Consider the following 43,359-nt stretch of genomic DNA (forward strand, 5'->3'; position numbering starts at 1 on the left):
CGTGCACGATGTTCTTCAGACCGCCCTTGCCGGGAGCGGTGAGGAGCACGCGGGAGACGCCGGGGCACTGCAGGTGCTGGGACAGCCCGGCCTCGTCGCGCCACTTGCCCGTGTTGTCCACCACGATGGCGTCCTTGATGCCGTACTGGGTGTAGTCGACGGACGCCGGGTCGTTGGAGTAGATGAACTGGATCAGGGTGCCGTTGGCCTGGATGGTGTTGTTTTCTTCATCCACGGAGATCGTGCCCTCGAAGGGGCCGTGCACCGAGTCGCGGCGGAGCAGGCTGGCGCGCTTGACCAGGTCGTCGTCGCTGCCCTTGCGGACGACGACGGCGCGCAGGCGCAGGCCGTGGCCCCCGCCGGCGTGGCCCACCAGGATCCGGGCCAGCAGCCGGCCGATGCGGCCGAAGCCGTAGAGCACCACGTCCGTGCTGGTGCGCTCATCGGCGCCGCGCTTGCCGACGATGTCCGCGAGCTCAGTGCGCACGAAGTCCTTCAGCTCGGCGCCGTCACCCTCGTTCTTGAACTTCACCAGCAGGCGGGCCAAATCCACGGAACCCGCGCCGAGGTCCAGCTCGCTCATCGCCTGCAGCACCGGGAAGGTCTCTTCCAAGGGCAGTTCGGCGTCGTCAATCTGGCGGGCGAAGCGGTGCGCCTTCAGGATGCCCACCACGGACTGGTTGATCAGGCTGCGCCCGTGGATGGAGGTGACTACGTTGTTTTCGCGGTACAAGCGCCCGATCATGGGGATCATCGCTTCGGCAAGTGCCTCGCGGTTGGTCCACGTATCCAGGGCCGACTCTGACATCTGGTTCACAGAATTACCTTCCTACATCAGCCGGGTTCTCCTTCGAGCCCGGTTGTCACCGCCGTGGATTTTCACGACGACGCCGGGTGGCCCGACAGTCTGTCCGGCCACACGGCACGCCACCGCCAAGTGCCGGCGGGAAGCTTGCGGATCGGCCCGTTCCCGTCGCCGACCCTCGATCGGCGGCGGCTAAGGCCTATCCATTGTCCATTCTAGAGACTACGCGGAGCAGGGATGCACCGTTACAGGTGAACTGCCTCACGTTAGGATGCGTTGACCTTTTGGCGGCTGGTACGTTCAACCGTCCCCGAATAACCCCTAACGACATGAGTGGATAGGCGTCGAATGACATTCTCGAAGACGGGCAACGCCAGCATCACAACGGTAGCTGCGGTCAGGGCAAGGCTGAGGGCCAGGACGCCAGCACTCCCCAACAACCCCTGAAGCGGGGGAAGGAACGCTCCAGCGGTCAGGACGAGGAATCCGTGCAGCAAATAGATAGCCAGGCTGTGCCGGCCCCACCGTGCGAGCGTGCCGTCCCGATCTGGCGACACGCTGACGAGGACACATATTGCCACCGCCGCCAAGAGAAGGAGGCCTGCTCTCGTCGCGATCCCTGCGGGATCCGCAACGTCAAGCCTTTCGAAGCTGAACGAGCCATAGAACCACTGGTGCGGAATCTTCAGGCTGTACACAAGCCACCAGCCGGCCAAGGCTGACATAAGCGCAAACCCTTTCCAGACCACCGGAGCCGCTGCCAGCGCTCCCACCAGACGCTTGCCGTATGCAGCTCCCAAGACAAAAAATGGGAGGAAGACCAGCGTCCGGGATGCTGACAGGGAATAGCCGAGCCCGTCCAAGCTTCCAACACACACCGCGATGGCGATCGACGAAATGACCGCAGCCCGGGGGAACCGCAAGACCACGGGGAGGAGCAGAAGCCACCACGCCATCCCCAGCAAAAACCACAGGATCCAGAACGGTGTATCAAGGGAGAAGTTCCGGTCGAGACCCAGCAGCCGGACGAAAACGAAATACGCGGCTTGGAAGGCCACCAGAATCACCGCGAACGTTCCAATCCGCTGACCCAGCCGCGTGGTCTTGGCCGTCACTCCAGCCAGGAACACGAAGGCCGGCATATGGAACATGTAAATCCCGGTCAACGCCAAGCGCGTACCGTCCGCACGCCAAGTAGCAGTGGCTTCCAGGAAGTGGCCAAGCACAACGGCGAAGATCAGCAGTCCCTTGGCCGTGTCCAGTCGGTGGTCTCGCAAAGTCGGCGTGGCGGGCATCCGGACATCCTACAGGCGGTGGTCCCTCCGCTCAGGGACGCACCGCCGTCGGCGGTTCAACGGATCAGGCTTTGAAGATGTCCTGCCGGACGCCCATGATGATTCTGTCGCCAGGATCCGCGGTCTTGAGGTAACGGACCACGTTCTGGAGGTCCAGTGCGATGCAACCCGCCGTCGGTACGGGATTGGCGTGCAGGAAGATGGCGAACCCCGCGCCCTGCTTGATGGTTTGCCCCGGCCCGCGATTGTAGTCGATCACCGCGCCCTGGCGGTAGTCACCGGTGGGCAGGCGCATGTAAAACCACATGTTCTCGTCCGGCCACCGTTCGTAGCCCACGGAACCGGCTTCGTAGTACTTGTTGTAGGAGGAGCCGAGCGTACCGGACCATCTGGACCGCTTGTTCAGCTTCTTGTACTTGAGGTCCGTGCCGGGGTTACCCTCACCGAATGCCTCATGGACTGTGAAACTGCCCTGCGGGGACCACCGGTACTGGGTGTGCCCGGATGCCACTCCAGGGCGCTTGAACCCCTGGAGTCCCACGGTCGCCTTGCCCGTTTTCCATTCCTGCTTGTAGACGGAGCCAACCCGCACGCAGTTGATAAAGCTGGCCTTGGAGGTTCCGTACGTCTCCGCGATGGTGAAGGAGATCCGGTTGGCCCAGTTGTGAGCGTAGCGGGTCTTGTGCGCGCCGATGGCCCAGCACTCATTCTTCGGGTACATCACGGCGCCCACCCGGGCCGCCACCAGGGAGCCACCCTGGAAAACCTGCGTGGTCTTGCCGCTGCGCTTCACGGCGTCCTGCAAGGGGTAGCCCAACGTGCCGTTCTGGCTGCCGCGGGCCGTCCAGCTGTAATTCATCTGTGCAGTCAGGATCCTGGCGCCAGTAGAGGGCGAGTACGCGACCGTCCCCTTCTGGAAGAACTGGACACATCCCCGGGACTTGAGGCCGCACTTCAGGTCCGCCGTCGGGTAGCCCATGGTCCCGTGTTCATATCCTGCGGCCGCGAACTTCTTGTAGGTCGGGTGCTGGAGGTCGGTGCTACGTGCACCGGTTTTCGCCGTCCAGTAGATGCCGATGCGCTTGGTGCTCTTGGAGGACGGCTTGTAGGTACGGACGCACCCGTTGTCCACCAGGCGGCAGTTGAAGTCGTTGACGGCCACCAGGTTGTGCAGCTTAGCCTTCGCCTCGATGGCCTTCTTGCCGGCGACGATGTGCGGGGGCGTGTAGCTGATGGTGCCGCCCTGGAATTGCTGCGAGGCGCTCTTGTCGGGGGCAGTCTTCATGTCTGCGATGGGATAGCCGTACTTGCCGTTTTCGTACTTGGCCGCTTGGAATGCCTTGTAGATGGGGTGCTTAAGGTCCACGGCGTAAGCGCCCGTCGCCGTAGACCAGTAGATACCGATCCGCGCCGTCCCGCCGCTATCCGTGTAGGTACGGACGCAGCCGTTGTCCCTGAGCGTGCAACGGAAGTCGTTGACCGGGCTGAGCTTCAAGGCCGTGGCCTTCGCGGCGATAGCCTTCTGCCCTGCTGCAATATGTGTCGGCTCTTCTGTTGCGGGAGTTTCCTGCGGGGTGCTCTGTTGCCCGAGCGCCTTAGAAGGCTCCCCCGGTGTTTTCCCCGGTTCTGCGGGCGGCACCGACGGCGTCGGGGTCGCGGGAACGGCTTGCTCCTCCGACGCGCCGCTGGATGGATCCGCCGGAGTCGAAGGCGAAGAAACAACGTTGGTTGGTGTCGGCTGCGGTTCCGAACTCGTTTCCCCGACTGGGCCCTCGGTCGGAACGGGGCTTTCGCCGTCGTTCGGCAAGGTGTCCGCTGTTGGATCAACGGGAGCGGGCGCTTGGGAAGACTGGACGGCCGGTGCCGCCTCCCCGGAAGCGAAGGCTGGCAGCGTCGAGGCAAGCAGCGTCGTGAGGACTGCTGTTGTCAGGCCAACGCGCAGCATGGAGCGCAGCGAAGCAGGCGACAGCGAAGGGCGGTTCATAGTTCCCCCGGCGATAGATGCAGGCTGGCGATGGAACCAGCTGAGACTGTACCGACCACTGTCGTCCTCGACCCGTGAGATGTAAGTAGAACGCCGGTGAAGTGATTCCGGGCCGCGACAGCCACTAGCCTCTGGAAGGCGGCCAACAGCTGGAGCAGTTGGCAACCGTGCCTAAAGCATTTGCCCCAGCGCCTACCCGGAATGGGACGGGTTGGTCTGTAAGCCGGGTTCTGTCACCTGCGGCAGTTGCCCGCCGCCGGGTGGCGATCATCCATCTAGGAGCACCGTTGCCGGTACCCTCAAGCGGCCTACCCGGACACTCGGGCGAGCAGCCCTCGAACGTGCCCTGTCTGGCCTTGCTCCGGGTGGGGTTTACCTAGCCGTCCCGGTCGCCCGGGTCGCTGGTGGTCTCTTACACCGCCGTTTCACCCTTACCAGGCCCTGCCAAGCAGTCCTGGCGGTCTGTTTTCTGTGGCACTTGCCTGCGGGTTTCCCCGAGTGGGCGTTACCCACCACCCTGCCCTGTGGAGCCCGGACTTTCCTCGGCGGACTCGTCCTCGCGGACAGCCCGACGCGATCGCCCAGCCAACCCGTCCCGCCTTCAGGATACGGCCTGCCCGCCCGTGACCCGTAATCCTCCCGCTTCTGCCGCTTTCCATCGGGAACGACGGCGGCGGACCGCCTTTCGTTCGGCAGCGCCATCCGACGGTAGGCTCTTACGGTGCTGATTCTTCTTCCGCCTTCCGAAGGGAAAACCGCCGCCGCGAAGGGACACCCGTTCGAGCTGCAGGACCTGCGGTTTCCGCAGCTGAACCCGGCCCGCGAGGAAGTGCTGGCGGCCCTGGCCCACGTCAGCCGGAGCCCTGAGGCGCTCACCCACCTGGGCGTCGGCGCCTCGCTGGCTGCGGAGGTGGAACGCAACACGCGGCTGCACGACGAGCCCTCCGCCCCGGCGCACACCGTCTACTCCGGTGTGCTCTACGACGCCCTCGGTTACCGATCCATGACCGCAGCACAAAAACGCAAGGCGGACGCCGCCGTCGTCGTCATCTCGGCGCTGTGGGGCGCGATAGGTTTTGCCGACAGCATTCCGGCCTACCGGCTGTCCATGTCCGTGGGCCTGCCGGAAACAGGGAAGCTCGCCTCCTATTGGAAGAAGCGGCTCCCCCAGGCGCTGGACGCCCATGCGGAGGGCCACCTGCTGGTGGACTGCCGATCGAGCACCTACGCCGCCGCGTGGACTCCCGACCCCGCCCGGACGGTCGTGGTCAACGTTTTCCAGGAGCGGAACGGCAAGCGCACCGTGGTCTCGCACTTCGCCAAGCACACCCGTGGCGAACTCGCCCGGCACTTGGTCACGAGGCGCGGCAAGGCGCCCGAGACGCCGGCCGCACTGTTGAAGGCGGCGCAGGAAGTTTGGCAGGCGGAACTTGTCGAAGGCACGGCCCGGAAGGCGCACGCGCTGAACGTCATCCTAGAGCCGTAGGCTCAACTCACCGGGCCCGTGCCGTGACCTAGGGGCGGCTACCGTACCCGAATACCCCGCTGACGCAGGAAAGTCTTAGCGCTTGCGGGCCAAGACCCTTGCGATCTCCGGGTCTTCGCGTTCAAACTTGGCCAACCCTGTCCCGGACTGTTGCTCGAAGACCTCGAAGCCGGACTCCTGAAGCTTCCGCAGGGTTTCAGCTGCCGGGATGAACCTGCGGAAGGACCGGAACCGGGCCTTCTTACGACTGGCGTCCAGTTCGGTCCGATGTTCCAGAGCGACGACGTCCCCGGGGACCGCCGCCGATGCCAGTTGTTCGAAGAACCGCTGCCCCTCGATCTCCGTTAGGCCGTTCAGCAAGAATCGCGCGTAAAACAGCACGGCGCCGCTGTGGCGTACTCCGTTCCTGAGCGCTGCCAACCGGCCGTCCTCCAGCACGTCCCCCTCGATGACCTCTACTCCCTGCCGGCCGCCAACATGGGCATGCGCTGCAGCAACGGCGTAAGTGCTGGCGTCGATCGCAGTCACTGGCAATTTCTTGTCAGCAAAGAAGACCGAGTCGCGGCCGTTACCGCTGCCCACGTCGATGACGGACCCGATGCCGGTGGCGCCCGAATTTACCCACTGCGCAAAGCCGGATGGCGAGGTGACAGCGTCGTGCGCGTAGAAATCATCCATGGCGAGGCGCGTCCGGTCCGTGTAGCTCAACAGAGCTTCGGAATCACGTCGCCTTCGCGCATCTTTCCAACGGAAATCCGGGTTTGGAATGCGCCAGTCGTCGCCGTACACGTGTGCCACGATGCGTTCCGGGCGGTGCGGCACGTTCACCGGGTGACCACTCAGGGTCGACTCCTGCACCGGCAGAAAGTCCGTTGTGGGGACTTCCTCGACTCCGACCGTGCCGAAGGGGAAGCCGACAAACCCGTTGGGTTTGAGAAACAGGTGGGCGATGTCCACCATGTCGCGAGAACCGTGCCTGTCCCGAACGGCGATGCATGAAGCCTTTGGCGTCACCTGGTATCCGGCGGCTATGAGTGCCCTGCCCACCCGTATGAATTCCGCGCGGGCTTCATCAGCCGTGGCTGTCTGGCTCAGGTAGGCGCAGTCCATGTCCTTGTCATGAGGAATGAAACCGTTTTCGCGCACGTAGCCAAGCAGTGTGCCGCTGTAGAGGAACGCCTGGCTGCCGGTGACCTCCTTGATCACTTTGGCAACCTCCCCGTACAGACTGAGCACTCCGTCCTGCCAAACAATGTCCTCGTTCTTGGGGAGCGGCCTGATCTTGCCCGCCCTGTCGAAGGCTTGTCCCTGGGCGAACCTGCGCTTCAGTGCCTCAACGTCTTCTTTGCCGTTTCGCAGGGACGGATGGGATGTTCCCCCCGAGGGCATTCGCAATGCCTTATCGCCGTACCGGACCGAGAGCGCGTCCGACTTTTTTGCGAACCGCCAGAGGTCGTACACACCGAACTCAAACGTCTTACGACCGTCAGAATCCACTTGGACGGGGGCAGTCATCACAGCCAAATCGTTAATGTAAAGCGTGACGTTCCCATCCACCAGTTCCGGCCCGGTGGCATGAACCTCGCCACCGATGCCGTCGATGGCAAGCAGAGTCACTTCTCCGACGTCCGATCGGAGAAATTGGCGATACAACTTCTTGACGCTCTGAATCATCGGACGAGTATACGTTATGAGTTCGTGTCCTGCTCGTATTCGAAGTTCAATCCAATCGCTCGAAGGACGGTGTAAGGGCGGCACTTGTTCGACGCCCTTCTAGCTGCCCCACTCCTCCGAGCGGATGAGGATGCAGCCTGAGTCGGGGCAGAAGACGATGTCGTCCGGTGCGGCCTTGCGGATGTCGGCCAGGTCGCCGGGGCTGAGCTGCATGCCGGAGCCCTCCGACTTGCCGTGGAACAACCGGGCGGCGCCGATGCCCCGGTGGGCCAGGGTCTTTTCGTAGACGGCCAGCAGGGAGGCCTCGAAGTTGCCGGCCACTTCCTGGCGCTCAGCGGCTGCGGCGGCACGTTCGCTTTCGATACCGGCGAGCTCTTCGTCGCGGGCGCGTTCCAAACCGGCCAGTTCTTCGCGCAGCTGGTCGTTGGCCTGCTGGTGCTCGGCCTGGCGGGTGCGGAGCCCCTCGAGGCGCTCCATCACTTCCAGCTCCACGTCTTCCAGGTCGCTGCGGCGCTTGTTCAGCGACACCAGTTCGTGCTGCAGCGCGGTCAGGTCCTTGGGCGAACCCGCTCCGCTGTCCAAGCGCTTCTGGTCGCGTTCGATCCGCGACTGGACGGTTTCGACGTCGCCTTCGGCGCGCTTCAGCTCGCGTTCGGTGTCCGCAATCTCCGTGTTCAGGGCGACCAGCGACGAGTCGGCGGCCGCAAGCTTCTCCACCAGCGCGTCGATGTCGGCATTCTTGGCGGTGGCTGCAGCGCGGCGGCTCAGTTGGGTGAGCTTGCCGTCCAATGCCTGCAGGTCGAGCAACCTCAGTTGCTCGGAAGCCGGTGCCTTCGCCATGTACGTCCTTTCAAAACGCTGCGGAACCACTGCGGTTCAGCCTCGTCCAAGCCTACAGTCCGGACGAAGCGCTGCTACCCCGGAGTCAGGACGAAATCCCACGGATCGGTGTTGGTGACGCTGACCTTGACTTCCACCGAGTAGCCCTGGTCGGCCAGGACATTGTCCAGCGCCACGGACGCCGGCGTCAGCCACAACCATTCACTGCCGAAATGCGAGACGTCAATGAGATACGGCCGGCCGTCCACGGCCCCCTCCCGCGCTTCGGACGCCGGGTGGTGGCGCAAGTCGGCCGTGACATAAACGTCCGCGCGCGACGCGCGGACCTGATCGAGCAGCGAGTCGCCGGCACCGCCGCACACGGCCACACTGCGGATAATCCCGTTGCGGTCGCCGGCCACCCTCACTCCCCCGGCGACGGCCGGCAGGATGCTGAATACCTGCTCGGCGAACTCGCCCAGCGTCTTGGCCTCGGCCAGCTCCCCCACCCGCCCGATGCCTTCTTCCGGCAAGCCGTTGTCGGCCGGCGAGAGCGGCCGCACGTCCCGCAGCCCGAGCGCGTCGGCGAGCACGTCGGATACGCCTCCGACGGCGCTGTCAGCGTTGGTGTGAACCGTGACCAAGGCGCAGCCGCTTTCGATCAGCCGGTGCACGGCGTCTCCCTTGAAGCTGGTGGTTGCGACCGAGTTGACCGGCTTCAGCAGCAGCGGGTGGTGCGTGAGCAGCAGGTCGGCGCCCCACTCGATGGCCTCGGTGATCACTTCGGTTGTCGGATCCACGGCGAACATGATCTTCTGCACGGCGGAGGAGGGCCGGCCGACGACGGGGCCCACTGCATCCCATTGCTCGGCGAGCGATTCGGGCCAGAGCTCTTCGATGGCCAGGAGCACATCGCCCAGCACCGGCGTCGTCGGCCGCGCTTCGTCCCGCGCCGAGGCTTCGGTTCCCTCGGCGGCTTCGGTTCCTGCGGGGACTTCGTTTCCTTCGGGGGTTGCGCTTCCCTCGGGGGCGTTGGCGCCCTCGGGCTTTGCGTTTGCCTCGGCAGCCTGGGTTCCCACGGGGCCTTCGGTGCCTGCGGGGCCTTCGGTGCCTGCGGGGGCTTCGGCATCCCCGGTGCGGAGCTGTTCATCGACCATGAATCCTTTTCTACCCCATCCGCGGTGGCCAGCCCACCAGCCGCCGCCCGCGTTCGCGGCCCGGGAACATTCGAGGGGTCCGTGACATTGTTAAGCCATGAAGACTTTTGTGCTTGGCGGTGGCTGCTTTTGGTGCCTCGACGCGGTCTACAACAGGACGCGCGGTGTCACGGAGGTGGTTTCCGGCTACACCGGCGGCCACGTGAAGAGTCCCTCCTACGAGGCGGTCTGCTCCGGAACGACGGGGCACGCAGAGGTGGTGGCCGTGACGTTCGACGAAACGGTGGTGCCCGAGGACGTCATCTTGGGGATGTTCTTCGCCTCGCACAACCCCACCACCCTGAACCGCCAGGGCTACGACGTCGGGACGCAGTATCGCTCGTCGATGTTCTACGTCGACGACGAACAGAAGCGGACCTTCGAGGCTGCCATCGAGCGCGCACAGTCCGACTGGCAGGACCCCATCGTGACCGAGGTCGTGCGGCTGCCCGATTTCTATCCGGCGGAGGAATACCACCAGAACTTCTACGCCAAGCATCCCGATGCCGGCTACTGCCAGGTGATCATCAATCCGAAGCTGGCCAAGGCCCGAAAATATTACGCCGAATGGCTCACCGCTTAGCTCACGGCTCGCCGCGCTGACTAGTGTGGAAGAAGTTTTGTTACCCCCATCTGTAACGGCCCGAACGGCCAGAAGGCAGGAAAACATGGCCCCGATTTACGACGACGTCACCCAGGTTGTGGGGCGCACCCCGCTGGTGCGCCTGAACCGGCTCACCGAGGGCCTGCCGGCCCAGATCGCCGTGAAGCTGGAGTTCTACAACCCCGCCAACTCGGTCAAGGACCGGATTGGCGTGGCCATCGTCGACGCCGCCGAGAAGGCAGGTGCGCTGAAGCCCGGCGGCACCATCGTGGAGGGCACCTCCGGCAACACCGGCATCGCGCTGGCCATGGTAGGGGCAGCCCGCGGCTACAAGGTGATCCTGACCATGCCGGAGACCATGTCCACCGAGCGCCGGGTCATGCTGCGCGCCTTCGGTGCCGAAATCGTGCTGACCCCCGGTTCCGAGGGCATGCGCGGCGCTGTGGAGAAGGCCAAGGAGATCGTGGCCAACACGGAAAACTCCATCTGGGCGCAGCAGTTCGCCAATGAGGCCAACCCGCTGATCCACCGCACCACCACCGGCGAGGAAATCTGGGCCGACACCGATGGCCAGGTGGACATCCTGGTGGCCGGCATCGGCACCGGCGGCACCATCACCGGCGCCGGTGGCCTGCTGAAGGAGCGCAAGCCCGGCGTCCAGATCATCGCCGTCGAGCCGGAAGACTCCCCCATCCTCACCGGCGGCAGCCCCGGCCCGCACAAGATCCAAGGCCTCGGCGCCAACTTCGTGCCGGAGGTGCTGAACACCAGCGTCTACGACGAGGTGCTGGACGCACCGACGTCGGCGTCGGTCGCCGTCGCCCGCGATCTGGGCATCAAGGAAGGCATCCTCGGCGGCATCTCCTCGGGTGCGGCCGTGTGGGCGGCGCTGGAAGTCGCGAAGCGCCCGGAGAACGCCGGTAAGCTGATCGTGGCCGTGGTGCCCGACTTCGGTGAGCGCTACATTTCCACGATCCTGTACGACGACATCCGCGGCTAACCAGCTTCCCCTGCCGCCGAGCGGCGCTGTTCAAGCAGAAAGAGCACATGGGTTTCCTAGCGCGACTGCGTGAAGACCTCGAGGCCGCCCGGTCGCACGACCCGGCGGCCCGGGGCCACGTGGAGAATTTCCTGGCCTACTCCGGGCTGCACGCCATCTGGATCCACCGGCTGACCCACAGGCTGTGGGCCAAACCGTCGCTGCGGCTGCCGGCCCGGCTGATTTCGCAGGCGGGACGCTTCCTGACCGGCATCGAAATCCATCCCGGCGCGACCATCGGCCGCCGGTTCTTCATTGACCACGGCATGGGCGTGGTGATCGGCGAGACGGCCGAAATCGGCGACGACGTGATGCTCTACCACGGCGTCACGCTCGGCGGCCGTTCGCTGGACAAGGTCAAGCGCCACCCCACCATCGGCGACCGGGTGGTCATCGGTGCCGGGGCCAAAGTGCTGGGTCCCGTGGTCATCGGGGCCGACAGCGCCGTCGGTGCGAACGCCGTGGTGGTCAAGGACGCTCCGCCGGAATCGATCATCACCGGCATTCCGGCCACCTTCCGGCACCGCGATCCGCAGCGCGAAACCAAGCCGGCCGTCGACCCGGCCGAATACATCGACCCGGCGATGTGGATCTAACGTCCACTGCTGCCCGATAAACGTTGAACCTGACGAGAGGACAAGCCGTGGGCGAATCGATCCGCATCGGCATAGCCGGCTACGGAAACCTGGGCCGCGGCGTGGAGGCCGCGGTAGCCAAGAACCCGGACATGGAACTGGCCGGGGTCTTCACCCGCCGATCCCCCGGGGACCTTGCCACGCTGCGCGAGGAGACTGCCGTATACGCCATGGACGACCTGGCCGCCCACGAAGACAGCATCGACGTGCTGATCCTGTGCGGCGGTTCCAAGGAGGACCTCCCGCAGCAGGGTCCGGTCATGGCGGCCCGCTTTAACACGGTGGACAGCTTCGACACGCACGCCCGCATCCCCGAATACTTCGACGCCGTCGACGCGCCGGCGCGGGCCGCCGGGAAGACAGCGCTGATTTCCGCCGGCTGGGACCCCGGGATGTTTTCCATCAACCGCGTGTACGGGGAGGCCCTCCTGCCCGACGGCGATACCTACACCTTCTGGGGCCGCGGGCTGAGCCAGGGACATTCCGACGCCGTCCGGCGCGTTCCCGGTGTCGCTGCCGGCGTGCAGTACACACTGCCGTCGGAAGCCGCGATTGAACAGGTGCGCGACGGCAGCCGCCCGCAGCTGGAAACGCGGCAGAAGCACACGCGTGAATGCTTCGTGGTGCTCGCCGACGGCGCCGACCCCGCAGCGGTCAAGGAAGCCATCGTGACCATGCCGCACTACTTCGACCAGTACGACACCGAGGTCCACTTCATCACCGCCGAAGAACTGGCCCGCGACCACAGCGCCATGCCGCACGGCGGGATGACCATCCGCAGCGGCAACACCAGCGACGAACACGCCCAGGTCATCGAGTACGGACTCACGCTGGAGAGCAACCCGGAATTCACCGCCAGCGTCCTGGTGGCCTACGCCCGGGCCGTGCACCGCCTGCACCAGCAGGGCCGGTTCGGCGCGGTCACCGTCTTCGACGTACCGCCCGGCCTGCTCTCCCCCAAATCTGCGGCGGAACTGCGCGCTGAGTTGCTGTAGCAACTCGTCGCGGTCTACCGGTAGGCTCGACCATCGATCCTAAGAGGCCCCTCTGCGCGGAGCAGAGGGGCCTCTCGCTGTCTGTCAGGGTTTCTCGGGCTCCGATGACGCCGTTGACTGCTTATGCCGAATGATTGAGTATTATTCGGATAACTCCTCAACCTGACGAGGAGCTTTCTCTTCCGTCTGCTCTGTTGTCATTCCTGTTGGGGGAAATTCTTGAAAAGACTGCTTCAGCGCGCCGTTACAGTTTCAATGGCCACTCTTTTATTTACTGCACCAATAACACTCGCTCAGGCTCAGGCGAACCCAGTCGGCGTTACCGTCGCTTCAACGACAGCGGTCTCCACGGCAGTCGTGAAGGCAACGATCACGGGTGCCCCGAAGTCCTCAACTGTGGCCAGCGGCAAGACCCATAGCTTCAACGTCAAGGCAGTCGGCAGCAAACTCAGGTATCAATGGCAGGTCAAAAAACCTAAGTCCTACAACTGGGTCAAAGCCACCGGAGCTTCTGCCAAAACCCACACTCTCAAGGTCAAGGCCTCGGCCAGCCTTAATGGAGCCCAGTACCGCGTGATCGTCTCCAACTCCCGCTCAAAGATCACGTCGAGGAGCGCCACGCTCACCGTTGTCACCTCACCCAGGATCACAACCGAGCCCAAGAACGTGACCACTCCGGCACGATCGAAGGTAACGCTTTCAGTCAAAGCGAGTGGCGGAGCCATGTCATACCAGTGGCAGCGTAAGGCAGGATCCAAATGGGCGAACATTTCCTCGGCCACCAGGTCAACCCACACCTTCACAACTCCCTCCGGACAGTCAGTAACCGAGTACCGCGCCGTCGCGGGCAACAAGGCAGGAAAGGCAACTTCCAACAGCGTGAAGGTCACGACCGTCGTCAAACCGACGGTTAAGATCCCGCGTTCGATTGAGACCACCACTGGCCAATCCATCACTATCAAGAGCCAAGCCACGGGCGGATCCCTGTCCTACGCGTGGGAACGTGGGGTCGAAGGAACCGACGGAAAGGTCTCGTGGAAGAGGATTTCGGGAGCAACAAGCGCGAACTACACGTTTACCGCACGGTCGAAGAACGAACTGGATACCTACCGGGTCATAGTAACGAACAAAGCCGGAAAAGCGACCTCAGCAGAAATGGTGCTGTTTGTACGATCGTCGAGGTAAGACCCCTTCGCTATCGACAAAATATTCACTTTGCCTGACTGGAACGTGCTGTTCTTCGAACCACGTCAATACCCAAGCAACACAGAGTCAGGAAAAGCGGATCTTTACGTGGAATTGCTCTTGGGTAACAGCAGCGATTCCACCATGGATCCGGCCGACTGGATCGTCGTGGAATACATCGGTGCAGACGGGAACACCTACGACGACTCCGGGTATACGGTAATAGATTCCTATCTCGACATGGGGCCGCTGCTTCCGCCGACGGTGGACGTTGATTCCTCCATTGGTTACGGAGTGGTTTTTGCCGATGTCCCGGCCGCTGCAGTCAAGGGCGGAGTCTGGCGCATCACCGATTGGTACGACGACTCCGTTGAGTACGTCCAAGGATTCTAGGTGCCTGAGCATTATTGCTCGTACGATTAACCAGTAAATCATTTTGGTTCCGGGCTGCGCCCGGGAAAGTTGGGGAAATTGAAACTCGCACCTTACGTGCGTGGCGCCGCTGCGTTCGCAGCCGCTGCCTCGCTCCTTCTAGGCTCCGTCACTGCCGCAACCGCGGCTCCCGTCGAGGCCGTCACAGCGGTGACTGGTCCCGCCGTCGGGGCGACGGTCCCGACGCCTGCGCCCGAAACGAGCGTGGCGATCAAAAATATCGGCAGCCCGGTTGCCCCCGTCAACGGCACTGCAACGGTGAAGCCCACGGTTGCCGCCACCGGCTGGGTCACCGTGACAGCCAAGACCATCACGGTTAAGCAAGGCAGCAAGACCGTGCTCAGGAACAAGAAGAGCGCGAAGCTCAAGGCCGGGACCTACTCGGTTGCCACAACCGTGAAGTACAAGACGTACGCAGAAGTGGACGGCCAGCGCGTCTACTCGAACCTCAAGACGACGTCGAAGACGCAGAAGCTCGTGGTCCGCACTGCAGTTGCGCTGAAGACCATTGCGGGAAAGAAGGCTCCTTACAACGGCACGGCAACCATCAAGCCGAATGTTTCGTCTGCCAAGGGCGTGAAAGTCGTGTCCAAGACGCTGACGGTGAAGGCCGGCAGTAAGACCGTAACCAAGAACAAGAAGTCGGTTTCCCTGCGGGCCGGCAGGTACAAGGTCACCACGACGGTGAAGTACCGGTTGCCGTCCTCGACCTACACGCGCACCGCGACGAAGACGCAGGCTCTCACGATCACGGCCGGAAAGAAGCCCACCCGAAGTGCCCCCAACGGACACTATTGCCCGGCCGGATACCCCATCAAAGGCAATCAAAGCTCCTCGGGCGAGTGGATTTATCACGTCCCAGGCGGTGGCTTCTACTCGCGCACCAGCCCCGAAGAGTGCTTTGCCACGGAAAGTGCAGCTCGGGCTGCCGGCTACCGCGCTTCGAAGCGATAGCCGGACTCAAACCTGAGACAATCGGCCCCTCCTCAACTCTCCGAGGAGGGGCCGATTTCCGCTTAACGGTGCGGTTTTAGCCCGCCGGTCGTGCGGTTCCACGGGTGTCCTGCCCTGTTGCGTCGCCCATGGCGCCGATAAACTCGCCCCCAGGGCACCAGACCGGGAGGGCAAGCACCACATGTATCAGGAAACAGCTCAAAGATTACGGGCCCGGTTACGGCACGAGAAGGACGAATACAGCCACGGAGAGCACCTGCCGCTGGGCTCTTTCCTGATGTTGATGGGCGTCCACGGCACAGGACTGGCACTGGGGACAGCCGCCGTTCGCCGCTCCGGCCGCACCGTGCCGGACGCGCCCCGGTGGAGCGACCTGGCGCTGATCGCCGTCGCGACACACAAGCTCTCCCGACTGCTGACCAAGGCCCCGGTCACCAGCCCGCTGCGGGCTCCGTTCACTTCCTTTGAAGGACAAAGCGGAGCAGCCGAACTGGCCGAAGACGTGCGCGGCACCGGACCGCAGAAAGCCATCGGCGAACTGCTGACGTGCCCGTTCTGCCTGGGCCAATGGGTGGCCAGCGGCTTCATCTTCGGGCTGTTGCTGGCTCCGAAGCCAACCCGCTGGGCGGCCGCCCTGCTCACCGCGGAATTCGGATCCGACCTCCTCCAGTTCTTCTACTCGAAGGTACAGAAGTCGGCGGCGTAGTTTCCGACGAAAGCGGTGGCAGCCGACGAAGCCCCCAACCGCAAGAGTCGGTTGGGGGCTCCGGAAGCTCCTCAGGCGGCTGTCCGCCGTCCGAGTCAGTGCGTGTCGACGGCGGAGACCTCCGACTTGTCGCCGCTCCACAGGGTGTGGAAGGTGCCTTCCGCGTCCGTCCGGCCGTAGGTGTGTGCGCCGAAGAGGTCGCGCAGGCCCTGGGTCAGGGCGGCCGGCAGGCGATTGCGGCGCAGCCCGTCGTAGTAGGCCAGCGAGGAGGCAAATACCGGTACCGGGATGCCGAGCCGGACGGCGGTGGCCACGACTCGGCGCCACGCCGGGACTGCCTGGCCGATCGCATCGGCGAAGGCCGGGGCGAAGAGCAGGTTTTCAGGCTTTGAGTCGCCGGCGTAGGCCTTCATGATGTCGTCCAGCAGCTCGGCGCGGATGATGCAGCCGGCGCGCCAGAGCGAGGCGATCTCATCCAGCTTCAGATCCCAGCCGTACTCGCCCGCTGCGGAACCGAGCATGTCGATGCCCTGGGCGTAGCTGACCAGCTTGGAGGCGAACAGCGCCTGGCGGACGTCCTCGACGAAGCTCTGCGGGACCTTGACGTCTTCTTCGTGTCCTGCCAGCACGTCCTGGGCTATGGCGCGCTGGCCGCGCTGCGAGGAAAGGCCGCGCGCGAAAACCGACTCGGCAATGCCGGAGACCGGCGACCCGAGTTCGAGCGCGGAGACGACGGTCCAGCGCCCGGTGCCCTTCTGCCCGGCCGAGTCCACCACCACGTCGACGAACGGCTTGCCAGTCTTGGCGTCCGTGTGGGCAAGCACCTCGGCGGTGATCTCAATCAGGAAGGACGAGAGCTCGGTCTTGTTCCACGCGGTGAAGATCTCGGCCTGCTGCTGCGGTTCCAGGCCTGCACCGGTGCGGAGCAGGTCGTAGGCCTCACCGATGACCTGCATGTCCGCGTACTCGATGCCGTTGTGCACCATCTTTACGAAATGGCCCGCGCCATCCGTGCCCACCCAGCTGCAGCAGGGTTCGCCGTCGTACTTGGCGGAGATCTTTTCCAGCATGGGGCCGAGCGAGTCGTAGGACTGCCGGGAGCCGCCGGGCATGATGGATGGGCCGAGGAGCGCCCCTTCCTCGCCGCCCGAGACCCCGATGCCGACGAAGTGCAGCCCCTTCTCGGCCAAGGCGGCCTCGCGGCGCCGGGTGTCCTCGTAGTGCGAGTTGCCGGCGTCAATGACGATGTCGCCCTCTTCCAGCAACGGCACCAACTGCTCGATGACGGAGTCGACCGGCTTGCCGGCCTTGACCATGATGAGCACGCGGCGGGGCTTCTGCAGGTTCTCCACCAGCTCCTGCAGCGACTCGGTGCGGATGAAGTCGCCCTCGTCGCCGTGGGCGGACAGCAGGGCGTCCGTCTTTTCCACCGAGCGGTTGTGCAGGGCGACCGTGTAGCCGTTGCGGGCGAAGTTCCGTGCCAGGTTGGCGCCCATGACGGCCAGACCTGTCACACCGATGTGTGCGCTCATTGAGTCTCCATGTGTGCGGTCCCCGCGGTCAGGGACGTCAGCGTACAGCCCGAGCGGGCCGTGGTTCCTCCTCAAGCCTAATCCCGACCGGCGGCACCGGCTAAGCGGGCTGACGTTAGCTATGACTCATTCGCCAGGGGCAGCCGAGGGTCGGAAGCGCAGCCAGGCGTCGATTGCGTCATCGTCCGCGTCGTCCTCGCCGGGAAAGCCCCTGCCGGCGATGGCGTCCGTGCCGGGGTCCGGGCGGGGAGTCAACGCTCGAGGCGAGGCCGCGGGCAGCCCGATTTCATCCAGCGGGTCCTGCGCCGGTATCAGGCCGACGTCCTGTTCGGAGCACGGCCGGCGGTGCGTTCCGGAGCAGGCACAACGCCGTGCCGAGACGGTGCGTGCAGGGACGAACGTGTGGCCGGCAGTCCGGCAGAACTTCTCCATTGTTGCCCCTCGTGAAAACCAGCATGATCGGTCCAGCGTTGCAGACCGGAGGCCGGTTGTAGAGAGCTTCACGGCGCCGTTGCTTAACCGTTATTGCACGACGCAGCGGCCGCTCTATCTTGGCATAAGATCGGCACAATAAGTGCCCGGCAGCACCGTTCGGCGGCTCGCGGATGGTAAGGGCGTGCGCCGTGTTTTGACCCGTATTTGCCGATAACGAGCGACACGCTTAACTGATCAATCATGGTGGTTGAGAAATGCCCACGGGTCATGGCAGACTGTGGCTTGGCGGTGGCATTGAACGCCCGGGAGCCCCCATCTCCCCGGTTGCTGCACCGCTTATCCCCTGGCAGTTCCGTTGATCCCCCATCTAACGGCTGCCCCGAAAGGCACTGTCCCTCGCGGGACAGTGCCTTTCCCTTTGGACCTGTGTGCCGGCTGTGATCCCCGAGACGAGATTCCTCGCGAGCGACGAGTATGGCTGACAAGTTTTTCACGTGCCCGGTAGATGTCCCGCACGCGACCATGCAGCGGCACGGCAGGACGGCGTGTCCTTGCCGGGCGGTGCGGAAGATAGGGCCGCCGGGCCGGGTGTCGGATTCGCGGGAAAGGGGCTTCGACGCGGTCGAATGCTGCGCGCGGACGAACACCTTATCCGGCATCTGCAACGCTGAGGGACAGCCCCGCCCATCCCCCAACAGCGGGCGGGGCCGTCACCTCATCCATCCGGTTCCACTGCCCCCTGCAGCGGCCACCGGGAGCCCCACGTTACACCGGCAGGCGCCCGCTGGACCTCAAGATTCACTTAGGAATCGAAGCCTGAAACGCAGAAACCGGAGACTGCGGCTCAGCCCGGCCAGTGGAGCCGGGCACGAAAAAACCCCGCATTCCCAGGCGTCTTGCCTGACAGTGCGGGGTTTGTTCGTGGGTCCTACCGGGATCGAACCGATGACATCCACGGTGTAAACGTGGCGCTCTACCAGCTGAGCTAAAGACCCGTTGTAATGTCGAAAGCGGGACCGCGGAGCGTTATCCGCCGCAACATCACGAGGATTTACTCTACCGGATAAACCGGCGTGAACGCCAACCAAATTTACGTGCGGATCAACACGATGCAACCTGTAACCTGAGACCTCCCTCAGGGGCAACAGCCGGCGCATCGAAGGGGCGGCACGGTCCTCCTGGCCGGTCTCAGGCCGGCTTCTGGAGCCGGCCCGGCAACTCCGCCGCCAGGTGGCCAAGAGCCTCGGAGACGCCCGTTTCCAGCTTCAGGTCGGCCAAGTCGTCGCCGCGGGTAGGGCCGCGGTTGATGATCACCACGGGTTTGCCCTGTTTGGCGGCGTGCCGGACGAACCGCAGGCCGCTCATCACGGTGAGCGAGGACCCGGCAACCAGCAGCGCCTCGCCGTCGTCCACCATGGCGTAGGCCGCCGCCACCCGGTCCTTGGGGACATTCTCGCCGAAGTAGACGAAGTCCGGCTTGAGCATGCCGCCGCAGACCAGGCAGTCGGCCACGACGAAGCGGGAGGTGTCGGCGACGTCGGCGTCGGCATCCGGAGCGACATCGCCGGCATCGCCGGCGGCGGCGTAGGCGGGGTTGAGTTCCTCCAGCCGCACCGCCAGCGAGGAGCGGCTGGTCACGTCCCCGCAGTCCAGGCAGATCACCCGGTCGAAACGCCCGTGCAGGTCGATCACGTTCACGCTGCCGGCGTCCTCATGCAGCCGGTCCACGTTCTGCGTGATCAGGCCGCTGAGCAGTCCGTTCTGCTCCATCGCTGCCAGCGCGTAGTGGCCGAGGTTGGGCGCGGCGTGGTGCATGTGCCGCCAGCCGATGTGGTTGCGCGCCCAGTAGCGGCGGCGCAGGTCCTCGTCGCCGACGAACTGCTGGTAGGTCATCGGTGCGCGCGGGACGGAGGTGGGTCCGCGGTAGTCCGGGATGCCGGAATCGGTGCTGAGGCCAGCGCCGGTCAACACGGCCAGACGGTGTCCAGCCAGGATCTCGAGCGCCGGCCGCAGCAACTCCATGGCGGCTAGAGCTCTTTCAGCACGCGGTGGTATTCCTGGATGTCGCGGGCTTGGCTGCGGGGATTGCGGATCACGTGCCGCAGGATGCCTTCGGCGTCGATGATGAAGGTGCCGCGCAGCGCCATGCCGGAGTCGTCGTCGAACACGCCGTAGGCCTTGGCCACGTCGCCGTGCGGCCAGAAGTCGGCCAGCAGGTCGAACTCGTAGCCCTCCTGCTCCGCGAACGCGCGCAGGGCGAACTTATGGTCAACGGACACGGCCAGCACGCGGGCATTCTCGCTGCGGAAGAGGCCCAGGTCGTCGCGCAGCTCGCACAGCTCGCCGGTGCAGATGCCGGAGAAGGCGAACGGGTAGAAGACCAGCACGACGTTCTCACCGCGCAGGGCAGAGAGCCTGACGGGTTCGCCGAACTGGTTGGCCAGCTCGAAATCGGGTGCGGGCAGCCCGGTCCGGGGTGCGTCCGCGGTCACTTGTTGGTCCGCTTGCTGACCAGCCGGGTGGCGGCCCAATCGCCGGAGACGCCGGCGGAAGTGGTCACGTGCAGGCCGGCGGTAGGCGCCGCTTCCTGGACGTCGGCCGGCGGCACGTAACCGTCCCGGCCGGACTTCGGCGTCAGCACCCAGACCACTCCGCCCGGCCCGAGGGTTGTCTGCGTGTCGACCAGCGCGTCCACCAGGTCGCCGTCGCCGTCGCGCCACCACAGGATCACCGCGTCCACCACGTCGTGGTCGTCCTCGGTAAGCAGTTCGGAGCCGGTGAGGTCCTCGATGTCGTCACGCAGATCGAAGTCCACGTCCTCGTCATAGCCGAATTCCTGGATCAGGTCCCCGTCTTTGAAACCCAAATTGCCTGCCACATTCTCTACCGCGGCGGCTTCGGCCTCGCCCACTGTGCTCCTCCTGTATGGAACGTATTGATTCACCCCGCCGACGGCGATGGGCGTGTTGCTAGTTACAAGCCAACACCCTAATCGCCGTCGCTTCAAGCCACCCGCAGGACGCTGCCGTTTTTTGCCGCGCCGCTGGGCCGCTTTACGCCTCTTTCTTAAGGGACGACGGCGGGCGCCCGCGGGGACCGGCGCCGGTGGGTCCGACGACGGCGACGGCGGGGCGGCCTCCGACGTCGTCGTAACAACTGGCACGGCCGGCTCCGGCTGCGTTGTAATGCCGTGAACAGTTAGAGTGGCACTGAAGAATATCTCCCGGCCGGACCATGCGCCGGGTCGCTATGCCACGTAAGGCGCAGACACAATCTGCACGTATGAGAGGTTGGACGTGAGCGCAGGAGAAGATACCTCGCACATCCTGAGCGGGCTGACAAGCCAGCTGCCGGATCGCGATCCCGAAGAAACCGCCGAATGGATAGAGTCCTTCGACGGTCTGGTGGAGAGCCAGGGCACCGAACGGGCCCAGTTTATTGTCCGCTCCATCCTGCAGCGTGCGGGTGCGCAGAGCGTCGGCGTGCCGATGGTGACCACCACGGACTATGTCAATACCATTCCGGTCGACCAGGAGCCGGAGTTCCCGGGCGACGAGGAGATTGAGCGCCGCTACCGCGCCTGGATGCGCTGGAACGCGGCCATGCTGGTGCACCGGGCCCAGCGTCCGGACATCGGCGTGGGCGGACACATCTCCACCTACGCCGGCGCGGCCACCCTCTATGAAGTGGGCTTCAACCATTTCTTCCGCGGCAAGGACCACCCCGGCGGCGGCGACCAGGTCTTTTTCCAGGGCCACGCCTCCCCCGGCATGTACGCGCGCGCCTTCCTCGAAGGCCGGCTGTCCGAGGAGGACCTGGACGGTTTCCGGCAGGAGAAGTCCCGCGAAGGCCACGCCCTGCCCTCCTACCCGCACCCGCGCTCCATGCCCGAGTTCTGGGAATTCCCCACCGTTTCCATGGGCATCGGCCCGGCCAACGCCATCTACCAGGCGCAGTTGAACCGCTACCTGCAGAACCGCGGGATCAAGGACACCTCCGACCAGCACGTCTGGGCCTTCCTGGGCGACGGCGAGATGGACGAACCGGAGTCGCGCGGCTTCCTGCAGCTGGCAGCCAACGAAAAGCTGGACAACCTCACCTTCGTGATCAACTGCAACCTGCAGCGCCTCGACGGGCCGGTGCGCGGCAACGGCAAGATCATGCAGGAGCTCGAGGCCTTCTTCCGCGGCGCCGGCTGGCATGTCATCAAGGTGACCTGGGGCCGGGAGTGGGACGAACTGCTCGCCAAGGATCATGACGGCGCGCTGGTGGACATCATGAACTCCACCCTCGACGGCGACTACCAGACCTACAAGGCCGAATCCGGCGGGTTCGTCCGCGAGCACTTCTTTGGCAAGACCCCGCAGACCAAGGAAATGGTCGCGGACATGACCGACGAGCAGATCTGGAACCTCAAGCGCGGCGGCCACGACTACCACAAGGTCTACGCCGCCTACCGCGCCGCCACCGAGTTCAAGGGCAAGCCCACGGTGGTCCTCGCCCAGACGGTCAAGGGTTACGGCCTGGGCACGCACTTCGAGGGCCGCAACGCGACCCACCAGATGAAGAAGCTGACCCTGCAGGACCTGAAGGACTTCCGCGACCACCTGCGCATCCCGATCTCCGACGAGCAGCTCGAGGCCGATCCGTACCGGCCGCCGTACTACCGGCCGGGACCGGACACCCCTGAGATCAAGTACATGATGGAGCGCCGGGCCGCGCTCGGCGGCGCCGTGCCGGAACGTCGGACCGCGCACCAGCAGCTGCACCTGCCCGAGGACAAGGCCTACGAGGTTGCCAAGCGCGGCTCCGGGAAACAGCAGGCTGCCACCACCATGGCGTTCGTGCGCCTGCTGAAGGACCTGATGCGGGACAAGGAATTCGGTGCCCGCGTGGTCCCGATCATTCCGGACGAGGCGCGGACCTTCGGCATGGACTCGTTCTTCCCGACCGCCAAGATCTATAACCCCAAGGGCCAGAACTACCTGTCCGTGGACCGCGACCTGGTCCTGGCGTACAAGGAATCCCCGCAGGGCCAGATCCTGCATACCGGCATCAACGAATCCGGCTCCACCGCCGCCTTCACCGCCGTCGGTACCTCCTACGCCACCCACGGCGAGCCGTTGGTGCCGATCTACATCTTCTACTCGATGTTCGGCTTCCAGCGCACCGGTGACTTCTTCTGGGCCGCCGCCGACCAGATGGCCCGAGGCTTCGTGATCGGCGCCACCGCGGGACGGACCACCCTGACCGGCGAGGGCCTGCAGCACGCGGACGGGCATTCCCCGGTCCTCGCCTCCACCAACCCGGCGGTCGTCACCTATGACCCGGCCTACGGGTACGAGATCGGACACATCATGCGCGACGGCCTGGAGCGCATGTACGGCGGGAACCATCCGGATCCCAACGTGATGTACTACCTGACCGTGTACAACGAGCCGATCCTCCAGCCCGCCGAACCGGAGGAACTGGACGTCGAGGGCCTGGTCAAGGGCATCTACCTGCTGGCTCCGGCCAAGGTCGACGGGCCCCGCACCCAGCTGTTGGCCTCCGGCGTGGCCGTGCCGTGGGCGCTGGAGGCCCAGCAGCTGCTGGCCGATGACTGGGGCGTCTCCGCCGATGTCTGGTCGGTGACCAGCTGGAACGAACTCCGCCGCGACGGCCTGGCCGCCGAGGAGGAGGCGTTCCTGAACCCCGGCGCCGAGCCGCGCAAGCCCTTTGTGGCCCAGCAGCTCGAAGGGGCGACCGGCCCGATCGTGGCGGTCAGCGACTACATGGCGGCCGTGCCGGACCAGATCCGGCAGTACCTGCCCAACGAGTTCGCGACCTTGGGTGCCGACGGCTTCGGGTTCTCCGACACGCGGGCCGCGGCCCGGCGCTTCTTCAAGATCGACAGCCACTCGATCGTGGTCCGGGCACTGCAGATGCTGGCCCGCCGCGGCGAAGTCGACCAGAATGTGCCACGGGACGCGTTCGACAAGTACCGCCTGATGGACGTCAATGCCGGCACCTCGGGCAACGCCGGGGGCGACTCCTAAACCGCGGCAACGCGCCACCCGACGGGCGGCGGACCCGGCCCTTTGCGGCCGGGTCCGCCGCCTGTTTTAGTAGGAACCACACAAAAGCCGGAATGGAGCTTGCCCGGCCAAGTGCGTATGCTCGTTGCATGCCCCACGCCCGGACCGAACCTGCCAAGACGGCTGCCCCACCGGGCACGACGGCCGCCAAGAAAACCGCGGCACCGCAGGCGCCGCCGTCGACATCCGGCGCGGGCGGGCGACGCGCCGGCGCCGGGCGGAAGGGCGACCGGGCCGCGACCGGCAATCCGGCGACGTTGGAGCGGCTGCGGACCAAGGTCGGCGCGCTGGCGACCGTGACCCTGAAGCGGCTGGATTCGGACCTGCCCTGGTACCGCGGGTTGCGGCCGGACGAACGCTCCGCGCTCGGCCTGGTCGCCCAGAAGGGCATCGCGTCCTTCGTGACATGGTACGAACGCCCCACGTCCCCGGCCTGGGTGATGAACGACGTCTTCGGCACCGCCCCCACCGAGCTGACCCGCTCCATCAGCCTGCAACGCGCCCTGCAGCTGATCCGCGTGGTGGTCGAAGCCGTGGAAGACGAAGTGCCGGACCTTGCCGGCGAAAGCGACGAGGCCCAACTGCGCGAAGCGGTGCTGCGCTATTCCCGCGAGGTCGCCTTCGCCGCTGCCGACGTGTACGCACGCGCCGCCGAAACGCGCGGTTCCTGGGATACCCGGCTCGAGGCGCTGGTCGTGGACGCGATCCTGCGCGGCGAAAGCTCCGACGCGCTGCGCTCCCGGATCGCCGCGGTCGGCTGGAAGACCACCGGCCCCATCACGGTGATGGTGGGCGGCTCCCCCGGTGAACCGGGCCCCAGCTTCGTGACCGAACTGCGCCGCGCCAGCTCCCGCTACGCCGCCGACACCCTCGTGGGCATCCAGGGCGAGCGGCTGATCCTGGTGCTGGGCGGCCTGTCGGACCAGGACACCGCCTTCGTGCGCCTGGCCGAACTCTTCGGGCCCGGGCCGGTGGTCTACGGCCCGGAGGCCCGCTCGCTGGTGGACGCCAGCACCTCGGCCCAGGCCGCCTTCGCCGGGCTCAACGCGGCCAAGGCCTGGCCGGCCGCGCCGCGTCCTGTCGCCGCCAACGACCTGTGGCCCGAGCGGGTGATGTCCGGCGACGACGCCGCGCGACGCGACCTCTACAAGTACATCTACGTGCCGCTGCTCAACGCCGGCAACGGGTTGGTCGAAACGCTCTCCAGCTACCTGTCGCTGGGGCATTCGCTGGAGGCCACGGCGCGGGAACTGTTCGTCCACGCCAACACGGTGCGCTACCGGCTGCGCCGGGTGTGCGATGTGACCGGCTGGGATCCGCTGCTGCCGCGGGAGGCCTTCGTGCTGCAGACCGCCCTCGGCGTGGGACGCCTGGTGGCTCCCGCGCGGAGCCCGAAGGACCGCGCGGCGGCTCGGCAGTAGTTGCGCCACCTTGTAGACTTCCTACAAAGCGGTTCGGCGAGCTTCGTGTGCCGAAACACCGTGGAAACCGCCTCCTCTTTGGAAAGCTTGAATACGTGCTTGCAATAGTCTGCCCGGGCCAGGGTTCCCAAACGCCCGGATTCCTCAATCCCTGGCTCGAGGTCCCCGGTGTGCCCGAACACCTCGGACTGCTCAGCGACATCGCCCAGCTGGACCTTCTCACGCACGGCACCGTGTCGGATGAGGAGACCATCAAGGACACCGCCGTCGCCCAGCCGCTGATCGTGGCCGCGGGCCTGCTGGCCGCCCGCGCCCTGACCGCCGATGAGCCCCTCGACCTGTCCACCGTCGTCGCCGGCCACTCGGTAGGTGAGATTACGGCGTCCGCCATCGCCGGCGCGCTGACCGAGAACGATGCCATGAACTTCGTGCGCGAGCGGGCCAACGCCATGGCGCGCGCCGCCGCCCAGACCCCGACCGGCATGAGCGCGGTGCTCGGCGGCGATCCGGACGAAGTGCTCGCCGCGATCGAAGCGGCCGGACTCACCCCGGCCAACGCCAATGGCGGCGGCCAGACGGTCGCCGCCGGCACGCTCGAACAACTGCAGGCGTTCGCCGCGAATCCGCCGGCCAAGGCGCGGGTGATCCCGCTGAAGGTCGCCGGCGCCTTCCACACCGAACACATGGCCCCGGCGGTCAGCGCCCTGGAAACCCTGCGTCCCCAGCTGAAGCCGGCCCTGCCGTCGCTGACCCTGCTCTCCAATTACGACGGCGAACCGGTCTTCGGCGGCGACGAGAACCTGGACAGCCTGATCGCCCAGGTGTCGCGCCCGGTCCGCTGGGACAAATGCATGGAGAAGCTCGTGTCCGTCGGCGTCACCGGACTGCTGGAACTGCCGCCGGCCGGTACGCTGGCCGGGCTGGCGAAGCGCGGCATGAAGGGCGTGGCAACCATGGCCCTGAAGTCGCCGGAAGACCTGGAAGCGGCCCGCGCCTTCATCGCCGAGCACACCGAACAGACCCCCGTCCTGAACAGCACGTCTGGAGAATCCGAGCAGTGAGCACACCCGTCATCCAGCAGACCCCGCTACGCGACTTCACGCGCATCCTGGGCATCGGAGCGTACCGTCCGGACGTCATCGTCACCAACGACGACGTCTGCCAGTGGATCGACTCCTCCGACGAATGGATTCGCCAGCGGACCGGGATCGTCACCCGTCACCGGGCGGACGCCAACACGTCCGTGCTGGACATGGCCGAAGGCGCCGCCAAGGAAGCGATGGCTCAGGCCGGCATCACCGGCGACCAGCTCGGGGCCGTCCTCGTCTCTACCGTCTCCCATCCCTACGCCACGCCGTCGGCCGCCGCGGCCCTGGCCGACCGGATCGGCGCCACCCCGGCTCCCGCCTTCGACATCTCCGCCGCCTGCGCCGGATACTGCTACGGCATCGCGCAGGCCGACGCCCTGGTGCGTTCCGGCACCGCCGACTACGTGCTGGTGGTCGGCGCGGAAAAGCTCTCCGACGTCATCGACAACACCGAGCGGACGATCTCCTTCCTGCTGGGCGACGGCGCCGGCGCCGTCATCGTGGGCCCGTCCGACACCCCGGGCATCAGCAAGCCGGTCTGGGGCTCCGACGGCAGCAAGTGGGACACCATCAGCATGACCCACTCGCTCAACCACGTCCGCGAGCTCTCGCTGGCCGCAGAGGCGGCCGGCTCGCTCTCGGCCGTCTCGGACACCTTCGACGAGACGGACAGCAAGCTCTGGCCCACGCTGCGCCAGGACGGGCCGTCCGTGTTCCGCTGGGCGGTCTGGGAAATGGCGAAGGTAGCCAAGCAGGCGCTCGAGGCGGCCGGCCTGCAGCCCGAGGACCTCGCCGCCTTCGTGCCGCACCAGGCGAACATGCGCATCATCGACGAGATGGTCAAGCAGCTGAAGCTGCCCGAGAGCGTGGTCGTGGCGCGCGACATCGCCGATGCCGGCAACACCTCGGCGGCGTCCATCCCCTTGGCCACGCACCGCCTGTTGCAGGAGAACCCCGCGCTCTCCGGCGGGTTCGCCCTGCAGATCGGCTTCGGCGCCGGGCTGGTCTTCGGCGCGCAGGTCATCGTCCTGCCGTAGACTGCCTTGCGGTAGTCGGGCCTCCCCTACAATCCCACCAGAACCAGGCCGCAGACCGCGGTTTGACACCCCGTCCGGACACCGTCCGGCAGCACAAGAAAAGGAGCCACCATGGCTAGCAACGAAGAAATCCTGGCCGGACTGGCCGAGATCGTCAACGAAGAGACCGGCCTGGCCCCGGAGGCTGTCGAGCTGGACAAGTCCTTCACCGATGACCTGGACATTGATTCCATCTCGATGATGACCATCGTGGTCAACGCCGAGGAAAAGTTCGGCGTGCGCATCCCGGACGAAGAGGTCAAGAACCTCAAGACCGTCGGTGACGCCGTCAACTTCATCGTCAACGCCCAGGCTTAGTTCCGCGCCGCCCGGGGGCTTCCCGGGACTCGGCGGCCGGCGGGTGACCCCCGGTCCGGCCGCCGCACCGGATTTATTGCCCAATCACTATTGAGAGAATGAATCAATGGCACGCAAAGTAGTCATCACCGGCCTCGGCGCCACCACCCCGATCGGCGGCGACGTCCCCACGATGTGGCGGAATGCGCTCAAGGGCGTTTCCGGGGCCCGTACCCTCGAAGATGATTGGGTAGCCCAGTACGAACTGCCGGTGACGTTCGCTGCCCAGGCCAGCAACCGCCCGGACGAAGTACTGACCCGGGTCGAAGCCAAGCGGATGGACCCCTCCACCCAGTTCGCCGTGGTGGCGGCCCGTGAGGCTTGGAAAGACTCCGGCATCGAAGAGGTTGACCACGACCGCCTGGCCGTGGCTTTCGCCACCGGTATCGGCGGCGTGTGGACGCTGCTGGACGCGTGGGACACGCTGCGCGACCGCGGGCCGCGGCGGGTGCTGCCGATGACGGTGCCGATGCTGATGCCGAACGGCCCGGCCGCGGCCGTGAGCATGGACCTGGGTGCCCGCGCGGGCGCCCACACCCCGGTCTCCGCCTGCGCTTCCGGCACCGAAGCCATGGCCTTGGGCATCGACCTGATCCGCGCCGGCAAGGCCGACGTGGTCATGACCGGCGGCGCCGAGGCCGCGATCCACCCCATGCCGATCGCGGCGTTCAGCGCGATGCAGGCCCTGTCCAGGCGCAATGACGACCCCGAACGTGCCTCGCGCCCGTACGATCTGGACCGGGACGGCTTCGTGATGGGCGAAGGCGCCGGCGCGCTGGTGCTCGAGGCCGAGGAACATGCCCTGGCCCGCGGTGCCCGCATCTATGCCGAGCTTGCCGGCTCCGGCGTCACCGCCGATGCCTACCACATCACCGCCCCCGATCCCGAGGGACTGGGCGCCACCCGCGCGCTGAAGGCCGCGATGTTCGACGCCCGGGCACAGGCGACCGACGTGGTGCACGTCAACGCCCACGCCACGTCCACCCCTGTCGGCGACAAGCCGGAATACACTGCTCTGAAGGCCGCGCTCGGTGACCATGTCGACAACGTTGCGGTCTCCGCGACCAAGTCGCAGACCGGCCACCTGCTCGGCGCGTCGGGTGCTGTGGAGTCCGTGATGACCGTAATGGCTGTCTACGAACGCCGCGCTCCGGCCACGATCAATCTGGAGAACCAGGACCCGGAGATCCCACTGGACGTGGTCACCTCGTCCCGCGACCTGCCGCAGGGCGACATCGTCGCGTTGAACAACTCCTTCGGGTTCGGCGGCCACAACGCCGTCGTCGTGTTCCGCAACGTCTGACCGTTCACTCCAATGCTTGCCTGCGGGCAGCACGAAAGGGAGGGCGGCCGGTTTTCACCGGCCGCCCTCCCTTTTGCGTGGATGGAGGAGGGAGGGAAGAGCCGGCGTCAGCCGACCTGGTGCAGCCAGCGGACGGGGGCGCCTTCGGCGGCGTGGCGGAAAGGCTCGAGTTCTTCGTCCCATGCCTCGCCCAGGGCGAGGGACAGTTCGTGGTAGACGGCTGCGGGATCGCCGGCACCGGCTTCGTAGGCGTAGCGGATGCGGTCCTCGCTCACCATGATGTTTCCGTGAACGTCGGTCATGGCGTGGAAAATGCCGAGTTCGGGCGTGTGCGACCAGCGGCCGCCGTCCACCCCGGCGCTCGGCTCTTCGGCGACTTCATAGCGCAAATGGGCCCAGCCGCGCAGGGCAGAGGCCAGCATGGCGCCGGTCCCCTGCGCGCCGACCCACGACAGCTCGGCCCGGTACATTCCGGGCGCGGCAGGCTGCGGGGTCCACTCGAGATCCGTTCGCTTGTCCACGACGGATCCGACGGCCCACTCGATATGCGGGCACAGTGCCGAAGGTGCTGAATGCACAAACAGCACTCCACGCGTCATCACAACAGACATCCCATCCTCCATTTGCTGTAGGTACGTCTTCCCCAACGACCTTCAGCCTGTCAACGGATGGAACTTGTCAGTACTGCTGTTTCCGACGCTTCGTTCCTCATTGTGCCGTACGGCATCGAATTGCGCCAGTGTAACTACCAATGTGTTATGGCGTGTCGCCGGTTCCGCCGGTGCAGCCGGTCCGCCGGCTCCCCGGGGCGGCCGCGTTCCGGGCGGGCGGCCGGTCCCGCCCGCCGCTGCTGTCCGCGATCAGGCCCGCGGGTGCGCCTGCTGGTAGCTGCGGCGCAGCCGGTCCACGGAGACGTGGGTGTAGAGCTGGGTGGTCGCCAAAGTGCTGTGGCCGAGGATCTCCTGGACGGCCCGCAGGTCCGCTCCCCCGTCCAACAGGTGCGTGGCGGCGCTGTGCCGGAGGGCGTGCGGCCCGGTGGCCGAGGTGTCGCCGAGCAGGCCGAAGAGCCTCGCCGCGACGGAGCGCACCTGGCGCGGGTCCACGCGCCTGCCGCGTTGGCCGAGGAACAGGGCCGGACCGCTTTCCGCGGTGGCGAGCCTGGGCCTGCCGCGGCGCAGCCAGTCGTCCATGGCGACGGCGGCCGGCAGTCCAAACGGAACGGTGCGTTCCTTGTTGCCCTTGCCGAGCACTCGGATGGTCCGGCGTTCGTTGTCCACTTCGTCGATGTCCAGGCCCGCGAGTTCGCTGACGCGGATTCCGGTGGCATAGAGCAGTTCGATCATCGCCCGGTCCCGCAGGGGCATCGGCTCCCCCTCGGCGGCTTCCTCGGCGAGCGTTCGGAACAGCTCGTCGACCTGGGCCGGGCGCAGCACGGTGGGCAGCGAGCCGGTGCGTTTGGGCGCCTTCAGCCGGAGCGACGGATCGGTGTGGATGAGCTCTTCCCGCAACGCCCAGCCCATAAACGTGCGGGCGGTGGCCGTGCGCCGCGCCAGCGTGGATCGGGCCATGCCGGCTCCGTTCATCGCGCCCAGCCAGGACCGCAGGGTCCCGAGGGTGATGTCCGGCAGCTCCCGGGCACCGGTTTCCGCTGCGTAGCCGAGCAGGTGCCGGACGTCGGTCGCATAGGCGCGGATGGTATGTTCCGAGCGCGCCCGTTCCGCCTTCAGATAGCGGGCGAAGCCATCGAGGGCCGCGTCAAAGGCCTGCGGGAGCGGCTCGGTGCCCTGCGGTTCGGGTTGGTCTGCAGAGCTCATCCCCTCACTTTGCTGGTCCGGCCCGCCGAACTCAAGGAGGCGCACGGGGCACGGCTGAATTGCCGCCGCGCTCCTTCCCTGTGTCCTACTCAGTCCCGCCGCCCCCGGCGCCAGCCGGTGGCGTCCTGGACGGCCAGTCCTGCCGCTTCCAACCGGCCGAGCCCCGCGAGGACGGTGCGGACCGGGATGCCCGCGACCGTGGCGAGCTTGTCCACGGTGCTTCCCCGGCGAACCGGCAGGGCGTCGAGCAGCAGCAGGTCGTCCACGCCGAGTCCGTCGTGGTCGGCGAGCACCTCTTGGCCCCCGGCGGGCACTGTTCCCAGCGGTCCCGCGAGCTCGGCTGCCTCTGCGGCATCCGTGACGGCAGTCGCGCTCCCGTCGCGCAACAGCCGATGGGTACCGGCCGAGTTCGCGCTGTAGACGGATCCGGGGACGGCGCCCACGCCGCGGCCCAGCCCCGCGGCGTGATGGGCAGTATTCAGTGCCCCGGAGCGCCAGCGGGCCTCCACCACGATGGTTGCGGCGGCCAACGCCGCGATGAGCCGGTTTCGTTGCAGGAATCTCCAACGTGTTGGTGCGGCGCCGGGCGGCACTTCGGCCAGCAGGATCCCCCGTCTGGCGATGGCGCGGAGCAGTTCTTCGTTTCCGGCCGGGTAGTACCGGTCCAGGCCGCCGGCCATGACCGCCATGGTGGCGACATGTTCGGTTTCCGCCGCCAGGGCCGACCGATGGGCCTGCGCATCGATCCCGTAGGCCCCGCCGGAGATCACGCAATAGCCCCGCTGCGCGAGTCCGCTGCTGATGTCGCCGGTCACCTGGTTGCCGTAATTCGTGCTGTCCCGGGAACCGACAACGGCCACCGTTGTCCGGACGTCCGGGATGCCGCCGGTGAACCTTCCCCGCGCCCAGAGGCAGAGCGGTTCGCCCAGCCCGAGGTCTGCCAACGCGGCCGGCCACACGGCGTCTCCGGGAATGAGCACGGTGCCGCCAAGCCTGCCGATCACGACCAGGTCGCGTTCGGGCGCAAGGTCCTTGATGCGCGGCGCCCACCGCTCGAGGGCGTCGCTGAGCGGCTGGGCGTTGCCGGCAGAGGGTACGCGGTCGAGGGCGCTCAGCAATTCCGCCTGCAGACCGTGCCCGGCCTTGATCTGGCCGGTGGCGACCCTGAGGGCGTCGTGGGCGCCGGCAGCAGCGACCAGTGCCTGGCCGATCCAGTCAGACGGCTCCATCAGCCGGGACAGCGCCGCCCGGGCAAGGCGCTCGTCGGTGGACGGCAGTTGCGTCATTCTGGTCATCTCCTCCTGGCCTGCGGCCGCAGATGGGGACGGCATGGTCACGCCGCCTTGACCTGTTGGCGGAAGGCCAGCGCCGTGCCGACGCAGTCCCGGTCCGGCCGGTCCAGGCCGGACAGGTCGGCGAGCGTCCACGCAACGCGCAGGACCCGCGAGTAGCCACGGCCGGTCAGCACTCCGCATTCCATGGCCCGGTCCAGGTCCCTTGTGATAGCCGCCGGAAGCCGCAGCTTTCCGGTCAACAGTTCGCCGCTGATCTCCGCGTTCAACCCGATGCCCCACGGCTGCAGCCTCGCCCGCTGTGCCGTCCGTGCCACCGCTACCCGGGCGGCGACGGCCGCGCTGTCCTCCCGCCGCGCACCCGTGGCCATCATCCCCACAGTCAGCCGTGGCAGAGTCAGCTGCAGATCGATGCGGTCGGTCAAGGGGTTGGAGAGTTTGCCGAAGTAGCGGCGCCTCTGGTCGGGCGTGCAGGTACATTCCAAACCCTTGCCGCCGGAGAGCCCGCACGGGCAGGGGTTCGCCGCCATGACGAGCTGGAAACGGGCCGGGTAGGCGGCGCTGCCCGCCGCCCGGTGTACCACCAGCCGCCCGCTCTCCAGCGGCTGGCGCAACGCGTCGAGCACCTGCCGGTCGTATTCAGGTGCCTCGTCCATGAACAGCACCCCGCGGTGTGCCCGCGAGGCCGCTCCCGGGCGGGGCATGCCGGAGCCGCCCCCGATGATGGAGACCGCCGTTGCCGTGTGGTGCGGGCTCTCGTACGGCGGCCGCCGTACCAGCTCGGTCAGCGGGACGGCCGTGGCGCTCAGGGAGTGGATGGCGGTCACCTCCATGGCGTGGTGGTCGGGAAGATCGGGCAGGATGCCAGGCAACCGTTCGGCGAGCATCGTCTTGCCGGCACCGGGCGGGCCGACGAGCAGCAAATGATGGCCGCCCGCAGCGGCGACTTCCAGCGCCGCCCGGGCTTCATGCTGCCCGGCCACGTCCGCCAGGTCGGGGGCGGGCGCAGGAGGTGCTGCGGCCGGGACGGACGGGGCCAGCCGCTCCGGCGGGGCGGGACTCAGGCGGTCCGCGTCGGCGCCGAAGGCCATCAAGACCTCAACCAGATTGCTGAAGCTGCGCACCCGGGCGCCGGGCACCAGCGCGGCCTCGGCCGCGTTGGCGTCGGCAACGACAACATGCGGATACCCTGCTTCGACGGCCGCCATCACCGCCGGCAGTACACCCCTGACCGGCCGGAGCCTCCCGTCGAGGCCCAGCTCTGCCAGGAAGATGTTGCGGCCGCTGGGCCGGACGTCCCCCGCCGCCTGGAGCGAGGCCATCAGGATGGCCAGGTCGAAGCCGGAGCCCTTCTTCGGCAGCGAAGCGGGGACAAGGTTGACTGTGATCTTCCGCCTGCTGAGCGGGACCCCGGCGTTCTTCGCCGCGGCCTTGATCCGTTCCTTGGCCTCGGTCAGGGCCGCGTCCGGCAGCCCCAGGAGAATAAAGGCCGGGAGGGTTTGGCCGATGTCCGCTTCCACCTCGACGATGTGCCCGTTCAGGCCCACCAGCGCCACCGAGAATGTCCGTCCGAGCCCCATCAGCCGACGCCCTTCAAGTACTCGATCACGGGCCAACGCCCCTGCCCGTAGAGCACCGCGACGGCGTCCACCCTCATCGCCGTCCCGGTCATGCCGTGGTCGCGCAGCCACTGGTGCCCCAGGATGTGGAGTCGGCGGACCTTGGCGTCGGTGATGGCTTCGAAGGGGTGGCCGTAGTCGGTGCTGCGCCGGGTCTTGACCTCGGAGACCACGATGGTCGCCCCGTCCACGGAGACGATGTCCAGTTCGCCGTCGGGGCTGCGCCAGTTTCGGTCGATGACACGCTGGCCGGCGCCGGAAAGGTAGGACGCGGCCATCTCCTCACCGCGTCGGCCCAGGTCGTCTTTCGCTCTCATGCCCTCCAGCGTGGCGGCGACATGGGAAGGCAGCTTCACGAAACCCCAGGATGTGGACAGCACACCCGGAGCGGCAACCTGTGCAGGGCAGGGCGGCGCTGCGGCCGTGGACTCCGCCATGCCCGCCTTCGACACACGGTTACGTGCGGCAGTGGCGGGCGGCAGTCGCGGGCGGCGGCCACCGGCGGCGGACACGCCAGGCGGGGCATCAGCGGGGGTGCGCCGCGCCCCCGGCATGGGAGGGCAGGGCACCAGCCTCCGTTACGCTGAAGAAGTGATGCGCAGCACGCCTGGCCTGCGCTCCATATCAGCCACTGGATCAGCCTCCGGTCGCCCGCAGGTGGGCGGCATGCTGCAAGCTACAGGAACGGTTCAGGGCACGGCGTGCTGCTCGAAGACTCCGACCTCGTCTCCACGACCTAGGAAATCCCACCATGAGCAAAAAACTGATCACCGAGACGGCCTCGACGGTCAACGGCAACGTCTCCTTTTGGTTTGCCGAGGACGGGCTGCCCGCTCCCCGGCCGGCCCTGGCCGGCGACACGACGGCCGATGTCGCCATCGTCGGCGCCGGCTACACCGGGCTGTGGACGGCGTACTACCTCAAGAAGGCCCGGCCGGAGCTGGATATCGTCGTGCTCGAGAGCCGCTTCGCTGGCTTCGGCGCCTCGGGCCGCAACGGCGGCTGGCTGACCAACAGCATCACCGGCGGCCGCGGCCAGTACGTCAAGGCGCACGGCCGTGCGCTGGTGGGCCGCTTCCAGACGCTGCTGAACGAGACGGTGGACGAGGTCATCGCGGTCGCCGGTGCGGAGGGCATCGACGCCGGTGTCCGCAAGGGCGGCGAGCTGAATGTGGCCCGCAATCCGGCCCAGCTGGAACGGCTCAAGGCCCTGGCCGCAGCCGAGGCCGAGTGGCCCGAGGCCGGCGTCCGCCTGCTGAGCGCGGCCGAAAGCAGCGAGCGGGTCCGGATTGCCGGCACGCTCGGCGCCGTCCACCAGCCGCACTGTGCCCGGATCCATCCGGCCAAGCTGGTGCGCGGCCTGGCGGAAAGGGTGGGAGCCCTGGGCGTGCGCATCTACGAGGACACCACCGTCACCGAAATCAGCCCCCGGCTGGCGCGGACGGAGAGGGGTGATGTCCGGGCCGAGTACATTCTGCGGGCGACGGAGGGCTTCACCGCGAACCTGAAGGGCTCGCACCGCGAATGGCTCCCGATGAATTCGTCGATGATCGCCACCGAGCCCCTCGGAGACGACGTCTGGGCGGCGATTGGGTGGAATGAGTTCGACACCGTGGGCGACATGGCGCACGCCTACATGTACGCCCAGCGCACGGCCGATAACCGGATTGCGCTCGGCGGGCGCGGCGTGCCCTACCGGTTTGGCTCCAAGACGGACACGGACGGGGCCACCCAGCCCGAGACGATCCAGAACCTTGCCGCGATCCTGCACGACATGTTCCCGGCCACCCGCGGCGCACGGATCGACCACGCCTGGGCCGGTGTGCTGGGCGTGCCGCGCGACTGGAAGGCCACCGTCGGCCTGGACCGGGAGACCGGCATCGGCTGGGCCGGCGGGTATGTCGGCACCGGCGTGACCGCAACGAACCTGGCCGGCCGCACGCTGCGGGACCTGGTGCTGGACACGGAGAGCGAACTGACCACCATGCCGTGGGTGAATCGCCGGGTGCGCACCTGGGAAGTGGAACCTTTGCGCTGGATTGCCGTCCAGGCCATGTACGCGGCGTACTACGCCGCTGACAAGTCGGAAAACTCCGGCCGCACCTCAACCTCCCCGATCGCCAAGGCCGCAGACCTCATCTCCGGCCGCGCCTGAAGTACTCCACGACACCGTCCGCAAGACGTACATCACCCTGGACGGGGTCGGCGGCCGGTAGCCGCTCAGCCGCCGAGTCCGCCCTTGGGCAGGGTCAGGTCGTCGTTCTTTGCCAGTTCCTCGACATTGACGTCCTTGAACGTGATCACGCGCACGGATTTCACGAACCGGGCGGAACGGTAGACGTCCCAGACCCACGCGTCCTGCAGGGTCAGGTCGAAGTAGATCTCGCCGTCGGCAGAGCGCGCCTGCAGGTCCACGTGGTTGGCCAGATAGAAGCGGCGCTCGGTTTCCACGACGTAGCTGAACAGGCCGGCGACATCGCGGTACTCCCGGTAGAGCTGCAGCTCCATGTCGGTCTCGTAGTTCTCAAGGTCTTCGGCGCTCATGTATCCATCCTGCCCCAGATTGCCCCGCGGCGTTTACTCCGCGAGTTCGACGGCGGGCATCAGCGGTTCCTCGGGGGTCAGCCGCCAACTTCGGCGGTGCAGCTCCGAGGGACCGATGCCCAGCAAGGCGGCGCGGTGCGCGGCGGTGGCGTAGCCCTTGTTGATGTCCCAGGCGTAGTCCGGATAGTCCGCGGCGTAGCCGGTCATCATCGCGTCGCGCTCCACCTTCGCCAGCACGCTGGCCGCGGCCACGCTGAGGCACTGCAGGTCCGCCTTGATCCTGGTCCGGACCGGCGCGTCGCAGCCGGGCTGCGCGACGTCGTCGAAGAGCGACGGCTCCCCCGCCGACAGCCAGTCGTGGTTGCCGTCGAGGATCACGATGTCCGGGCGCGCGGTGGCCAGCACCTGGCCCCAGGCCCGCGCGCCGGCCAGCCGCAGGGCCGCCATCAGGCCCAGCGCATCGATTTCGGCCGCGCTGGCATGCCCCACGCCGTAGGCCGTCGCCCACTTGTGGATCTTGGGCACCAGGGCCACCCGGTCCGCCGGGCTGAGCAGTTTGCTGTCGCGGACGCCGCGGATCTGCTTGGCCGAGGTCGCGTCGATGGCCACCATCCCTACGCTGACCGGTCCGGCCAGGGCCCCGCGGCCCACTTCGTCCGCACCGGCGACCAGCCGGTGGCCCGCCTCCGCGAAGGACCGCTCGAAGCGCAGCGTGGGGTTCCTGCCGGTCACGGTGCCTCGTCCTGCCGGGCCAGGGCCGGCTTCCCGCCGCCGGACGCTTCGGACGGTTCCGGGACGCCGTCGAAGACCTCGGGGTAATTGCCCAGGAAGCCCAGCCGGTCCAGCGGCCAGGCGATGACGCTGGCCTTGCCCTCGACGGACTCGAGGTCCACGAAGCCCCTCGACGCCTCGTCCTGGTGTTCGCGCGAGTCCGCGGAATGGTTCCGGTTATCGCCCATGACCCAGATTTTACCCTCGGGCACCGTCACGTCGAAGGGAATCCGGGCGTTGTCCGAGCCCGGCGCCAGGTAGGGATCCTCGTCCAGCGGCTCCCCATTGACCGAGATGCGGCCATCGGCGTCGCAACAGACCACCTGGTCGCCGCCCAGGCCAATGACGCGCTTGACCAGGTGCTGCTGGGATGCGTCCGGCATCAGCCCGACGAAGGTGAGGATTTGCTGGAACCAGTTGCCTTCATCCGCCCCGTTCGGCGGCAGCCAGTTGAGCTTGTCCTGGAAAACCACCACGTCGCCGCGGCTGAGCTCAAACGGCTGCGGGACCAGCAGGTTCACGAAGATCCGGTCGTCGACCTCGAGCGTGTCCTCCATCGAGGTGGACGGGATGAAGAAGGCGCGGAAGAGGAAGGTCTTGATCAGGAAAGAAAGGACGACGGCGACCGCGACAATCGTGGCGATCTCCTTCAGCCACGACAACAGGGAGTTCCGTCCGGCGTTCTTGTGTTCGCGCTGGCGTTCGCGCTTCCGCGGCCCGGAGGCATCCGGCTGGTACCCGCCAGTGTCCTTCGGGTCCTGGTCCATACTCACTATCCTCGATTCTCCGCTGGCTGGGCATCCAACTGTATCCGCTCCAGCCCGGACACCCGGTCGAGCGGCCAGATGATGCTCAGCGGGCGGCCAATGACGCGCTCGACGGGGACCATGCCCCCGCCGGGCGCGCCGAGGAGGGCCCGCGAATCGGCCGAGGCCGACCGGTGGTCCCCCATTAACCACAATCTATCCTTGGGCACCTGGACCGAGAACTCCACCTCGCTGGGCGCGTCGCCGGGAAAGAGGTAATCCTCCTCGACGGGCTCGCCATTGACCAGCAGCCGCCCGTCCGGGCCGCAGCACTCGACCGAGTCCCCCGGCAGGCCGATCACGCGCTTCACGTAGATGGTGTCGCTGCCGGCAATGCCCAGCCACTGGCCGGCCTGCTGCGCGGCGTCCACGAACGGGGACTTGCCGCTATTAAAGGGCGCGAACGAGCCCCGCCCGTCGAAGACCACCAGGTCGCCCCGCCGGATCCCGCCGAAGTGGTAGTCGGTGCGGGAAACCAGGACACGGTCGCCGGTCTCCAGCAGCGGCTCCATCGAGCCGGACGGGATGTAGTACACGTCCAGCAGCGTGGCGCGCACGACGGCGCTGAGCACCACGGCGCAGGCGACGACGGCCAACACAAAACGCCAGCCCGGAAGTCCGGGCCGGCGTCTTGGTTGTTCCCCCGAGGCTTCGGGGGAACCAGGGAGGTGCTGCACTGGTTAGGTCAAGAAGTTGCCGGTGGGCAACTTTACTTGGCGGTGCCGAAGTCGCGCTTCTCCTTGATGCGGGCTGCCTTGCCGTGGCGCTTGCGCATGTAGTACAGCTTGGCGCGGCGCACGTCGCCCTTGGTGACGACCTCGATGTGGTCGATGATCGGGGAGTGTACCGGGAAGGTACGCTCCACGCCCACGCCGAAGGAAACCTTGCGGACGGTGAAGGTCTCGCGGACACCATGGCCCTGGCGGCCCATGACGAAACCCTGGAAAACCTGGATACGGGCGGTCTTGCCTTCGATGATGTTCACGTGCACCTTAACGGTGTCGCCGGCGCGGAACTCGGGAACGTCGCTGCGCAGCGATGCTGCGTCAACAGAGTCGAGGATATGCATTTCTCACTCCTGGTGAACGCCACAGGTCATTCACTTTGGTCACGGCAGGACGGTCAGGCGGTGCCTGCAACGGTTGCTGCCGAAATTCAGGAAACCGGCCATCCGGGAATCGGCGGCCGGAGAGTCCGGCTGTTGGCGACGCTCCCCCTGTGGCAGGAACGTGCCCAGCGGACACAATCCTCTATTTTGCCACACGGCAGGGCCCAAGCTCTAATTCCGCCGCCCAAGCCCTACATGCCGCCCCAGCCCTACATGCGGCGTGGCTGAAGCTCCGGGTGCGCCGAATCCGGCACGACCCGCTCGGGCGTAACGGTGTAGCCGAGTCCGGCCAGGGTAGCGCGGTCCTGCTTGTCCAGGGTTTCCGGATCCAGGGCCAGGACCAGGTCCGGGCGGCGCGCGGCGGTGCGGCGCAGCTGTTCGTCGCGGCGGTGCCGGGCAATCTTGGCGTGGTTTCCGCTGAGCAGCACGTCCGGGATACCGCGGCCGCGCCACTCGGAGGGTTTGGTGTAGACCGGATACTCCAGCAGCCCGTCCGAGTGGGACTCCTCCACCAGCGAGTCGGGGTTGCCGACGACGCCGGGAACCAGCCGGCCCACGGCCTCGACCATCGCCAGCACGGCCACCTCTCCCCCGTTCAGCACGTAGTCGCCGAGGCTGACCGGGCGGACCCGGAAATGCCCGCCCGCCCAGTCGAGGACGCGCTCGTCGATGCCTTCGTAGCGGCCGCAGGCGAACACCAGATGGTCCTCGGCGGCGAGCTCGTAGGCGAGGGCCTGGTTGAAGACCTCGCCGGCCGGGGACGGGACGATCAGGACCGGCCGGGCGGCGGCCGGTTCGGGGACCGTGTCCGCGGCGGGCTCCGGGCGGGCCGGCACGTCCCCGCGGGGGCTCGCGGCAACGACCGATTCGAGCGCCTGCGCCCAGGGTTCGGGCTTCATGACCATGCCCGCGCCGCCGCCGTACGGGGTGTCGTCGACGGTGCGGTGGCGGTCGGTAGTGAAGTCGCGCAGGTCGTGGACCTGCAGCTGCAGCAGCCCGTCCTGGCGCGCCTTGCCGATCAGCGACAGGTCCAGCGCGGCCAGGTACTCCGGAAAGATGCTGACGACGTCGATGCGCACCTAGCGCTCCCCCTCGCCGTCGTCGGGGGCCTCCTGCGCATCCGGCGAGTTCAGCTCGAACAGCCCGGCCGGCGGGGTGAGCCGGACAAAGCCCGCCTCCACGTTTACCTCCGGCACGATCTCCTCGACGAACGGCACGAGGACTTCCCCGCCGTCCAGGTCCTCCACGACCAGCAGGTCCTGGGCGGGCATGGTGTTCAGGCCGGAGACCTTGCCGACCGCGTCTTCCCCTATGCGCACCTCGAGGCCGACGAGCTCGTGCTCGTACCACGCGTCGTCGTCGTCCTCGACGTCCTCGGTGTCGACGAAGAGCCTGGCGCCGCGGAGTTCTTCGGCGCCGTTGCGGTCGGCGACTTCATGGAAACCCAGCAGCAGGATGTCCTTGTTCCAGCGGGCACTGCGCACCGTCAGCGGCCCCAAACCGGCCGGCTCCACGGTCAGCTCGACGTCGGGGACGAAGCGATCGGCCGGAGCGTCGGTCAGCACCTGCACCGTGACCTCGCCCCGGATGCCGTGCGGCTTGCCGATCCGGGCAACTTGTACCTGCATGCAGACTCCTTTGGAAGAAAAACGTCCGGCCCCTGGACCATTATCTGGTACAGGGGCCGGAGGTTATGGAATGGGTGCCCGGCTCGATGCCGGGCAGGCGCCGATCCGGATCAGCGGCGGCGGTCGGTATCGACCACATCCACGCGGACCTGGTCATCGGCCAAGGCGTTCACCACGGTGCGCAGTGCGCGGGCGGTGCGGCCCTGGCGGCCGATGACGCGGCCCAGATCCTCCGGATGAACACGCACCTCGATGATGTCACCGCGGCGGTTGCTCTTCTGCGTTACCTTGACGTCGTCAGGACTGTCAACGATCCCGCGGACCAGATGATCGAGCGCTTCGGCCAGCATTACTCAGCCTTTTCGGCTTCGTCTGCGGCTGCTTCCTCGGCCGGAGCCTCGGCAGCTTCTTCCTTCTTGGCCTTCGGGGTGATGGCCTCGGGGACGATCACGGAGTCCTTTTCGGGAGCCACGAAGGCTTCCTTGGCAGCCTTGGTCTTGAGGGTGCCTTCCTGGCCCTCAATGCCCTTGAACTTTTGCCAGTCGCCCGTGATCTTGAGCAGAACTTCGGCCTGCTCGGTCGGCTGGGCGCCGACGCCGAGCCAGTACTGGGCACGCTCGGAGTTGATCTCGATGAACGAGGGCTCTTCGGTCGGGTGGTACTGCCCGATCTCCTCGATGGCACGGCCGTCGCGCTTGGCGCGGGCATCCATGACAACGACGCGGTAGTGGGCAGAGAACTTCTTACCGAAGCGCTTAAGGCGAATCTTTACGGCCACTGTTGTGGTCACTCCTGGTTCTGAAAATGGGCGAACCCGTATGTCTGCTCCCGTGGGGCGGGCCATGGTTGGGGTTCAAAGGACAAGATACACACGCGGAGAGAGGGGCCGCGCAGATCGAGTACCTGTCTATTGTGCCAGATGGGAACCAATCCGCGCGACTTGGCGACGGCGGCGCGTTGCCACCGGTTCGGCGGCAGGCACTTCAGGCCGCTCGACCCGGGAAACGTCAGGCTTCGGCGGTCGTGGACCAGACGTAGAGCTGCTGGCGTTCGGCCTGCTCCGCCAGCGACGCCAGCTGTGCAATCCGGCGCACGTTGTCTTCGGCGATGGCCCCGCTGAACGGCATGTCCTCTTCCGCGGCCCACCGCGAGGCAACCTCCGGGATCAGGGAGGCACCGTCGTCGTCGGTGTAGGTCAGCAGTTCGGCCAGCGACTGGACCATGGCATCCGGGGCGACCATCAGGTAGTCGCTGGAGACGTCGGCCATGTCCAGGGCCTCGCCGCCGGCGGCGCCGACGGCCTTCGCGGCCAGGCCGCCGAGGATCTCGACCTCAAGGTCGGTGACCCCGTTGAGGCGAAGGCTGGGCGCATCCTCGACCTCGGCCATCGGCCCGTCGGTTTCCCCGCGGGAGTCGACGCTGGCCTCAAGCTCGGCGGCGCGCCGGACGGCGACATCGTGGGTGGCGACGAAGATTTCGGTGGTTCCGGACATCTGCAGGTCCTTCCGCGGCTAGACCGAGTGGTACCTCTTCAGCCTAGCCGCACCGGGCGGGATTCCGCCTCAGCCGACGGCGACGCGCAACTGGTTGCGCCACGGGTCCTCGAAGCGCAGCTCGGCCCCGGTGTGGTGGTGGGCGATGCCGGCGCTGGTGAGGCGTTCGGTCAGGGCGCCGACCTCGTCCTCGGTCGGCACGTGGATCAGCACCTCGCCCAGACCCAGGGTGTCCTTGCGCGGCCCGGCGCCGCGGCTGTTCCAGACGTTCATGGCCATGTGGTGGTGGTAGCCGCCGGCGGCGACGAACAGTGCCTGGCCGTGCCAGCCGGCGGTGCGTTCGAAGCCGAGGGTCTTCACGTAGAATTCCTCGGCGACGTTGGTGTCGCCGACCTGCAGGTGCACGTGGCCGATCCCGGCGCCGGCCTCGCGCTGGGTGGACAGCGACTCCTCGGTCAGGTGGCTCTGCAGGTAGGTCTGGGGGTTCAGGGCCAGGCTGTCCATGTGGACCTCCTTGCCGTCGGCGGTCTCGTTCCAGGACCACTGGTCGCGGGGGCGGTCCCAGTAGAGCTCGATGCCGTTGCCCTCCGGGTCGGTGAAGTAGAACGCCTCGCTGACCAGGTGGTCGGCGCTGCCGGCGAACCGGGAGGGGTCGGTCTGCGCCGCGGTGGCCACGGTGGCGGCCAGGTCCGACTGGTTCTCGAACAGGAAGGCGGTGTGGAAGAGGCCGGCTTCGCCGCGCGACGGCAGCTGCAGCCCGTTGGCCGGGGCCAGGTGGAGCAGCGGCGTGGTGCCGCGGCCCAGGTAAACCCCGCCGAGTCCCTCGGAGACCGGGTCCAGTCCCAGCGCCCGCTGGTAGTAGTTGGTCATGTTCTTCATGTCGCCGACCTTGAGCATCACGGTGCCCATGCTGAGGTCGGCCGAGAGCAGGTCCTGGGGGTTTACTTGAATGTTCATGCAATTAACAATACTTGAAGCTTCACGTTTATTCCAGTCCGAACGCCTGCCGGTGTATCAGTGGTCAGCGGCGGCGCCGGTACGCCAGGTAGCTGCCCAGGGCCACGTCTCCGGCCGCCTGCAGCACCAGCCCCAGCGCGCCCGCGCGCAGGAACCGGGAGCTTGCGGGCCGGCGTCCGGCGGCGCGCAACAGCAGGGCGGCGCCGGTGGCGGCCGCTGCGGCGCTGCC

Annotated in this window: 43 protein-coding genes, 1 tRNA gene and 1 other RNA gene (1 of these 45 cut by a window edge); 16 read left to right on the forward strand and 29 right to left on the reverse strand. The window is 66.8% G+C overall.

What is annotated here, in order from left to right:
* The 4 genes from AC5RUH_RS07105 to rnpB all read right to left on the reverse strand — a co-directional run.
* On the reverse strand, positions 1–808 hold the 5' portion of the coding sequence (locus AC5RUH_RS07105) for a glyceraldehyde-3-phosphate dehydrogenase (protein WP_494001266.1). Its footprint begins 653 nt before the window's first position; only the first 808 of its 1,461 coding nucleotides appear in the window; its start codon is at positions 806–808; its stop codon lies off the left edge, out of view.
* A gap of 263 nt (positions 809–1,071) precedes the next feature.
* Positions 1,072–2,100, reverse strand: a complete 1,029-nt coding sequence (locus tag AC5RUH_RS07110) for an acyltransferase family protein (RefSeq protein ID WP_494128239.1) — start codon at positions 2,098–2,100, stop codon at positions 1,072–1,074.
* A gap of 64 nt (positions 2,101–2,164) precedes the next feature.
* Positions 2,165–3,595, reverse strand: coding sequence for a L,D-transpeptidase family protein (locus AC5RUH_RS07115; RefSeq protein ID WP_494128240.1), 1,431 nt, complete (start codon positions 3,593–3,595; stop codon positions 2,165–2,167).
* Positions 3,596–4,287: 692 nt separating this feature from the next.
* An RNA gene (gene rnpB / locus AC5RUH_RS07120) (RNase P RNA component class A) lies at positions 4,288–4,677 on the reverse strand.
* Positions 4,678–4,805: 128 nt separating this feature from the next.
* Between rnpB and AC5RUH_RS07125 the strand changes: the two genes are divergently transcribed.
* A complete protein-coding gene (locus AC5RUH_RS07125; RefSeq protein ID WP_494128241.1) occupies positions 4,806–5,570 on the forward strand; it encodes a YaaA family protein in 765 nt (254 codons plus the stop codon).
* A 75-nt stretch (positions 5,571–5,645) separates the two neighbouring features.
* Here AC5RUH_RS07125 and AC5RUH_RS07130 read toward each other — a convergent pair whose 3' ends face one another.
* The 3 genes from AC5RUH_RS07130 to AC5RUH_RS07140 all read right to left on the reverse strand — a co-directional run bounded on the left by AC5RUH_RS07130 (position 5,646) and on the right by AC5RUH_RS07140 (position 9,220).
* Positions 5,646–7,244, reverse strand: a complete 1,599-nt coding sequence (locus AC5RUH_RS07130; protein WP_494128242.1) for a LicD family protein — start codon at positions 7,242–7,244, stop codon at positions 5,646–5,648.
* A 99-nt stretch (positions 7,245–7,343) separates the two neighbouring features.
* The gene (locus AC5RUH_RS07135) at positions 7,344–8,084 is read right to left on the reverse strand and encodes a zinc ribbon domain-containing protein (protein ID WP_494128243.1); all 741 of its coding nucleotides are present in this window, start codon (positions 8,082–8,084) and stop codon (positions 7,344–7,346) included.
* A 74-nt stretch (positions 8,085–8,158) separates the two neighbouring features.
* Positions 8,159–9,220 (reverse strand): Nif3-like dinuclear metal center hexameric protein, encoded by a 1,062-nt coding sequence (locus AC5RUH_RS07140; RefSeq protein ID WP_494128244.1) that lies wholly within the window; start codon positions 9,218–9,220, stop codon positions 8,159–8,161.
* A gap of 97 nt (positions 9,221–9,317) precedes the next feature.
* On the opposite strand from AC5RUH_RS07140, the gene msrA reads away from it, so the two are divergent.
* The 8 genes from msrA (at position 9,318) to AC5RUH_RS07180 (ending at position 15,809) form a co-directional block, all read left to right on the forward strand.
* Positions 9,318–9,842, forward strand: coding sequence for a peptide-methionine (S)-S-oxide reductase MsrA (msrA, locus tag AC5RUH_RS07145; protein ID WP_493999932.1), 525 nt, complete (start codon positions 9,318–9,320; stop codon positions 9,840–9,842).
* 85 nt (positions 9,843–9,927) lie between these two features.
* Complete coding sequence (gene cysK, locus AC5RUH_RS07150; RefSeq protein WP_493977396.1) at positions 9,928–10,863, forward strand: cysteine synthase A; 936 nt, start codon at positions 9,928–9,930, stop codon at positions 10,861–10,863.
* 47 nt (positions 10,864–10,910) lie between these two features.
* Positions 10,911–11,498: a serine O-acetyltransferase EpsC gene (gene epsC, locus AC5RUH_RS07155; RefSeq protein WP_493977395.1), complete on the forward strand. Its 588-nt coding sequence runs from the start codon at positions 10,911–10,913 to the stop codon at positions 11,496–11,498.
* 47 nt (positions 11,499–11,545) lie between these two features.
* Positions 11,546–12,532 (forward strand): diaminopimelate dehydrogenase, encoded by a 987-nt coding sequence (locus tag AC5RUH_RS07160; RefSeq protein ID WP_494128245.1) that lies wholly within the window; start codon positions 11,546–11,548, stop codon positions 12,530–12,532.
* 255 nt (positions 12,533–12,787) lie between these two features.
* On the forward strand, positions 12,788–13,717 hold the full coding sequence (locus tag AC5RUH_RS07165; RefSeq protein WP_494128246.1) for a hypothetical protein: 930 nt from the start codon (positions 12,788–12,790) through the stop codon (positions 13,715–13,717).
* Positions 13,718–13,825: 108 nt separating this feature from the next.
* A complete protein-coding gene (locus AC5RUH_RS07170; RefSeq protein WP_494128247.1) occupies positions 13,826–14,110 on the forward strand; it encodes a hypothetical protein in 285 nt (94 codons plus the stop codon).
* Between the two features lie 243 nt (positions 14,111–14,353).
* A complete protein-coding gene (locus AC5RUH_RS07175; protein WP_493999935.1) occupies positions 14,354–15,103 on the forward strand; it encodes a sunset domain-containing protein in 750 nt (249 codons plus the stop codon).
* Positions 15,104–15,284: 181 nt separating this feature from the next.
* Entirely contained in the window at positions 15,285–15,809 is a 525-nt protein-coding gene (locus tag AC5RUH_RS07180) for a DUF1360 domain-containing protein (RefSeq protein WP_494128248.1), read from the forward strand.
* 95 nt (positions 15,810–15,904) lie between these two features.
* On the opposite strand, the gene gnd is transcribed toward AC5RUH_RS07180, so the two are convergent.
* The 6 genes from gnd to AC5RUH_RS07210 form a co-directional block, all read right to left on the reverse strand.
* On the reverse strand, positions 15,905–17,341 hold the full coding sequence (gene gnd, locus AC5RUH_RS07185; protein ID WP_494128249.1) for an NADP-dependent phosphogluconate dehydrogenase: 1,437 nt from the start codon (positions 17,339–17,341) through the stop codon (positions 15,905–15,907).
* 126 nt (positions 17,342–17,467) lie between these two features.
* Positions 17,468–17,773 carry a hypothetical protein gene (locus AC5RUH_RS07190; protein ID WP_494128250.1) on the reverse strand — a complete coding sequence of 102 codons (306 nt, stop codon included), beginning with the start codon at positions 17,771–17,773 and terminating at the stop codon, positions 17,468–17,470.
* Positions 17,774–18,698: 925 nt separating this feature from the next.
* A tRNA-Val gene (locus AC5RUH_RS07195) sits at positions 18,699–18,771 on the reverse strand.
* 193 nt (positions 18,772–18,964) lie between these two features.
* Positions 18,965–19,798 (reverse strand): NAD-dependent protein deacetylase, encoded by an 834-nt coding sequence (locus AC5RUH_RS07200; RefSeq protein ID WP_493999939.1) that lies wholly within the window; start codon positions 19,796–19,798, stop codon positions 18,965–18,967.
* Between the two features lie 5 nt (positions 19,799–19,803).
* Positions 19,804–20,268, reverse strand: a complete 465-nt coding sequence (locus AC5RUH_RS07205) for a peroxiredoxin (RefSeq protein WP_493999940.1) — start codon at positions 20,266–20,268, stop codon at positions 19,804–19,806.
* Positions 20,265–20,687: a DUF3052 domain-containing protein gene (locus AC5RUH_RS07210; protein WP_493986977.1), complete on the reverse strand. Its 423-nt coding sequence runs from the start codon at positions 20,685–20,687 to the stop codon at positions 20,265–20,267. Before AC5RUH_RS07210 ends, AC5RUH_RS07205 begins: the two co-directional genes overlap by 4 nt.
* A gap of 385 nt (positions 20,688–21,072) precedes the next feature.
* On the opposite strand from AC5RUH_RS07210, the gene aceE reads away from it, so the two are divergent.
* The 6 genes from aceE to fabF all read left to right on the forward strand — a co-directional run bounded on the left by aceE (position 21,073) and on the right by fabF (position 29,098).
* Entirely contained in the window at positions 21,073–23,814 is a 2,742-nt protein-coding gene (gene aceE, locus AC5RUH_RS07215; protein WP_494128251.1) for a pyruvate dehydrogenase (acetyl-transferring), homodimeric type, read from the forward strand.
* A 128-nt stretch (positions 23,815–23,942) separates the two neighbouring features.
* Positions 23,943–25,274, forward strand: coding sequence for a PucR family transcriptional regulator (locus AC5RUH_RS07220; protein WP_494022938.1), 1,332 nt, complete (start codon positions 23,943–23,945; stop codon positions 25,272–25,274).
* A 95-nt stretch (positions 25,275–25,369) separates the two neighbouring features.
* Entirely contained in the window at positions 25,370–26,335 is a 966-nt protein-coding gene (locus AC5RUH_RS07225; protein WP_494022937.1) for an ACP S-malonyltransferase, read from the forward strand.
* Positions 26,332–27,399, forward strand: coding sequence for a beta-ketoacyl-ACP synthase III (locus AC5RUH_RS07230; protein ID WP_494022936.1), 1,068 nt, complete (start codon positions 26,332–26,334; stop codon positions 27,397–27,399). Before AC5RUH_RS07225 ends, AC5RUH_RS07230 begins: the two co-directional genes overlap by 4 nt.
* Before the next feature lie 111 nt (positions 27,400–27,510).
* Positions 27,511–27,756, forward strand: a complete 246-nt coding sequence (locus AC5RUH_RS07235; RefSeq protein WP_136786952.1) for an acyl carrier protein — start codon at positions 27,511–27,513, stop codon at positions 27,754–27,756.
* A gap of 106 nt (positions 27,757–27,862) precedes the next feature.
* Positions 27,863–29,098, forward strand: a complete 1,236-nt coding sequence (gene fabF, locus AC5RUH_RS07240; RefSeq protein ID WP_494073816.1) for a beta-ketoacyl-ACP synthase II — start codon at positions 27,863–27,865, stop codon at positions 29,096–29,098.
* A 107-nt stretch (positions 29,099–29,205) separates the two neighbouring features.
* Here fabF and AC5RUH_RS07245 read toward each other — a convergent pair whose 3' ends face one another.
* From AC5RUH_RS07245 to AC5RUH_RS07265, 5 genes are all read right to left on the reverse strand, one after another.
* The gene (locus AC5RUH_RS07245) at positions 29,206–29,709 is read right to left on the reverse strand and encodes a DUF3145 domain-containing protein (RefSeq protein ID WP_493977382.1); all 504 of its coding nucleotides are present in this window, start codon (positions 29,707–29,709) and stop codon (positions 29,206–29,208) included.
* Positions 29,710–29,958: 249 nt separating this feature from the next.
* Complete coding sequence (locus AC5RUH_RS07250) at positions 29,959–30,912, reverse strand: tyrosine recombinase XerC (protein ID WP_494049817.1); 954 nt, start codon at positions 30,910–30,912, stop codon at positions 29,959–29,961.
* 89 nt (positions 30,913–31,001) lie between these two features.
* A complete protein-coding gene (gene dprA, locus AC5RUH_RS07255) occupies positions 31,002–32,207 on the reverse strand; it encodes a DNA-processing protein DprA (RefSeq protein ID WP_494128252.1) in 1,206 nt (401 codons plus the stop codon).
* Positions 32,208–32,245: 38 nt separating this feature from the next.
* Complete coding sequence (locus AC5RUH_RS07260) at positions 32,246–33,784, reverse strand: YifB family Mg chelatase-like AAA ATPase (RefSeq protein ID WP_494128253.1); 1,539 nt, start codon at positions 33,782–33,784, stop codon at positions 32,246–32,248.
* Positions 33,784–34,140: a YraN family protein gene (locus AC5RUH_RS07265; protein ID WP_493999949.1), complete on the reverse strand. Its 357-nt coding sequence runs from the start codon at positions 34,138–34,140 to the stop codon at positions 33,784–33,786. The genes AC5RUH_RS07260 and AC5RUH_RS07265 overlap by 1 nt, the downstream gene beginning before the upstream one ends.
* 434 nt (positions 34,141–34,574) lie before the next feature.
* Between AC5RUH_RS07265 and AC5RUH_RS07270 the strand changes: the two genes are divergently transcribed.
* Entirely contained in the window at positions 34,575–35,978 is a 1,404-nt protein-coding gene (locus tag AC5RUH_RS07270) for an NAD(P)/FAD-dependent oxidoreductase (RefSeq protein ID WP_494128254.1), read from the forward strand.
* A 65-nt stretch (positions 35,979–36,043) separates the two neighbouring features.
* Here AC5RUH_RS07270 and AC5RUH_RS07275 read toward each other — a convergent pair whose 3' ends face one another.
* The 11 genes from AC5RUH_RS07275 to AC5RUH_RS07325 all read right to left on the reverse strand — a co-directional run bounded on the left by AC5RUH_RS07275 (position 36,044) and on the right by AC5RUH_RS07325 (position 43,130).
* Positions 36,044–36,367: a DUF2469 domain-containing protein gene (locus AC5RUH_RS07275; RefSeq protein ID WP_493999960.1), complete on the reverse strand. Its 324-nt coding sequence runs from the start codon at positions 36,365–36,367 to the stop codon at positions 36,044–36,046.
* Positions 36,368–36,400: 33 nt separating this feature from the next.
* The gene (gene rnhB, locus AC5RUH_RS07280) at positions 36,401–37,099 is read right to left on the reverse strand and encodes a ribonuclease HII (RefSeq protein ID WP_494022923.1); all 699 of its coding nucleotides are present in this window, start codon (positions 37,097–37,099) and stop codon (positions 36,401–36,403) included.
* On the reverse strand, positions 37,096–37,905 hold the full coding sequence (lepB, locus tag AC5RUH_RS07285; RefSeq protein WP_494128255.1) for a signal peptidase I: 810 nt from the start codon (positions 37,903–37,905) through the stop codon (positions 37,096–37,098). The genes rnhB and lepB (AC5RUH_RS07285) overlap by 4 nt, the downstream gene beginning before the upstream one ends.
* Before the next feature lie 5 nt (positions 37,906–37,910).
* Positions 37,911–38,540: a signal peptidase I gene (gene lepB / locus AC5RUH_RS07290; protein ID WP_494014832.1), complete on the reverse strand. Its 630-nt coding sequence runs from the start codon at positions 38,538–38,540 to the stop codon at positions 37,911–37,913.
* A 113-nt stretch (positions 38,541–38,653) separates the two neighbouring features.
* Positions 38,654–39,013, reverse strand: a complete 360-nt coding sequence (gene rplS / locus AC5RUH_RS07295) for a 50S ribosomal protein L19 (protein ID WP_493941266.1) — start codon at positions 39,011–39,013, stop codon at positions 38,654–38,656.
* 248 nt (positions 39,014–39,261) lie between these two features.
* Positions 39,262–40,131: a tRNA (guanosine(37)-N1)-methyltransferase TrmD gene (trmD, locus tag AC5RUH_RS07300; RefSeq protein WP_494128256.1), complete on the reverse strand. Its 870-nt coding sequence runs from the start codon at positions 40,129–40,131 to the stop codon at positions 39,262–39,264.
* Positions 40,132–40,680: a ribosome maturation factor RimM gene (rimM, locus tag AC5RUH_RS07305; protein WP_494128257.1), complete on the reverse strand. Its 549-nt coding sequence runs from the start codon at positions 40,678–40,680 to the stop codon at positions 40,132–40,134.
* Between the two features lie 110 nt (positions 40,681–40,790).
* Positions 40,791–41,030 (reverse strand): RNA-binding protein, encoded by a 240-nt coding sequence (locus AC5RUH_RS07310; RefSeq protein ID WP_493977361.1) that lies wholly within the window; start codon positions 41,028–41,030, stop codon positions 40,791–40,793.
* Entirely contained in the window at positions 41,030–41,458 is a 429-nt protein-coding gene (gene rpsP, locus AC5RUH_RS07315; protein ID WP_493977360.1) for a 30S ribosomal protein S16, read from the reverse strand. The genes AC5RUH_RS07310 and rpsP overlap by 1 nt, the downstream gene beginning before the upstream one ends.
* Before the next feature lie 229 nt (positions 41,459–41,687).
* A complete protein-coding gene (locus tag AC5RUH_RS07320) occupies positions 41,688–42,173 on the reverse strand; it encodes a hypothetical protein (RefSeq protein WP_493999966.1) in 486 nt (161 codons plus the stop codon).
* A gap of 69 nt (positions 42,174–42,242) precedes the next feature.
* Positions 42,243–43,130, reverse strand: a complete 888-nt coding sequence (locus tag AC5RUH_RS07325) for a VOC family protein (RefSeq protein WP_494128258.1) — start codon at positions 43,128–43,130, stop codon at positions 42,243–42,245.
* Between the last annotated feature and the right edge of the window lie 229 nt (positions 43,131–43,359).

Source organism: Arthrobacter sp. Y3223166, assembly GCF_059090935.1.

What these genes read in the sequence shown, in the direction of transcription:
- AC5RUH_RS07110 (WP_494128239.1), bottom strand. Translation starts at nt 2,100, where the DNA reads ATGCCCGCCACGCCGACTTTGCGAGACCACCGACTGGACACGGCCAAG.
- AC5RUH_RS07130 (WP_494128242.1), bottom strand. Translation starts at nt 7,244, where the DNA reads ATGATTCAGAGCGTCAAGAAGTTGTATCGCCAATTTCTCCGATCGGAC.
- AC5RUH_RS07135 (WP_494128243.1), bottom strand. Translation starts at nt 8,084, where the DNA reads ATGGCGAAGGCACCGGCTTCCGAGCAACTGAGGTTGCTCGACCTGCAG.
- AC5RUH_RS07140 (WP_494128244.1), bottom strand. Translation starts at nt 9,220, where the DNA reads ATGGTCGATGAACAGCTCCGCACCGGGGATGCCGAAGCCCCCGCAGGC.
- msrA (WP_493999932.1), top strand. Translation starts at nt 9,318, where the DNA reads ATGAAGACTTTTGTGCTTGGCGGTGGCTGCTTTTGGTGCCTCGACGCG.
- cysK (WP_493977396.1), top strand. Translation starts at nt 9,928, where the DNA reads ATGGCCCCGATTTACGACGACGTCACCCAGGTTGTGGGGCGCACCCCG.
- epsC (WP_493977395.1), top strand. Translation starts at nt 10,911, where the DNA reads ATGGGTTTCCTAGCGCGACTGCGTGAAGACCTCGAGGCCGCCCGGTCG.
- AC5RUH_RS07165 (WP_494128246.1), top strand. Translation starts at nt 12,788, where the DNA reads ATGGCCACTCTTTTATTTACTGCACCAATAACACTCGCTCAGGCTCAG.
- AC5RUH_RS07180 (WP_494128248.1), top strand. Translation starts at nt 15,285, where the DNA reads ATGTATCAGGAAACAGCTCAAAGATTACGGGCCCGGTTACGGCACGAG.
- gnd (WP_494128249.1), bottom strand. Translation starts at nt 17,341, where the DNA reads ATGAGCGCACACATCGGTGTGACAGGTCTGGCCGTCATGGGCGCCAAC.
- AC5RUH_RS07190 (WP_494128250.1), bottom strand. Translation starts at nt 17,773, where the DNA reads ATGGAGAAGTTCTGCCGGACTGCCGGCCACACGTTCGTCCCTGCACGC.
- AC5RUH_RS07200 (WP_493999939.1), bottom strand. Translation starts at nt 19,798, where the DNA reads ATGGAGTTGCTGCGGCCGGCGCTCGAGATCCTGGCTGGACACCGTCTG.
- AC5RUH_RS07220 (WP_494022938.1), top strand. Translation starts at nt 23,943, where the DNA reads ATGCCCCACGCCCGGACCGAACCTGCCAAGACGGCTGCCCCACCGGGC.
- AC5RUH_RS07235 (WP_136786952.1), top strand. Translation starts at nt 27,511, where the DNA reads ATGGCTAGCAACGAAGAAATCCTGGCCGGACTGGCCGAGATCGTCAAC.
- fabF (WP_494073816.1), top strand. Translation starts at nt 27,863, where the DNA reads ATGGCACGCAAAGTAGTCATCACCGGCCTCGGCGCCACCACCCCGATC.
- AC5RUH_RS07245 (WP_493977382.1), bottom strand. Translation starts at nt 29,709, where the DNA reads ATGTCTGTTGTGATGACGCGTGGAGTGCTGTTTGTGCATTCAGCACCT.
- AC5RUH_RS07250 (WP_494049817.1), bottom strand. Translation starts at nt 30,912, where the DNA reads ATGAGCTCTGCAGACCAACCCGAACCGCAGGGCACCGAGCCGCTCCCG.
- dprA (WP_494128252.1), bottom strand. Translation starts at nt 32,207, where the DNA reads ATGACCAGAATGACGCAACTGCCGTCCACCGACGAGCGCCTTGCCCGG.
- AC5RUH_RS07260 (WP_494128253.1), bottom strand. Translation starts at nt 33,784, where the DNA reads ATGGGGCTCGGACGGACATTCTCGGTGGCGCTGGTGGGCCTGAACGGG.
- AC5RUH_RS07265 (WP_493999949.1), bottom strand. Translation starts at nt 34,140, where the DNA reads ATGAGAGCGAAAGACGACCTGGGCCGACGCGGTGAGGAGATGGCCGCG.
- AC5RUH_RS07270 (WP_494128254.1), top strand. Translation starts at nt 34,575, where the DNA reads ATGAGCAAAAAACTGATCACCGAGACGGCCTCGACGGTCAACGGCAAC.
- AC5RUH_RS07275 (WP_493999960.1), bottom strand. Translation starts at nt 36,367, where the DNA reads ATGAGCGCCGAAGACCTTGAGAACTACGAGACCGACATGGAGCTGCAG.
- lepB (WP_494128255.1), bottom strand. Translation starts at nt 37,905, where the DNA reads ATGGACCAGGACCCGAAGGACACTGGCGGGTACCAGCCGGATGCCTCC.
- rplS (WP_493941266.1), bottom strand. Translation starts at nt 39,013, where the DNA reads ATGCATATCCTCGACTCTGTTGACGCAGCATCGCTGCGCAGCGACGTT.
- rimM (WP_494128257.1), bottom strand. Translation starts at nt 40,680, where the DNA reads ATGCAGGTACAAGTTGCCCGGATCGGCAAGCCGCACGGCATCCGGGGC.
- AC5RUH_RS07310 (WP_493977361.1), bottom strand. Translation starts at nt 41,030, where the DNA reads ATGCTGGCCGAAGCGCTCGATCATCTGGTCCGCGGGATCGTTGACAGT.
- AC5RUH_RS07320 (WP_493999966.1), bottom strand. Translation starts at nt 42,173, where the DNA reads ATGTCCGGAACCACCGAAATCTTCGTCGCCACCCACGATGTCGCCGTC.
- AC5RUH_RS07325 (WP_494128258.1), bottom strand. Translation starts at nt 43,130, where the DNA reads ATGAACATTCAAGTAAACCCCCAGGACCTGCTCTCGGCCGACCTCAGC.